This is a genomic window from Amycolatopsis albispora (assembly GCF_003312875.1).
GTDB classification, from domain to species: Bacteria; Actinomycetota; Actinomycetes; order Mycobacteriales; family Pseudonocardiaceae; genus Amycolatopsis; species Amycolatopsis albispora.
The window spans coordinates 3,164,665-3,222,335 of record NZ_CP015163.1 but is presented as its reverse complement, the minus strand read 5'-3'; the positions used below and the strand labels follow the sequence as shown (position 1 = coordinate 3,222,335).

Here is a 57,671-nt window from a genome sequence, read left to right as displayed (position 1 = left end):
GCAGCAGCGCGTCGATCAGCCCGTCCTTGCTGCCGAAGTTGTAGTACACGGTGCCCTTGGCCACCCCGGCCTCGGCCGCGATCTCGTCCACGGTCAGCCCGACCAGGCCGCGGTCGGTGGCCAGCTTCAGGGTGGCCTCGAACAGCCTGCGCCGGGTGGCGTCGGCCCTGGCGCTCACAGGCTCAGCTCCGGCTTCAGCTGCGACACCGTCCACATGCGACGCTTGCTGGCCGCGTACGCGGACACCGCGAGCGCGCCGACCAGATAGGCGACCAGCACCCCGATGTCCCCGAGGATCTGCAGTGACGCCCCGCTGTAGAGCAGGTGCCGGAACCCGTCGATGGCGTAGCCCATCGGCAGCACGATGTGCAGCGGGTACAGCGCGTCCGGGATGGTCTGCCACGGGAAGGTCCCGCCCGCGCTGACCAGCTGCAGCACCAGCAGCACCAGGCCGAGGAACTTGCCGACCGCGCCGAACAGCGCGTTCAGCGCGTGCACGATCGCGGTGAACGACAGCGAGACCAGGATGGCGAAGCCGATCGCGCCCAGCGGGTGCGCCACGTGGATGCCGACCAGCCAGGTCACCGCGCCGAACAACACGATCACCTGCGCGATGCCGAGCAGCGCCGAGGCCAGCCAGCCGCCGACGGCCACCCGCACCGGCGACGCGCCCGCGGTCAGCGCCCTGGTCGAGAGCGGCCGCAGCAGCAGGAACAACACGAACGCGCCGATCCAGGTGGCCAGCGCGATGAAGAACGGGGCCAGCCCGGCGCCGTAGGTGCCCGCCGAGGCCACGCCGACCGAGTTGACCGCCACCGGGTCGGCGATGGTGTTCGCGGTGGCCTGCCGGGTCGGGTCGTCGGGGTTCGGGATCTCCTTCAGCCCGGCGCCGAGGCCGTCGCGGAGCTGGTTGGCGCCGTCACGCAGCTGCGTGCTGCCCTTGAGCGCGTCCTGCTCGCCGGTGGCCAGCTTCGACGAGCCGTCGACCAGCTGCTGCGCGCCGTCCGCGGCCTTGCCGATGCCGTCGACCAGGGTCGGTGCCGACGCGGCGAGCTGCGCGGCGCCCTCGGAGACCTGGCGGGCGCCGTCGGCGAGCCTGCTCAGATCGCTGTTCGCCTGCTGGATCTTCGCGTTCGCGTCGTCCACCGGCTTGCGCAGCTGGCCGAGCACGCTGAGCGCGTGCTGCACCTCCTCTTCGCTGAGCCCGCCGTTGCGCAGCGCTTGCGCCAGCTGCCCGTTCGCGTTGTCCAGCGAGTTCTGCAGGTCGGTGGACGCGCCCGCGGCCACCTGCGCGGCCGAGGCGACCTTCGCGTTGCCCGCCGCGACCTGGCTCGCGCCGTCGGCGAGCTGCTTCGACTTCGACGGCAGTTCCTTCGTGCTGTCGCGCAGTGTGTTGAGCCCGGTGGACAGCTGGGTGCTGCCGGTGGAGAGCTGGCTCGCGCCGTCCGCCAGCTGCTGCTGCCCGCTGACCAGCTGCCCGGCACCGTCGGCGAGCTGCGTCGCGCCGCGCGAGGCCTCTTCGATCTTGCCGTAGATGGTGGAGAAGCCGACCAGGAACCGGTCCGCGGCCTCGCTGCCCACCTTCTCCGCGATCGTCGCGCGCACCTGCTCGGCCACCTGGTCGGCGATGGTGCCGGACAGGTAGTTGTTGGCGTCGTTGGTGGTCAGCGTGATGGTGGCCTGCTGCGGCTGGAAGTTGCCGGTGGACAGCAGCGCGGTGGAGAACTCGCGGGGAATGGTGATGGCGAACGAGTACTTGTCGTCGCGCACCCCGTTCTGCGCCTCCTCCGCGGACACCTCGTGCCACTGGAAGGTGCCCGAGCCGACCAGCTCGTCGGTCACCTCGCGGCCGATGTTGCGCTGGGTGCCCTCGCTGTCGGTGGCGCCGATGTCGGCGGAGACCACCGCGGCGGGCAGCTTGTTCAGCCTGCCGTACGGGTCGTAGTTCGCGTACAGGTAGAACGAGGCGTAGAGCAGCGGGACCAGCACCAGCGCGAGCATCGCCAGCTTGGGCAGCTTCCCGGCGGTCAGCCTCCGCAGTTCGTTGAGGGCGATCCGGACGCTGCTCACTGCTGTTCTCCTTCGGCGTCTTCCGTGTCGTTCCCGGGCGCGGGCAGGGGAGCGCACTGCTCCGGCTCCGGCTGCGCCAGCTCACCGGCACGCGCCGGGGTGAACGGCAGCGCGGAGGCGGGTGTGGTCGCGCTCAGCACCACCACCGCCAGCCCGCGTTCGGCGTGCTCACGGGCCAGGGACACCCAGCTGTCGACGTCACTGGTGTGCCGGTCGGGGGTGTCGAGCACCAGCAGTTCGACGCCCTTCCGGCTCGCGGCGAGCGTGGTCAGCAGGCGCGTGCGCACCACCGGCTCCAGGTTTTCGAAGCGGGTGTCGGCGAACGGGCCGACGTCGTTCGCGGCGAGCCAGCGCCGCACGTCCTCCTTCGACGACGGCCGCCGCGCCAGCGCCAGTTCCTCACCGGCGACCACGCTCAGGCTCAGCGCGCCGTCCGGCTCGCTGACCCCGGGCGCGTCGACCACGGCGGAGGCCTCACGCAGCTTCGCGGGACCGGTGATCGTGCCGGTCGCGGGCTTGAACCGCCCGGCCAGCGCCAGCCCGAACGCGGTCAGCCCGGCCCCCGGCTCGCCGTGGAGCACCGCCAGCTGCCCGGCGGCGACGGTCAACGAGGTCGGTGGCATCAACGTGCCGTGCGGTCCGGTGACGGACACGCGATCGGCGTGAACCTGCACGGGGGCTCCCGGGATTTGAACTGACTGGTCAGTTCAAAAGTAGGCCTGGAGCTGGGTGTGGGCAAGCTCAGCCGGGCAGAACACCCCGGTCGAGTGACTACCGCAACAGCGAAGCCGGGCGAACCTCCCAGATCGTCCAAAGTGGACGATAGCCCCGGCGGTGCCAGAACACCGACGACAACGGGTTCGGCGGGTTGTAGTAGAGGTAGGTGCCCGCCGCCCCGCGTTCGTGGAAGTACGCGTGCGCTGCCGCGGCCAGTGTCCGCCCGATGCCGCGCCCGCGCACTTCGCGCGCCGTGCCGACGTTGTTCAGATAACCCCAGCTGCCCGGCGGCAGCAGCTCGGCGGCACCGGCGTCGCCGGTCACGTCCACCCACGAGCAGTCGGCCAGACCTGCGACAACACCGCCCACCTCGGCCACCCAGACGGTGCCGGTGTCCTGCTCCAGCTTCCGCCGCATTCTCGGCGCGACCAGTTCGGCGGCATCCCCTCGCCGGGGGAGCGCGACCAGCGAGGAGTACTCGAAGACCTCCAGCACGAGGTCCAGCACGGCGGGAAAGTCGTCCGGCCGCGCCTGGCGGACCGTCACCTCCGGGTGGCCACCCGGTTCCGGCGGCCCGGTGCGCGTCGCCAGCGCGGTGACCGGCGCGAGCCCGTGGTCGAGGAAGGCGCGGATCGCCTCGGCGTCGTGGCTCGGCCAGGTCACCACGCACGCCGAGTCCTCGCCGGGTGACTCGTGGTCCAGTTCGGCGCGCCACGCCCGGAGCAGCGCGTCCATCGCCGCGGTGCCGGTCGTGCCGGTGGCGGGGAACAGCCGCCACACCTCGGCGGCCGACCACAGCAGGTCCACCGCGCCGGGCTCGAGCCGTTCCCGGCGCAGCACCGCGGACACGCGCTCGCCATCGGCGGTCACCGCGTGCAGTTCGGTCATGCCCTCATCTCCCCCGCCGGGGTCACGTCCCAGATGGTCCACAGTGGACGATAACCCTGGCGGTGCCAGAACACCGAGGAGAGCGGGTTGCACGGGTTGTAGAACAGGAAGGTGCCGCGCACACCGGAGCCGAGCATCGTCCGGTGCGCCTCGGCCATCAAGGCGCGGCCGACGCCGGTGCCGCGTGCGCTTTCGGTGACCGACAGCGTCGAGACGTATCCCCAGCGCCCGCCGGGCAGCCGGTTCGCCAGCGGGCCGCCGGCCTCCGGGATCAGGCAGCGCGTGCTCACCATGCCGACGGCCAGCCCGTCCGCTTCGGCCAGCCACACCCGGCCTTCCACCAGCAGCCGCCGCAGTCCCGGTTCGAGCAGGGTGGCGGCGCCGTCGAGCAGCCGGGCCGTGCCGACCAGCGCCGCGTAACGCAGCTCGGCGACCTCCAGCTCGAGCAGTTCCTCCAGATCGGCCTCGCGCGCCGGGCGCACGACCAAGCCGGACGGCCGGTACTCGGGCGGAACGGGACCCGTGCGCACGCCGATCGCGGTCCTCGGCAGGAAGCCGTGCCGCGGCAGCACACCGAGCACCGGTGCGTCCAGGCTCGGCCAGGCCAGCACGCACGCCGAATCGGCGTCCGGCCGCTCGGCCAGCACCCGCAGCCGGAGCGCGGGCAGCAGCGCGCGCAGGCCCGCCGCGTCACCGGCGTCGAGCAGTGGCGTGATCTCCCAGGTCACGGCGGGGGAGAAGAGGCGCTCGACGGTGCCGGGGGTCAGCTTGCTCCGGTAGAGCACCGCGGTGACCTCGCGGCCCTCACCCGGTACGCGGGCGTGGATGCGCTCGCCCGCCGGGGCACTCGGCTCCGGCAGCAGCGGATCCAGCCCGGCGAAGCTCACCCCGGCTTCCGCGTCCGGAAGATCGCGGTGCCGGGGAAGAGCTTGCCGCGCAACGGGCTCCACTGGCCCCACACCCGGGTGTGCCCGTCCGGCCACTCCGGTTCGACCAGGTCGAGCAGCTCCAGCCCGGCGCCGGCCAGGCCGCGGACGTAGTCGCCGAGCGTGCGGTGGTACTCCACATAGGTCGCGCGGCCGTCACCGTCCACTTCGACGTACGGGGTGCGGTCGAAGTACGGCTGGGTGGCGGTCAGCCCGGCGGGGCCGGGGTCGTCCGGGAAGATCCAGCGCATCGGGTGGGTGACCGCGAAGACCCACGGCGCGCCGGGCCGCAGCACACGGTGCACCTCGGCGAACACGGCGTCCACCGAGGACACGAACGGCAGCGCGCCGAAGGCCGAGCACGCGGCGTCGAAGCTGCCGTCGGCCAGCGGCAGGAACTCGGCGTTCGCCTGGACCAGCGGCACGTGGATGCCGGTGCGCCCGGCGGCCTCGCGGGCGTGGCGCAGCATGCCGGCGGACAGGTCGAGCGCGACCGGGTGCGCGCCCTGTGCCGCGAGCCAGCGCGCGCACGGCGCCGAACCGCAGCCCACCTCCAGCACGCGGCGGCCCGCCAGCGGGCCGAGGAAGCCGGTGTCGGCCTCGCGCAGGCCCTCCGGGCACCAGAGGAAGTCGGCCTCGCCGAGGAAGTCGCCGTGTGTCTCGTGGTACTCGTCGGCGTCGGCGTCCCACCAGGCAAGATTGGCCGCGGCGGCCTCCGCGGAACCCACCTCGCGGTAGGCGATGGCGGCGGTGCCGAGGCGTTGCTCGGCGCGGTCGTGGCGGTCGGGCGGCGGTGAGGTCACCGGGTCATCCTCCCGCAGGCGCCGTAGCGGACCGCGCGTGTGGACCCTGTTTGTGCCCTGCCCAGTGGGCCGCGTAGGATACTCACTAGCGCAGTGGGTTCGCGCTACCTCTCCCTCCGGCGCACAGCTGGGGTCCGGGTCGCGCACCGCCGTCGGTGATGCACGTGGCCGATTTCTTCGGGAACGCAGCAGAATCGTTCGTCCGGCAGCCCGGTGCGCGCGCAAACAGCAAACCTACTATCCCCAAGCCGTTACCGGAGCAACCCGCCTAATGACCATCGACACCGCCACCGCCCCGACTGCGTCCACCCCGCAGCAAGTCGCCGTCAACGACATCGGGTCGGAGGAAGACTTCCTGGCCGCGATCGACAAGACGATCAAGTACTTCAACGATGGCGACATCGTCGAAGGCACCATCGTCAAGGTCGATCGCGACGAGGTGCTGCTCGACATCGGGTACAAGACCGAGGGCGTCATCCCCTCGCGTGAGCTGTCCATCAAGCACGATGTCGACCCGGCCGAGGTGGTCACCGTCGGCGACGAGGTCGAGGCCCTGGTCCTCCAGAAGGAGGACAAGGAAGGCCGCCTGATCCTCTCCAAGAAGCGCGCGCAGTACGAGCGCGCCTGGGGCACCATCGAGGAGCTCAAGGAGAAGGACGAGCCGGTCAAGGGCACCGTCATCGAGGTGGTCAAGGGCGGCCTGATCCTGGACATCGGCCTGCGCGGCTTCCTGCCCGCGTCGCTGGTCGAGATGCGCCGCGTGCGCGACCTGCAGCCCTACGTCGGCCGCGAGCTCGAGGCGAAGATCATCGAGCTGGACAAGAACCGCAACAACGTGGTGCTGTCCCGCCGCGCCTACCTGGAGCAGACCCAGTCCGAGGTGCGCAGCGAGTTCCTCAACGCGCTCGCCAAGGGCCAGGTCCGCAAGGGCGTGGTGTCCTCCATCGTCAACTTCGGTGCCTTCGTGGACCTGGGTGGCGTCGACGGCCTGGTGCACGTCTCCGAGCTGTCCTGGAAGCACATCGACCACCCGTCCGAGGTGGTCGAGGTCGGCCAGGAGGTCACCGTCGAGGTGCTCGACGTGGACATGGACCGCGAGCGCGTGTCGCTGTCGCTGAAGGCGACCCAGGAAGACCCGTGGCGTCAGTTCGCCCGCACCCACGCGATCGGCCAGATCGTGCCGGGCAAGGTCACCAAGCTGGTGCCGTTCGGCGCGTTCGTGCGCGTCGAGGAGGGCATCGAGGGCCTGGTGCACATCTCCGAGCTGGCCGAGCGCCACGTGGAGATCCCGGAGCAGGTCGTGCAGGTCAACGGCGATGTGATGGTCAAGGTCATCGACATCGACCTGGAGCGCCGCCGCATCTCGCTGTCGCTGAAGCAGGCCAACGAGGGCTTCACCCCGGACTCGGAGTTCGACCCGACGCAGTACGGCATGGCCGCCGAGTACGACGAGCAGGGCAACTACATCTACCCCGAGGGCTTCGACCCGGACACCCAGGAGTGGCAGGAAGGCTTCGACAAGCAGCGTGAGGAGTGGGAGCGGCAGTACGCCGAGGCCCACACCCGGTACGAGGCGCACATGAAGCAGATCGCCAAGGCCGCCGAGCAGGACGCCGAAGCCGCTGCCAACGCGGCGACCGGTGGCGACCCGTCCGGTGGGGAGCAGAGCTACACCTCCGCCCCGGCCGACTCCGGCTCGAAGAGCAGCGGCGGCACCCTGGCCTCCGACGAGCAGCTCGCGGCCCTCCGCGAAAAGCTCTCCGGCGGCGCGTGAGCCACGCCTAGCCTCTCCGGAAACCCCGGGACCCGCTTCATGGGTCCCGGGGTTTCCGCTTTCCCGGGGGTCGGCGTGCCGGTGCCGCGGAACACGAATGTGGCTTTGGGGGCGCGGGGCTGGACACGAATGTGGCTTTGGGGGCGGGGCGCGGACACGAATGTGGCTTTCGGGGCGCGGGGCCCGAACGGTGGGCCGCGGCGGCGCGGCATCGGACACGAATGTGGCTTTGGGGGCGGAAAACGCTCCGAAAGCCACATTCGTGTTCTGAGGCAGCCGGGGACGGGCGGCCGCGCATCCCCGGCTTCCGGCGCCCAGGCAACCGGGCTCTCCCGGGCCACCGGGTGCGCATCCCACCGACGCGGCCACCGGGCGCGGCTCCATTGGTGCGCGGCCCACTGGTGTGCGGCCACCGGGCGCGTGGCTCCATCGGCGCACGGCCATCGGGCGTGCGGCTCCATCGGCGCGCGGCCCACTGGTGCACGGCCCACTGGTGCGCGGCCATCGGGCGTGCGGCTCCATCGGCGTGCGGCCCACTGGTGCGCTGGCCCACTGGTGCGCGGTCCCACCGGGCGGGCGGTCCCATTGGGCGCGTTCCGCCGGGCGCCCCCTCGCCGGGTGCGTTCCGGGCGCGGATCTGCCGTGGCAAGGCTCGGCCCGGCAGCGGCTCCCCGGGGCCCGGCAGGCTTCCCCCGGGCTCAGCCTCCTCAGGCGGCCTCAGCGGAACCCCGCCCGTGTCACGAATGTGGCTTTCGAGACGCCCGATGTCTCGAAAGCCACATTCGTGACAGCCCATCGCCGGCTCACCCGGGTGAGGTAGTTGCCCGCAGCCGAATAGGGTGGAACACCTACGAGTGACGGCTCCCTGATCGTGGGAAATTTGCGTGCCCGGAGGTATTCACTAGTGTGCGTTCCGTGGTGATTTTGATGGACGCGGCACCGATCCGGCGGAATACTCAGGGATGACAGCCGGGATGGGCTGCCTGTCGTCGCCCGCACCGCCGGTGCTCGCGGGTTGTCGGATCTTCGGACCGCTGATTCGGGGTGGGTGAATGACTGTCGGCGTGCGGGTTCTCGGCGAGCTCGAGGTCGTCCGTGATGGCCTCCTGGTCACGCCTTCGCAGCCCAAGGTGCGCCAGCTCCTCGCCCTTCTCGCGGTCAACTGGAACAAGGTCGTCCGCACCGAGCAGCTCCGCGCCGAGCTGTGGGGCGCCAACCCGCCCCCGAAGGCCAGCACCACCCTCCAGGTCTACGTCTCCAACATCCGCCGCATGCTGGCGGGCGAACCGCGCTCGGCCAGCGGCACCGTGGTCCACCGGCCCCGCGTCGGCTACGCGCTGAACCTCCCGGAGCACACGCTCGACATCGCGCGCTTCACCGAGCTGGCCCGCTCCGGCCGCGCCGAACTGGACGCCGGGCGCCTCGAAGAAGCCTCGGCCGCCTTCCGCGGCGCGCTCGAAGAATGGCGCGGCGGCCCGCTGTGCGACCTCGACCCCGGCGAAGTCCTCGCCCCGCACGTGGCCCGGCTGCGCCAGGAACGCGCGGCCGTGCTGGAGCAGCGCATCGAGGTCGACCTGGTGCTCGGCCGCCACCTCGACCTGATCGGCGAACTGCGTGTGCTGGTGCAGGAATACCCGACGCACGAAGGCCTGCACGCCAAGCTCATGCTGGCGCTGCACCGCTCCGGCATGCGTTCCGAGGCGCTGAGCGTGTTCCAGCGCCTGCGTGCCGACCTCATCGACCAGCTCGGCCTCGAGCCGAGCGCCTCCACCCGCCGCCTGCACCAGGACCTGCTCGACGGCGAGGTCAAGCCCGACCAGCCACCGGGCACCACCAGCATCCGCCGCGCCAAGTCGTGGTGGCACCCGCCCGCGCAGCTGCTGCCCGACCCGGTCGAGGTGATCGGCCGCGGCGCCGAGGCCGAGCGGATCACCGCCGAGCTGCGGGCGGCGTCGAAGCTGGCCGTGGTGACCGTGGCCGGCGGGCCGGGGGTGGGCACCTCCACGCTCTGCGCGCACGTGGCGAACCAGGTGCGGGAGTCCTTTCCGGACGGTCAGCTGTACGCGGACCTGCTGGCCCACGAGTCACCGGCCGAGGTGCTGGCCGGGTTCCTGCGTGCGATCCGCGGCCCGGACTGCTGGCTGCCCGCCAGCGAACAGGAGCGGGCCGACCTGTTCCGCAGCTGGACCGCCCGCCGACGCATGCTGGTGGTGCTGGACAACGTGACCGCCGCCCAGCAGCTGAACCTGCTGCTGCCCGGCGGAGAGGGCAGCGCGGTGCTCGCCGGCTGCCGCCGCCGCATCGCCGACCCGGCCGGGCTGGCGGTGGCGCTGCGCCCGCTGACCGGCGAGGACTCCCTGCGGCTGCTGGAATCCATGATCGGCACGCAGGTGGAACGCGAACCCGACGCCGCGCGCGAACTGGCCGAACTGTGCGGTGGACTGCCCGCGGCGCTGATCGGCGCGGCGACCCGCCTGGCGCTGCGGCCGCACTGGTCGATCTCACGCGTGGTGGCGCGCCTGCGCGCGCCGGGGGACCGCCTCGGCGAGCTGACCGCGGGCAGGCTCGACCTGCTCGCCAGCGTGGAACGCACCTCGGCGCTGCTCGACGCCGACCAGGCGGACGCCTTCCAGCGGTTCGCGGGCCTGTTCAGCACCGCGGTGTCGGTGCCGGAGTTCGCCCGCGCCTGCCTGATCGGCGAGCGCGCCGCGGAGTCCCGGCTGGAGCAGCTGGTCGAACTGCAGCTGATCGAGGTCGAGGAGAACCGCCCGCAGCCGGGCAGCGGCTACTTCACCTATCGCATGCACCCGCTGATCCGGCTGGCCGCGCTGGCCATTGGCGAACGCGCGCAGGAGGCTCACGATTCCTTGCGTGCCACCATCCGGTAGGCGTTCGACAACCGCGCGCGACCGGCGAACGGGCGCACCAGCCGGTCGGCGACCGCGGCCAGCACCACACCGAGCGCCCCGGCCAGCAGCACGCCGCCGCGGGCGATTCGGCGGAACCGGCCGGGCGGGCGCGGGTGCCACGGCGCGTCCTCACGCGGGGCGAGGTCGTCGAGCGTGAGCCAGGCCGCCGCCACCAGGTCGATCGGGTCGTGTGCCTCGGCGCGCTGCTCCAGCACCACGGTGAAGCCGAGCGATTCGAGGCGCTGCCGCAGGTTCGCCAGCGGCACGAAGTGCAGGTGCTGCGGCTGCAGCCACGGCAGCCAGCGGCGGCCGAGCAGCCGGGCGTAGCGGCTCTCGGGATCGGGCACCTCGATCACCAGGTGACCGCCGTCGCGCAGCACCTGGTGCGCGGCGTCGAGTTCGGCTTGCGGTGCTGTGCTGTGCTCCAGGTAGTGGTACATGCTGACCACGTCGTAGGTGTTCGCCAGGTCCCCGGCCAGTTCGGCGAAGAGCCCGCGGTACCCGGTGGCCACGCGGCCGTGTTCCTCGGCCAGCTTCACGCCCTCGCTGAGGTCCAGCCCGTCGAACCGCGTTTCCGGGAACACCTCGCGCGCGGATTCGCAGAAGTGGCCGTGCCCGGTGCCGACGTCCAGCCAGTTCGACGGCTCCACCAAGCCGGAGACCGCCCGAGCCCGGTCGAGATAGGTCTTGCCGCGCCCCTCGAACTGCCCGGCCAGCTGCTTTTCCCCGAGACCGTCGTAGAAGTCGCGGTAGTAGAACTCCAGTCCGGCCGCGTTCAGCCGCGGGTTCTGGAAGATGTGCGTGCAGTCGCGGCACTGCTCGAGCGTGAACCGGCCCGGCTTGTGCTGCAGGAAGTCCCGCGTGCGCAGCCGGACCGACAGCCGCTCGGACGAGCACCACGGGCACCGCGTGGCACGCGGCTCGAAGAACCGGTCCAGCCCGCCGGCGAGATCCGCCTGGTAAACCGGCCGCAGCCGGTCGATTTCGGTCATGCGTGCACTCCCGCCGTGATCAGGGCTTCCAGTTGGGCCGCGGCCGCGGCGGCGCCACCGGCCGCGCGGAAGGACCGGCCGATCCGGGCCGCGTTGGCCCGCATGCCGCTGCCGGGGTCGAGCACGGTGCTGATCGCCACCCGCAGGTGCTCGGCGGTGGCCTTGGTGAAGCGCACGCGGACGCCAGCACCCGCCTCGGCCACCTGCTCGGCGATCACCGGCTGGTCGTCCCGGATCGGCGCGACCACCAGCGGCAGGTCGTGCCAGAGCGCCTCGCAGACGGTGTTGTGCCCGCCGTGGCAGACCACCGCGTCCATCTTGGGCAGCAGGTCGAGCTGCGGCACGTGCGGCAGCGGCAACACGGTGTCCGAAGTGGACAGCACACGGGCCGGATCGGCGACCACGGCCCGTATCCCGGTGGCCGCGCATTCGGTGAGGAACCGGGCACCGGCGTCGACGTTGGCGGTGCCGAGGGTGACCAGCACGGTGGGCCGGTGGTCCAGCCAATCCCATGGGAAGTCCACTTCGGACTCCCGATCACCGATGGACGGCCCGACGAAGGTGACACCGCGCATCTCGCCCGCCAGTTCCGCGGTGGTGAAGGCCAGCACGCCGTGCGGGGAGAACCGGGGATCGGTGCTGCCGTCGGGGTCGCCGATCGACGCGCGCAGCGCGGCGAGCCGCTCGAGCACCCAGTCGCGCACCTTGGGCATCGAGGCGAGCGGGTCGGTCAGCTCGGCGGAGGTGGTGGCCGAGGTCAGCCACGGCAGCCCGAGGCGGTCGGCGATCAGTCCACCGGCCACCGCCTGCTGGTCGACCAGCAGCGCGTCCGGCCGGAACCGCTCGATCGCCGCTTCGACGCCCGGTGCCATCGACTCGGCCAGCGGCAGGAAACCCTCTTCCCACAGGAACTTCAGCGCCGCCGCACCCCGCAGCTCGGGCGGTCGCGGGGTGGCGGGCGGCAGGGCGCAGTCGTAGACGTGCGCGGCCCCGGCCAGGCGGGTGATCAGCTCACCGTGCCCGGCCCACGCCACCTCGTGCCCGCGGCGGACCAGCTCGGCGGCCACCCCGACCACCGGGTTGACGTGGCCCACCAGGGGCGGCACCACCAGGAGGAACCGGCTCACGCCTGCACCAGCGTGTGCTCGCGCACCCAGTCCAGCACCAGGCCCCTGGTCAGCTCGGTCCGCTCCACCAGCACCGAATGCCGCTGGCCGGGCACCACCACGGTCCGGCAGACCGGCAGCAGCCCGGCCAGCACCGGGGCCTGCTCGGCGAGATCGGACTCGGCGCCGTAGATCGCCAGCACCGGAGCGGTCACCGCGGCGATGTCGCCGGGCGCGAGCACCGCGCTGGCCGGGATGTCGTCGGCGAGCGTGCTGGAGCGCAGCACCTTCCCGGCCGACCGCGCCAGCCTGCTGGTGTGCGCGCCGTGGTTCGCGGTGATCCACTCGAAGGCCGCTTCCTCGGCCAGCTGCTCGCGCGCCCGGCCGAGGTTCACCGCCATCTTCGCCGCCCACGCCGCGGTGGCGGGTTCCGATTCGATCATGGTCACCGACGCCACGCGCTCCGGCAGCCGCGCCGCGAAGCCGAACGCGATGGTGCCGCCGAAGGAGTTGCCGACCAGGTGCACCGGCCCGGTCACGGCCAGCTCGCCGAGCAGCGCGGTGAGGTCGTCGACGAAGGTCTCCAGCTGGTACCCGCTCGGCGGCCGCTCGCTGCGGCCGTGCCCGCGCAGGTCGTACATCACCACGTCGTGCCCGGCCGCGGCGAACGCCGGGCCGAGCGTGAAGTAGTAGCTGGCCAGGCTGTCCGTGCCCAGGCCGTGCAGGAAGACCACCGGCGCGCCGTCCGGGTCGCCCAGCCGCTGGACGTGCACGCCGATGCCGTTCGCGGTCAGCTTCACCGGCCCGCCCCCACGAGCGAGCCTTCCACGTGCCGCACCAGCGCGCCGACGGTCAGCTCGATGATCTCGTCGAGCTCCAGCCCGGCGATGAACTCGGCGAAGTTGACCTGGCCGCCGTAGCGCTCCTCGAGCTGCCCGGCCAGCGCCACCAGGTCGATGCTCTCCATCTCGAGGTCATCGGTGAACCGGGTGTCCATCCCGATCTCCACGTCACCGGTGCCGTAGTCGGCCAGCACCACCTCGATCATCTCGCTGATCTCGGCGAGGATCCGCTCGGTGCTCATACGCCTGCTCCTTCCTCCGCCGCCTGCGCGGCGATCCGGTCCAGCGCGGTGCCGCCCGGGTCGACCATGGCCACCGCGGTGGTGCCGTGACCCGCCACGCCGATGGTCAGCGGCGGCAGCACGCGGCCGTGTGCCCCGATGACCGTGTGCTCGTCGATCACCTGGATTTCGGCGGGGAACAGCTCGCCCTCACCGCGGTTCCAGAGCCACCACCGCACCGCGTCCTTGATCGCGATCCGCCGCAGCAGCCACTGCCGCTTTTCCCGTGGTGGCACCGCTTCGTAGTCCGCCCGCTCGGTCTTGCCGAGGTGGTTGCGCATGATCAGCTCACGCGAGGCCAGGTCCGGCCACTGCTCGCGCAGCACCACCCAGCCGCCGTCGTCCGGCACGGACAGCGTGTTGCGGCTGGGGAAGCGGTCGGCCGAGCGGGTGTGCGGGCTGCTGTCGAACCGGCGGTCACGCCAGCCGGTGATCTCGGCCCACAGCCTGCCGCCCGCCGACAGCTGCACGTCGGCATCCAAAGTGGACTCGGTGAGCGCGGTGATCCGGAGGTGGCAGTCCAGCCGCTCGCCGGTGGCCGGGTGCGGGCCGAAGAACCGGATCTGCCGCATGTGGACGGGGAACACCACGTCCCGCTCCGGGTGGTGCGCGATGATCCAGTAACCGAGCAGCTGGCCCACGTTGTCCAGCAGCGCGCCCGGTGCGGGCGGCGTGGTCAACACGCCGCGCACGTGCGCGGGGCCGATCGCGGTCAGCTCCGAAACCCCTTGGTAGCGCGGGCCGTGGAACATCCAGTTCTCTTCGTACAGCTGGGCCGCGGTCATCTCCGGCGCGCGCTCGGGACCCGGCCGCCACAGCGCGCCCGGTGCCGGGTAGCCGGTGGCCAGCTCGACCACGGCGCGGGCGTACCCGGTGAGTTCCACCGCGACCCGGCCGGGCGCGGTCACCTGGACCGACACCGGGATCTCGGTGGCCGGGATGGCGGCGAGCCAGCGCGAGAGGTGCACGTCGTGCACGCCGATCGCGCGGGTGCCCGGCACCGCCCGCTCGGCGAACTCGATCAGGTGGTGGATCACCGTGGTGGCCGGCACGATCGGCCAGCGGTCCTCCAGCTCCGGCCAGTCTTCGCGCTGCCGGAAGAAGCAGTGGTCGGCCAGGTACGGCATCTCGTCCACCGACACGCGGAGCACGGGCGGCTTGCGCACGGCGAGCAGTTCGGCCGCGGTGTTCGCGGTCTCCCGCATCAACGCGGAAAGCTCGGCGGCGATGGGGGAGGAGTCCGCGAACCTGTCCAAAGTGGATTCCCCGCGGCCGACGTCCAGGCGGACCGAGCCGCCGAGGCGTACCGGCGGGGTGTCCAGGTCGATCGGTACCCCGGGCCGGCGTTCCAGCAGATCGGGCTGCTCGCCTTCGGTCCACAACGCCAGCGCCACCCGGCGCAGCTGCGCGAGGCCGGAGCGCTTGGCCGAGTTCGCGGCCACCACCAGGTGCGGCGCCCCGGCGAGCGTGTCACCGATCAGCGAGCCGACCTGGCCCGCGCCCAGCTGGACGAAGGCGCGGAACCCGGCCGCGTGCATGGCTTCGATCATCGGCCGGAACCGCACCGGTTCGAGCAGGTGCCGGACGAACAGCTCACGCACCCGCTCCGGCGCGGCCGGGAACTCCGCCGCGGTGGTCGCCGACCAGACCGGGACCCGCGGCGGGTGCAGCTCGAACCGGTCGGCGGCGGCGCGGATCGGGCCGAGGTACGGCTCCAGCATCGGCGTGTGGAAGCCCGACTGGAACGGCAGCACCTGGCTGATCACCCCGGCCGCGCGCATGGTCCGGACCAGCTCGCCCACCGGTTCGGCCGGGCCGCAGACCATCGCCTGCTTCGGCGCGTTGTCGTGGGACAGCACCACTTCCGGCGGCAGCGCTTCGGCGACGCGCTCGGCCGACGTGCCGATGACCGCGAAGGCCAACCCCGGCACGCGCAACCCGGCGGGGTCGAAGGAGCCGAGGAACTCGTCCACAGCGGACTTGTCGTAGATGCCACCGCAGGCCATCGCGGTCCATTCCCCGACGCTGTGCCCGGCCACCGCGTCGGGGACCACGTTCATCCGGCGCAGCGCGGTGTCGAGCAGCCTGCCCAGCTGGAAGACCCCGGCGCCGTGCCCGCCGAGCACCGAGGCGTCCGGTGCCGACCACGGCAGGCCGAAGTGCGCGGCCACGTCGTCGGCCCGCGGTTCGAACTCGGCTTCCAGGCCGGGGAAGATGAACGCGATCTTGCCGCCGCCGGACAGCAGTGGCTCCGGGGTGAACCAGATGTCGTTGCGGCCACGCCACGGCTTGCCCTTGGCGACCGCCTTCCTCGCCACGGCCAGGCGTTTCGGCGTCGGGTCAGCGATCGCCAGCCGGACCGGGCCGCTGCCGCCGGTCACCGGGTCGCCGTCCAGCGCGCGGGCCAGCTCGTCCACAGTGGACGCGGCGAGGCGCAGGGTGCGTTCCGGCTCGCGGACTTCGACCACCGGCTTGGCCTCACCGGCCTGTTCGAGCACCACGTGGGCGTTGATGCCGCCGAAGCCGAACGCGTTCACGCCCGCCAGCCGGTGGCCCGGCCATTCTTCGGGCTGGCCGGTGGTCCGGAAGCGGGTGTCCGCCAAGCCGGGGTGCGGGTCGTCGCAGTGCAGGGTGGGCGGCAGCACACCGTGGTAGACCGCCAGCGCGGCCTTGACCAGCCCGGCCACCCCGGCGGCCGGCATGGTGTGCCCGATCATCGACTTCACCGAGCCGAGCACCGCGCGCGGGCCGTCGGCCGGGCCGAACACCTCGGCGAGCGTGGCCAGTTCGGCGCCGTCCCCGGCCGGGGTGGCCGTCCCGTGCGCCTCCAGCAGGCCGATCGACGCCGGATCGAGGCCGGCCTGCCGCCAGGCCGCGCGCACCGCGGTGACCTGGCCGCCGGAGTCCGGGTTGACCAGGCTGGCGGTGCGGCCGTCGCTGGCCACCCCGCACCCGCGGATCACCGCGTAGATCCGGTCGCCGTCGCGCTGCGCGTCGGCCAGCCGCTTGAGCACCACCACCCCGGTGCCCTCACCGATCAGGATGCCGTCGGCCTCGCGGTGGAACGGGCGGATGCGCTCGCTCGGGGAAAGCGCCTTGAGCTGGGAGAACACGCTCCACAGGGTGATGTCGTGGCAGTGGTGCACACCGCCCGCGAGCATCAGGTCGCACCGGCCGCTCGCCAGCTCGCGCACCGCGTGGTCCACCGCGATCAGCGAGGACGCGCACGCGGCGTCCACTGTGTACGCCGGGCCGCGCAGGTCGAGCCGGTTCGCCACCCGGGAGGCGGCGAGGTTCGGCACCAGGCCGATCGCGGACTCGGGGGAGTGCGGGCCGAGCGCGTCGGTGAACGCCGAACGCACGCGGTCCAGCTGGTCGGAACCCAGCTCCGGCAGCAGTTCGCCGAGCGTGCGGGTGAGCTGCTGGGCGGTGCGCACGCGCTGGTCGAGCCGGACGAGGCCGGGCGTGAGGTAACCACCGCGGCCGAGGATCACCCCTGCGCGCTGCCGGTCCGGCAGGCTGCCGCCCGCGTCGGCGAGCGCCTCGGCGGCCACCCGGAGCGCGATCAGCTGGTCGGGTTCGGTGCCGGGCACCGAGTTCGGCATGATCCCGAACCGGGTCACGTCGATCTCGGCGCCGGAGACAAAACCACCGCGTCGGCAGTAGACCTCGGCGTCGTCGGATTCCCAGCGTCCGCCGGGCACCTCGCTGATCGCGTCGACCCCGCCGGTGATGTTGCGCCAGTAGGTGGCCAGGTCGGGCGCGCCGGGCAGCAGGACCGACATGCCGACGATGGCCACGGGCGTCACGTCGCTCACCACCCGGAGGCGCTGTAGACCACGGACCGCGCCGAATCCTCGCCCCAGGCCAGTTCCCGCAGCAGGGCGAGCGCGCCCTCTTCCTGGTCGATCAGCCCGATCCCGCGCCGCTGGTAGGAACGCATCAGCTCGGGGGAGACCATGCCGCCGTGCCTGCCGCCGGGTGCCCACGGTCCCCAGTGGACGGTCAGCGCGCGGCGCTCCGAAGTGGACCACCGGCGGCCGATGGCTTCGAGCGCGTCGTTCGCCGCCGCGTAGTCGCACTGGCCGCGGTTGCCGAGCACGGCGGCGATGCTGCCGAACAACACCGCGAACCGCGGCGCCACCGGCAGTTCGGTCCCGGCCGCCAGCAGCGCCTTCGCACCGTCCACTTTGGTGTCGAAGACCCGGCGGAAGGACTCCGGGTCCTTCTCGGCGAGCAGCTTGTCCTCGATCACGCCCGCCGCGTAGACCAGCCCGTCGAGCCTGCCGTGCTCGGTGTGGACCTCCTTGACCAGCCGGTGCACGGCTTCGGCGTCGCGGACGTCGAGCGCGTGGTAGCGGGCGGGGCTGCCCAGTTCGGCCAGTTTCGCCAGGGTGGCGGCGACTTCGCGCTGGGCGAGCAGGCGGTTGGCCTCGCGGTCGATCTCGGCCGGGGTGCGGCCCGGTGCGGCGAGCGCGCCCCGCAACTCGGCGAGTGTGACCGCGCCCGCGGTCGCCGGGTCCTCCGGCGCGGTGGGCAGCACCGTGCGGCCGACGAGCTCGATCCGGCACCGGCTTGCCGCGGCGAGCGTTTCGGCGAAGTGCGCGGTGATGCCCCGGCCACCGCCGACGAGCAGCACCACGGAGTCGGCGTCCAGCCCGAGCGCGGCGGCCTCGGCGGCACCGTCCCCGGCGGGCCCGGCGCCGGTGGAGCCGAGCAGGCCCAGCGGGGTTTCCACCAGTTCGAGCGACTGCCGCGCCTCCGCCGAGCGCAGCACCACCGGCGCGCCCTCATCGGTGAGCAGTTCGCGCAGGACCGCCTCGGCCGGGTCCTCACCGTCGATCTCGACCAGCCGGATCGTGCTCTCCGGATACTCGCGGGCCAGGGTGCGGAAGAAGCCGCGCAGGCCGTCGGTGCGCTCGGTCAGCCCGGCGGGGACTCCGGTGATCAGCGTGCCCGGCTGCCCGGCAAGTGCTTCACGGAAGGTGGCGAAGGCTTCGGGGAACAGGGGATCCACGCCGGTGAACGCATCGAGGTGAACCAGTAGGTCCACAGTGGAGTCAGCGGGTTCGGCGCCGCTCTTGGTGAGCAGTGCGGTCAGGCGGTCGGCGTGGGCGCCACCGCCGAGGACACGAAAGGACCGGCCCGCCAGCCTTTCCGGGGCCGCCGGGGTGCCGTTCAGTGCGGCGGGCACGAGTTCGAACCGCTTGGGCGCGACGCCGCCTTCGGGTTCCGGTTCGGGTGTCGATTCCGTGGCGGGGGTGCTGTTCCCGGACAGCTTGGCTTCGAGCAGTCCGGCGATGGCGGCCGCCGTCCGCGCCTTGGACAGCTCCTCCAGTTCCTCGTCGGATCCGGAGTTCAGGCCGAGGCGCACCGCCAGTTCACCGGCGATCTCGGCCCGCTTGATCGAGTCCACGCTCAGATCGGCTTCCAGGTCCAGCTCCGGCTCGATCATGTCGGCCGGGTAACCAGTGCGGTCGCCGATGATCTCGACGACGGCCCGCATCACGTCCACCTCACCGGCGGGCGCGGGTTCGGGTGCGGCCTGGACCTGGGGAACGGCGGCGACCTGAACCGGTTCCGGGACCGGGAGCACCGGCGCGGGCAGGGCGGGCACGCCCTGCTGCGTGCCGAGGTACCCGAGCAGCACGTCACGCTGCGCCGCGACCATTTCGCGGCTGCTGCGCAGGAATTCGGCGATGAGCGCGTCCGGTCCGGTCACTGACGTCTCCTTGCTGGTTAGCTGGACTCGGGTGGCGGGCCGCAGGGCGCCCGCCGGGATGCTGCCGTCGGCGGTCCGCACCAGCTGCCCGTCGACCGTCCACCCAGGACGCTTCACGGGCGGCTCGGTCACCGCTTCACGGCCGTCGAACAGGTGGCTCGCGGTGACGTCCGCCCCGGCGAGCGCGAGCTTGGCCAGTGCTTCGAGGAAGCCTCGCAACCCGCCGTCGCAGGTTACCGTCTGATGTGGACGGTCGCCGAGCACGGCCGCGGTCAGCTTGGTGAGCACCGAGCCGGGCCCCGCTTCGACGAAGATCCTGGCGCCCGCCGCGTACATCGCCTCGATCTGCTCGGCGAACCGCACCGGCGCGCCGATCTGCGCGGCCAGTTCGGCGCGGATCGCGTCCGGCCGCGCCGGGTACTCGCTCGCCGTGCGGTTCGACCACACCGGCCGGGTGGGCGCGCCGATCTGGTGCTGCGCCAGTACTTCGGCGAACCGGCTTTCCGCGCCGGCCACCACCGGGCTGTGGAAGGCACACGCGACCGGGATGCGCTTCGCGCTGAACCCGGCCTCGCGCAGGATCGTGATGGCTTTGCCCACTTCGGCCGTCGGCCCGGAAATGACCGTCTGCGCCGGGGAATTCCGGTTCGCGGTGACCACCGTGCCGAGCCCGGCGAGCGCGGCGTCGACCTCGTCGGCACCGGCGGACACGGCCGCCATCGTGCCGGGATCGTCCCCGGCCGCGGCCAGGATCGACTCGGCGCGGGCGGCGGACAGCTCCAGCAGGGTCGCCGGATCGATGGCGCCCGCGACGCTGAGCGCGACCAGCTCGCCGTAGCTGTGCCCGGCGGTCATCGCGGGCCGGACGCCCGCCTGGGCCAGCAGCTCGGCGACCGCGAGCCCGGCGATGCCCAGCACGGGCTGCGCGACCCGGGTGTCGGTGATCGCGGCCTTGCGGGCGGCGGCCGCGTCGCGGTCGAAGTCCGCGGGCGGGAACAACTCCCGCAGCCACCGCTCGCCGAGACGGAGGTACCGGTGCAGTTCCGGGAAGTGGACGAAGAGTTCGGCGAGCATGCCGGGCTTCTGGCTGCCCTGCCCGGGGAACAGGAACGCCACCTCCCCGGTGACCGGCGGTTCGGGCGCGGGCTCGCTCAGCCGCGAGATCAGCTCACCGACGCTGCTCGCGACCACGGCGATCCGGACCGGCCCGGGGCGCGTGTCCGACCGGCGCGCCGCGACGAGCGCGAGGTCCCGCAGCCGCCAGCGCCCGGACCGCGCCTGCTCCAGCAGCTTTTCCGCGTCGGCGGGATCGCGGAACAGGAACAGCTCGGCCGGCCAGGCGTCCAGGGTGTGCCGTGGCGGCGGGCCGTCGTGGTGCGCGGTCAGCACCGCGTGGAAGTTGGTGCCACCGAAGCCGAACGCGCTGACCCCGGCGATCCGCTCGGATGAGGCCCACGGGCTCGGCGAAGCGTGGAACTCGAACGGGCTGGTTTCCGCCTGCCACGCCGCGTTCGGCTTGGTCACGTGCAGCGTCGGCGGCTTGACCCCGGTGTGCAGCGCCAGTGCCGCCTTGATCAGCCCGGCCAGCCCCGCCGCGCACTTGGTGTGCCCGATCTGCGACTTCACCGAGCCGAGCGCGCAGCTCGACGGCTCGGCGCCCGCCTCGGTGAACACGCTGGTCAGCGTGGTCAGCTCGGTGCGGTCACCGACCACGGTCCCGGTGCCGTGTGCCTCGACCAGCCCGACCGCCGCCGGGGAGATGCCCGCCGAGGTGTACGCGCGCTCCAGCGCCGCGCGCTGGCCCTCCGGCCGGGGCGCGGTCAGCCCGAGCGACCGCCCGTCGCTGGCGCTGCCCACCCCCTTGACCACGGCGTAGATCCGGTCGCCGTCACGTTCCGCATCGGACAGTCGCTTGAGGACCAGGCAGGCCACGCCCTCACCGAGCGCGATGCCGTCGGCGGAGTCGTCGAAGGTGCGGGACCGGCCGGTCGGCGAGAGCGCGTGCACCGAGGAGAACAGCACGTAGTCGTTGATCCCGTTGTGCAGGTCGGCGCCACCGCACAGCACCACGTCGCTGGTGCCCGCGACCAGTTCCTTGCACGCCACGTCGAGCGCGGCGAGGGAGGAGGCGCACGCGGCGTCGACGGTGTAGTTCGCGCCGCCGAGGTCGAGCCGGTTCGCGATGCGACCGGCGATCACGTTCGCCAGCATGCCGGGGAAGGAGTCCTCGGTCAGCTCCGGCAGCTGACCGGCCAGCGCGGGCGGCACCTGGTCCACATAGGACGGCAGGACCGCGCCGAGGGTGGCCGCGTTGGACAGGTCGCTGCCCGCCTCGGCGCCGAAGACCACCGAGGTGCGGGTGCGGTCGAACGAGCCGAGCGCGGCGTCGTCCAGCGCGCGCCGCGCGGCTTCCAGCGCGAGCAGCTGCACCGGCTCGATGCTGCCCAGCGACGCGGGCGGAATGCCGTACCGCAGCGGGTCGAACGGGATCTCGGGCAGGAAACCGCCCCATTTGGACTTGCTGGCGCCGGATTCGTAGTGCACCGCGGGATCCCAGCGGTGCGGCGGCACCTCGGTGACCGAGTCGGTGCCGCTCAGCACGTTCGCCCAGAACTCGGCGAGATCGGCGGCACCGGGGAACATGCCCGCCATGCCGACGATCGCCACGTCCAGCGGCTTGGCCGCGGGCTTCGGGGCGTCCTCACCACGCAACCGCCCCGCGCTCTCGGCCAGGAAGTCCGCCGCGCCCGAACTCACGGACTCGTGCAGTCGCGCGAGCGTGGTCACCGACGACCGGAGCACCGCGACTTCACCGGCCATGAACATGCCCTCGGCGAGCTGGCGGTCTTCGCCGACCTCGCGCAGCTCGGCGCCGACGCGCTCGATGCCCTTGCTGGCCAGGCGGAGCCTGCCGACGTTGAGCTGCTCCAGCTCGGCCCACGCCTGCTTGTCCGGCACGCCTTCGGCACGCAGCCGGTCGCGGATGCCGGTGAAGTCCTCGGTGAACGGGCTGCGCACGCAGCGCGTGGCGTGGCCCGGCGCGGTTTCCAGCAGCGCGGTGCCGGTCGCGGCGACCACCTCGCGCTGGAACGCGGGCAGGATCGCGCCGTGGCCGACGGCCTCCTCGGTGAACAGGTACGCGGTGCCCATCAGCACGCCGAACTTCGCGCCGCGGGCGGTCAGCGGCGCGGCCATCGCGGCCACCATCGCCGCCGAGCGCTCGTCGTGGATGCCGCCGGCGAAGTAGACCTCGACGCCGTCCAGGTCACCGGCCTCCAGCAGGGTGTCCAACTGCGCCTCCCACAGCGGGAAGCTGGTGCGCGGCCCCACGTGACCACCGCATTCGGAGCCCTCGAAGACGAACCGGCGCGCGCCCGAGCGCAGGAACTGGGCCAGCAGGCCGGGGGAGGGCACGTGCAGGTAGGTGCGGATGCCGTCGGCCTCCAGCGCGCTCGCCTGCGCGGGACGGCCACCGGCCACGATCGCGTGTGTCGGCCGCAGCTCACGCACGGCTTCGAGCTGCGCGGAGCGCGTCTCCTCCGGCGCGAATCCGAGCACGCCGACGCCCCACGGCCGGTCGCCGATCGCGGCCTTGGTCTGTTCCAGCAGTTCGCGGGTTTGGTCGCGGCCGGACAGCGCGAGCGCGACGAACGGCAGTGCGCCGGCTTCGGCGACGGAAACGGCAAAACCGGCGCGATCGCTCACCCGGGTCATCGGTCCCTGCGCGATCGGCAATTTCGCGTCGTACTCGACTTTTACACTTTTCACGGCTTCGCGAATTCCGCGAATCGCGGCGCGTGTGGTGCCCCAGCGATCCGCGAACTTTTTCGCCAGAAATCCGTCCTGGCCGATTTCCAGGGTGTGCCCACCGCGGTTGAGCACGCGGCGGCCGTCGGCCACGGTGGTCTCCGAACCGTCCATTCCCCGCACCGCCGCGGCGATTCCGGCGGGCAATCCGGTTTCGGGCAGCAGGGCGAGCTGGGAATCGAGCACCACCCCGGCCGCGCCACCCACCATCGCCGCGACCGCGGTGCGCGGGCCGATGCCACCGCAGGCCCACACCGGCAGGTCCGTCGCCGCGACCAGCCGCTGCAGCAGGACGAAGGTGCTCAGTTCGCCGACCGGGCCACCGCATTCGTGGCCGCGGGCGATCAGCCCGTGTGCCCCGGCCGCGATCGCCCGCTCGGCCTCACCGAGGCTGGTCACCTCGGCCAGTACCTGGAGACCACTGGGGATTTCCCCCATCTCCCAAGGCGAATCCGCGCCGATCACCACCGTGCGGGCCCGCTCGGGCAGATCTGCCGGCCGCAGGCCGCACCCGGCGACCGGGCGCACGCCGAACTCGCGCGAGGTCCATTCGGCCACGCGGTCGAGTTCTTCGCGGGCCCGCGCCCCGAGTTCCAGCACGCCGAGCGCGCCTGCCTGGCACGCCGCGGCGACGAGCCGGGCGCCGGAAAAGCCGCGGGGGCCCAGTGCGAGGACGAGGCCGGCCGCCGATCGGGTATTCACCGAATTCACCGTAAATTCCTCAGTGTTCGCCAGTGCTTGGGGGGTGACCTGCTGGACGTGACCCGCTGTGCCGGTCCGTGCCGATTTTCCGCCGAAAGCATCACTCGTGAGTGGCGGCGATGAACTCAAAAGTGTGATGCCGGGTCAATTTAGGTTGGCCTTGGCCACCGCGTCAACGGTGCTGACCTGCGGGTCAAGCGGCAGCCAAGCGGCGGCCAAGTGCTCGGCAAGCCACTCAGGAAAGCTGCCCCGGAAAAGCTGGATATTCCGCGTGTAACCAGCACGTCAACAATTCATGAATCCGGGTCGGGTGAATCGCCTACACCGAGAACCGGGCGTCCAGCCCGGCGGTGATGGCCTGGACGCCTTCGCGGTAGACCTGCTCGCGCGCGGCCTCGTCCTGGCCGACGAACCAGCCGGGCAGCGGGCTGCGCGCGGCATTGGTCAGCTCCACGCTGATCAGCCCGTGCATGGTCGTCCACAGCAGATAGGAGTACCGCCGGGCGTCCTCATCGGAGGCACCCGGCGGGCTGGCGCGGTCAACCACGTGGGTGAACCCGGAACGCAGCACGCTCAGCCGCAGCGCCGGATCCGGGTCGAAGTCGGCCACCGGGCGCTCGAACATGAACGCGTACCTGGCCGGGTTCTCCAGCGCGAACCGCCGGTACGCCAGCGCGAGGTCGAGCAGGTCCCGCGCGCGGTCACCCGAGCGCGGCGGCAGCGCGGCGAAGGCGGCGTCCAGCTGCTCGAAGGCCCGTTCGTAGAGCGCGTCCAGCACTCCCGCGCGCCCGCCGAAGCGGCTGTACACGCCGATCGTGGAGGAGCCGGCGGCTTCGGCGAGGTTGCGCACGGTGAGCCCGCCGACGCCCTGCTCGGCCAGCACGCGGACGGCGGCGCGCAGGAAGCGCTCCCTGGTCTCGGCGGCCGACCGCGCCGCGCTCTCCCGTGCCGCCATGGTCGTCCCCGTTTCCTCGGCTCCGCCGCGGAAACATACTTCATCAAGTAGTGGCCGGTGCCCACATGCGATCGATGGTCGCGGCGGCGCGCGCCCGGCGCTTCAGGCCGGCGAAGCTGTGCTTGGCGGGCACGAGCAGCGCGGTCAGCCAGGTGCGGCGGTACTCCACCAGTGCCTCGGCCACCTGCCGATGCCGGACGCAATGCACCAGGCCCGGGGTGCCGAGCCGGTGCCTTCCGGCGTGCTTGCTCGCGGGCATCTTCCCTCCGTCGATCGATCACCGGCACCGTACGCAACGTGGCCGCGAATCCGGCGTAGTCGCGCGGCGTGTCACCCAAATCGGTTCGGTAACGACCACTCACGGTGGTACCGCGAGCGAGCTGGTTGAATGCGGCCATGCTGCGTGTGGGGCTGACCGGCGGGATCGGGGCGGGCAAGTCGACGGTGGCGACCCGGCTCGCCGAGCACGGGGCGCTGGTCATCGACGCCGACCGCATCGCGCGCGAGGTGGTGGAGCCGGGGACCGACGGCCTGGCCGAGGTGGTCGCCGCGTTCGGCGAGGACGTGCTGACCGACGACGGCTCGCTCAACCGCCCGGCGCTGGCCGCCAAGGCCTTCGCCGACGACGAGTCGCGGCGCAAGCTCAACGCGATCGTGCACCCGAGGGTGGGCGCGCGCACCGCCGAGCTGATGGGCCAGGCCGCCGCCGACGGCATCGTGGTGCACGACGTGCCGCTGCTGGTGGAGAACGGCCTCGCCGCGCACTACCACCTGGTGCTGGTGGTCGACGCGGACCCGGAGGTGCGGGTGCGGCGGCTGGTCGAGTCGCGCGGCATGGCCGAGGCCGACGCGCGCGCCAGGATCGCCGCACAGGCCAGCCCCGAGCAGCGCCGCCTGGTCGCCGACGTGTGGCTGGACAACGGCGGCGCGCCGGACATCGTGCTGTCCGAAGTGGATGCGCTGTGGGCCGACCGGATCGTGCCGTACGAGGCGAACGTCCGGCTGCGGCGGGTGCGCCCGCTGCCCTCGCTCAAGCCGGTGCCCCACGACGACACCTGGCCGGTGCAGGCCGAGCGGGTGATCGCGCGGGTGCGCGCGGCCGTCGGGCCCAAGGGCGAGAACATCGAGCACATCGGGCCGACCGCCGAACCGGGCACCGAGGCACCCGACGTGATCGACCTGCGGCTCACCGCGAACGCCGACGTCACCGAGGAACTGGCCGCCGCCGGGTTCCCGCGCGACCCCGAGGACCCGCCCGGCCTGCACCGCGGTGCCGACCCGGGGCGCCCGGTCACCATCAGCGTGGTGTGAGCAGCCCGCGTTCGTAGGCCACCGCCACCGCCGCGGCCCGGTCCTTCACCCCGAGCTTCGCGTAGGCGTGCAGCAGGTGCGTCTTGACCGTGGCCTCGCTGATGAACAGCTTCGCCGCGGCCTCCTTGTTCGTCGAACCGCGGGCGACCAGCCCGAGCACCTCCAGTTCGCGCCCGCTCAGCGGCTCCCTGGCCGGCGCGCGCAGCTGCGCCATCATCCGGCTGGCCACCGCCGGGGACAGCACCGACTCGCCGCGCGCGGCCGCCCGCACCCCGCGGAACAGGTCCTCCTTCGGCGAGTCCTTGAGCAGGTAACCGGTGGCCCCGGCTTCGATCGCGGGCAGCACGTCGGAGTCGGTGTCGTAGGTGGTCAGCACCAGCACCTTGGCCGGGTTGCCGCGCCTGGCCAGCTCGGTGATCGCGGCGGTCCCGTCCAGGCCGGGCATGCGCAGGTCCATCAGCACCACGTCGGGCCGCAGCCGCTCGGCCAGCTCGACCGCCTCCGCGCCGTCGGCGGCCTCGCCGAGCACCTCGAACCCGTGCTCCGGGGTGAAGATGCCGCGCAGGCCGTCGCGGACCACCGGGTGGTCGTCGGTGATGAGCAGGGTGATCATCGGTCCTCCACCGCGGTGATGGCGGGCAGGTTCACCGAGATCGCGGTGCCCGCGCCCGGTTCGGACTCCACGTGCAGCGAACCGGCCAGCCGTTCGGCGCGCTGCCGCATCCCGCTCAGCCCGTAGCCGTCCGGCCGCGGCCCGGCCGGGTCGAAGCCGCGCCCGTCGTCGCGCAGGTCCAGCGTCACCTGATCCTCCATGTAGGACAGCGTCAGCCCGGCGCGGCCCGCGGCGGCGTGCTTGTCCACATTGGTCAGCGCCTCCTGGGTGATCCGCAGCAGGGTGGCCTCCACCTCGGGGTGCAGCGGGCGGACCGTGCCGGTGGTGGTGAACTCGATCGGCACGCCGGTGCGGTCGGACCACCGCCCGGCCACCCCGCGCAGCGCGTCGGGCAGCTGCGCGGCGTCCAGCGCCTCCGGCCGCAGGGCGTGCACCGCGCGCCGCGCCTCGGCGAGGTTCTCCCTGGCCAGCGCGGTGGCCAGGTCGAGGTGGCGGTCGCGGTCGGCAGGCTCGTTCCGCGCGGCCTCGAGCTGGGTGATGATGCCGGTGAAGCCCTGGGCCAGGGTGTCGTGGATCTCGCGGCTGAGCCGCTGCCGCTCGTCGAGCACCCCGGCCTCGCGTGCCTGCGCGAGCAGCTGCCGGTGCAGCCCGGCGTTCTCGGTCATCGCGGCTTCCAGCTTCTCCAGCGTTTCGCGGCGCTTGGCGCTCTGCTCCATCAGCTTGTCGCCCATCAGCGAGCCACCGGCGATGGCCAGCGTCTGCACCAGCACCACCGGGATGAACACCTCGGGCGACTCGCTCAGCGCCTCCCTCGGCCCGCCCCCGGCCAGGCTGTTGATCAGCACCGAGGTGGTGAGCAGGCCGAGCAGCATCAGCCAGACCGGGCGCAGGCGCAGCGCGTGGAAGAAGCCGACGATCAGGAACAGCAGGTACAGCGTCTCCCTGGCCATCAGCACGCTCGCCAGCGCCAGCAGCCCGGCCAGCGAGAGCAGCGGCCACCACTGGTTGTCCGGCACGCGCAGCCGGGGCAGCGTGTCGGTCAGCGCGACCCAGCACAGCGCCACGCCCGCGAGCACCAGCGTCGTGCGCTGGTGCCCGGCGGGCTGGCTGGACGAGATCGGCTGGATCGCCACGCACAGGCCGAGCATGAGGTAGGGGAACCACAGCTCGACCCGCCGCGCCCACGGTGCCCACTGCGCCGGGGTGTCGTCGGACAACCCGGTCCAGCTCGGCCGCTCCTGCATCGTCCGCACCACGGCATTATCCGCCACGATCACAGCCGCAGGTCCCGGAACGACGGCCACAGCTGCGGCAGCGGCGCCGACGGCCCGGTGGCCAGCCAGATCGGCACGCCCTGGGTGAACATCGGGGCGGGCAGTCCGGTGTCCACCACGCCCACCTGGTCCACCCGCGCGAAGTGCGCCCGCAGCACCGGGCTGTCCGCGCCGACGTAGAGCACGGTGTCCGCCGAAGCCGGGAGAGTGGCCAGCGTCCAGTACCCGCGGTTGCCGCTGTACGGCTCGGGCAGGCCGCGTTCCGGGCCGTAGTGGTCCAGCGCGGAGGCCTGCCAGTACACCTGCGTGACGATCGCCGTCCGCGCCCGCTGCTCCGGGGGCAGCGAACGATGGACCGCGGCCACCGCGTCGGCGAACTCCGGCCAGCCGCGTTCGGCCGAAGTGAACAGCGGCCGCGGCAGGCCGGGGTTGGCGTCGAGCACGTGCGCGGGCAGCACCGGCAGGGTCAGCGGGACGGCGATCACCGCGCTGAGCGCGTACACCGGCCAGGTCGCCAGCCACCGCCACCACCGCCGCGCCCGCCCGGCCTCGAGGTGGACCGCGGCGACCGCCCAGCACAGCGGGAACAGGCCGGCCACGTAGTAGAAGCGACCGCCCGCCACCGCGAACAACACGGTCAGCGCCAGCAAGGTCCAGCCGAGGAAGCGCAGCGACGGGGTGCGCAGCAGTCGCCACAGTCCGTAAAGGACGAGCACCACACCGACCACCAGCCCGGCCGAAGCCAGTGCCAGCACGGGGTAGGCGAGCGCGGCGGCCACCTTGTCCGGGTTCTCGTCGCCGATCGCCTCGCCCATTTCCAGCTGCGGCCAGCCGTTCGCCGCCTGCCACAGCACGGTCGGCACCGCGGCCAGCACCGCGACACCCGCGCCCAGCCACAGCTTCGGCCTGGTCAGCAGCTCACGCGGGCCGAGCCAGGCCGCGAACAGCAGCGCCACCACCCAGAACGCCGGGATCAGGAACTTGACGTTCAGCGCCAGCCCGGTGACCACGCCCGCCCAGAGCAGCAGCCCGTCGGACCGCGTGCGCAGCCACCGGACGAGCAGCCACAGCACCACCGTCCACAGGAAAGGGTCCATTGTGGACGTGGCGAGGTAGTGGCCGCTGCCGAGGAACTGCATGCTGACCGCGAACGCGCCCGCCGCCAGCACCTGCGCCCGCGTGCCACCGCCGAGCTCTCGGGCGATCAGCGCGGTGAGCACGGCCGACGCCACCACCGCCAGCACCGCGGGCAGCCGCAGCGCCCACACCGAACCGGGCGCGAGCAGGTCCATCAGGTGCGCGAGCAACGGCAGCGCGGGCGGCTGGTCGGCGTAGCCCCAGTCGAGGTGCCTGCCCGCGGCCAGGAAGTACAGCTCGTCGCCGAAGTACCCGTAGCGGCCGTTGACCAGCAGCAACACCGCCGCCATCGCGCCGGCCACGGCGAACACCGGCCCCTTGGCGAGCGGGCGGACCGCCTCGTCCGCCCGCGCCTCCAACGTGGTCGTCACCGGCTCACTCCCAGCGGAAGAACCGGGCGGCGAGCCCACCGCAGACCAGCGCGACCACCACCAGCGCCGCGAGCTGCAGCAGCTCCGGGCTGCCCCCGGACCAGGTCTCGCGCATGCCGTTCAGCGTCGCGCCCAGCGGCAGCACGTCGGCCACCGGCTGCAGGAAGGACGGCAGGTCCTCCTTGCGCACCCACACCCCGCCGAGCGCCAGCATCGGGAAGAACACCGCGGCACCGACGCCGCCCGCGGTCCGCCCGGTCGGGACCAGCGCCGCGATCAGCAGGCCCACCGAGAACAACGCACCCGTGCCGAGCACCGCCACCAACAGGAAGCCGCCGAGATTGGCGGGCAGCGCCATGCTCAGCACCGCCGCGCCGAAGCCGACGATGAGCAGCACCACCACCAGCGCCGCGGCCAGGTTCACCACGAGTTGCGCGGTGAGCAGCCGGACCGGCGGCACCGGGCTGGCCGACAACCGCCGCAACACGCCCTTCTCCCGGTAGGTCGCCATCGCCGTCGGGAACATCGTCAGCGCCAGCATGGCCAGCAGGACCGCCACCGACAGCGGCGCGATGAAGGTATCCAGCGGAACCTTGCCGCCGAAGTCCTCCGACGGCTGCCGGGCGCCCGGCACCAAGCCGAACACCACCAGCAGCGCGACCGGCACGCCGAGCACCACGATCGCCGCGCCGGGGTCGCGCAGGAACAGCTTCGCCTCGACCGCGGTCAGTTTCCCCAGTGCGCGCATCACGCGTCCTCCAGCTTCCGGCCGGTCAGCGCCACGAAGGCGTCGTCCAAAGTGGTCTGTTCCACGCGCAGCTCACCGGCGATGATCTGCCGCCGCGCGAGCACCGAGCTGACCGCGTGCAGCAGGTTCCCGGTGCCGGTGACCACCACCACACCGCCCTGCCGGTCGACCCGGCGCACCTCGGGCAGCGCGGTGAACGCCTCGTCCTCGATCGCCGCCGACGGGCGGAACCGGATGCGCTGCTCGTCGTCCACCCCGGCGACCAGGCCGGCCGGCGTGTCGATGGCCACCACGCGGCCGGAGTCGATCACCGCGATCCGGTCGCAGAGCCGCTCGGCCTCCTCCATGAAGTGGGTGACCAGCACGATGGTCACGCCGCCGGCGCGGATGTCCTCGATCAGCTGCCAGGTGTCGCGGCGGGCCTGCGGGTCCAGCCCGGTGGTCAGCTCGTCGAGCACGGCCACCTCGGGGCTGCCGATCAGCGCCAGCGCGATGGACAGCCGCTGCTTCTGCCCGCCGGAGAGCTTCTTGTAGGCGGTGTCCCGCTTGTCCGTGAGCCCCAGGTCGGCCAGCAGCCGGTCCGGATCGGCGGGGTTGCGGTAGAAGGAGGCGTAGAGGTCCAGTGCCTCCCGCACCTTCAGCTTCTCGGGCAGTTCGCTTTCCTGGAGCTGCACACCGAGCCGCTGGCGCAGCTCGGCGGTGTCCCGCCGCGGGTCGAGCCCGAGCACCGAGATGGTGCCCTCGTCGGGCTGGCGCAGCCCTTCCAGGCATTCGACCGTGGTGGTCTTGCCCGCCCCGTTCGGCCCCAGGATGCCGAAGATCTCCCCGCGTTCGACGGTGAACGAAACCCCGTCCACCGCCCGTTTTTCCCCGTAGCGCTTGTGCAGCCCGGATACCTCGATGATCGGCATCGGCGCGTCCCCTTTCCCTGTGTGCCACCAGAGTGGCGGGGGAGCGGGGGTTTCCGGATCGCCTCGGCGGCCAGAACAACGGTCCACCGGCGGGTGCCGCGCATCCACCGATCGGTGGACCGGCGGCTCAGCCCCGGGACAGGCGGTCGGCGATGCGCGTGGTCTCCGGCAGGCGGAAGCGCGGGGTCAGGCGGAGCAGTGCGCGGCCGACCACCTCACCGCTGTCATACAGCGGCGACCACGCGCCGCGCTCGGGTCCGGGCGGTTCGTGACCGCCGAGCTTTTCAGCGCGCCGAGCAGCGGGGGCAACTCGCGGAAGGCGAACAACCCTGGTACGTAAGGGAAATCGACTTCACCCTCGACCACTGCCTGGTCCACGACGGCCAGCGTGTCCAGGTCCAGCCCGGTCACCGCGGCCACGTCCAGCCCGGCGGCGCCTCCCGGAGCACCGAGGGCGCGAGCCGTTCCTGCACCGCCACCGCGTCCTCCACAGTGGACGGCCAGCCGGTCACTTCCGCAGCCACGTCAGGTGTTCACCGCCGGAGCCGAGCCAGTCGCGCAGCCGGTAACCGTGCGCGGCGAGGCCTTCGACGGTGGCGTACGTGGTTTCGAGCGCACGCTGCGCGGCCTTCTCGGTGACCAGCCCGGCGACGGTGGCTTCGAGCAGCTCGTCGGTGTCGATCACCTCGAGGCCATCGCCGTCGCGCAGCACGATGTCCACGTAGAGATCGGTCGCCCGCCAGATCCGCCCGTCCGTCTCCACCTCCACCACGTCGAGGTAGAAGTCCTGGTCGCGCTCGTGGCCGGGGCTGAACCAGAAGTCGGTGATCCGCAACCCGCGCGCGGGCAGCAGCCACGACTCGAGGTAGTGGAACTGCGCGCGGCCGGGCGCGTGACGCGCCATGTACAGCCCGTAGGACTCGACCTGGAAGCGTTCGACCTCCCGCACGATGCCCTTGTTGTCGGTGTTTTCGGCGTTGTCCGGGTCGAAGGTCTCCACTTTGGGCGGATGTGCGCTCATCGGCCCATCTTCCCGGTTAGGGTCTGGCCGGGAAGATCGAGGGGAAGCACATGTTCGGCATCATCCGGCCCTGCCGCCACCGCCTGTCCGAAAGCCTGCACGCCGACTGGCTGGCGCACCTGTGCGGCCTCTGCCTGGCGCTGCGTGACGAGCACGGGCAGCTGGCGCGCGTGGTCACCAACTACGACGGCCTGGTCATCTCGGCGCTGGTGGAGGCGCAGTCACCGAGGCCGGACGGCCGCCGCGACGCCGGGCCGTGCCCGTTGCGCGCGATGCGCCCGACGTCGGTGGCGCGCGGGTCCGGGGCACAGCTGGCGGCCGCGGTTTCGCTGGTGCTGGCGTCGGCGAAGGTCAGCGACCACGTCGAGGACGGCGACGGCGCGTTCGGCCGCAAGGCGGTGGCGGGCGCGGCCCGCCGGGTGGCGTCGCGCTGGGCCGAGCAGGGCAGCCGCACCGGCTCGCGGATCGGCTTCGACACCGCCGTGCTCACCGAGGCGGTGGACCGGCAGGGCGAGGTCGAGCGCGCGGTCCGCCTCGGCGACCCGGTCCTGCTGGCCACCGAGCCGACCGAGGAGGCCACCGCGGCCGCGTTCGCGCAGACCGCGGTGCTGGCCGGGCGGCCGGGCAACGTGGCGCCGCTGACCGAGGTCGGTAGGCTGTTCGGCCGGGCGGCGCACCTGCTCGACGCGGTCGAGGACCTGGCGGAGGACACCGAGACCGGCGCGTGGAACCCGCTGCTGGCCACCGGCGCGACCGTGGCCGAGGTGCGCCGCCACTGCGACGACGCCGTGCTCGGCGTGCGGCTGGCGATGCGGGAGGCGAGCTTCGAAAACGGCAAGCTGGTGCACGCGCTGCTGGTGCACGAGCTGGAGCAGGCGGTCCGCCGGACCTTCGGGCACCTGGAGATCGAAGCGCACCACCCCGGCGGGCAGTCGCCGTACGGGCACCCCGGGCACTACGGACCGTACGGGCAGCCGGGGCCGCCACCCGGCCCGCCGGGGGCGACCGGTCCCGGCGGCAAGCCGCCCAAGAAGAACAAGAAGCGCGGCCCCGGCCCGCACGACGGCGACGGTGGCTGCTGCTGGGTGCCGAAGTTCCGGGTGCCGCCGCGCAGGCGGAACGCGGTGCTGGGCTGCCTGGTCGCCTTCTACCAGTGCTGCAGCTGCCAGAACTGCTGCCGCGACCCGTACCCGGGGCCGTGGAGCGGCAAGCCGCACGACGCCTGGTGCGACAGCTGTGACTGCTGCGACTGCGGGTGCGACTGCTGAGTCCGGCCCGACCTGCGGATCTGAAACTGTCGGTGGGTGCGCCTACCCTGGACCCGTGGCTTTCGCAACCGAACACCCCGTGCTGGCGCAGTCCGAGTTCCGCCCCGTCTCCGAGGTCCCCCGGGCCGACGGGCGGTTCAAGGTGGTCAGCGACTACGCGCCCGCCGGCGACCAGCCCGCGGCGATCGACGAGCTGGAGCGGCGGATCAAGGCCGGTGAGAAGGACGTCGTGCTGCTCGGTGCCACCGGTACCGGCAAGTCGGCGACCACCGCCTGGCTGATCGAGCGGGTCCAGCGGCCCACGCTGGTGATGGCGCCGAACAAGACGCTGGCCGCCCAGCTGGCGAACGAGCTGCGCGACTTCTTCCCGCACAACGCGGTCGAGTACTTCGTCAGCTACTACGACTACTACCAGCCCGAGGCGTACATCGCGCAGACGGACACCTACATCGAGAAGGACTCGTCGATCAACGACGACGTCGAACGGCTGCGCCACTCGGCCACGATGAACCTGCTCTCGCGGCGTGACGTGATCGTGGTCGCCAGCGTGTCCTGCATCTACGGCCTGGGCACGCCGCAGTCCTATCTCGACCGGTCCACGAAGCTGGCCGTCGGCGCCGAGGTCGAGCGGGACACCCTGCTCCGCGCGCTGGTCGACGTGCAGTACACGCGCAACGACATCGCGTTCGCGCGGGGCACCTTCCGGGTGCGCGGGGACACCGTGGAGATCATCCCGGCGTACGAGGAGCTGGCCATCCGGGTCGAGTTCTTCGGCGACGAGATCGACAAGCTGTACTACCTGCACCCGCTGACCGGCGAGATCGTGCAGGAGCTGGACGAGGTGCGCATCTTCCCGGCCACCCACTACGTGGCCGGGCCGGAGCGCATGGAGAAGGCGATCCAGGGCATCGAGGCCGAGCTGGAGGAGCGGCTGGCCGAGCTGGAGAAGCAGGGCAAGCTGCTGGAGGCGCAGCGGCTGCGCATGCGGACCAGCTACGACATCGAGATGATGCGCCAGGTCGGGTTCTGCTCGGGCATCGAGAACTACTCGCGGCACATCGACGGCCGCCCGGCCGGGTCCGCCCCGGCCACCCTGATCGACTACTTCCCGGACGACTTCCTGCTGGTCATCGACGAGTCGCACGTCACGGTGCCGCAGATCGGCGGCATGTTCGAGGGCGACATGTCCCGCAAGCGGAACCTGGTGGAGTTCGGCTTCCGGCTGCCCAGTGCCACCGACAACCGGCCGCTGACCTGGGAGGAGTTCTCCGACCGGATCGGCCAGACGGTGTACCTGTCGGCGACGCCGGGGCCGTACGAGATGGGGCAGACCGGTGGTGAGTTCGTCGAGCAGGTGATCCGGCCGACCGGGCTGATCGATCCCGAGGTGGTGGTCAAGCCGACCGAGGGGCAGATCGACGACCTGGTGCACGAGATCCGCGAGCGGGCCGAGAAGGACGAGCGGGTGCTGGTCACCACGCTGACCAAGAAGATGGCCGAGGACCTCACCGACTACCTGCTCGAGCTGGGCATCCGGGTGCGGTACCTGCATTCCGAAGTGGACACCCTGCGGCGGGTGGAGCTGCTGCGGCAGCTGCGTTCCGGTGACTTCGACGTGCTGGTCGGCATCAACCTGCTGCGGGAGGGGCTGGACCTGCCCGAGGTTTCGCTGGTGGCCATCCTGGACGCGGACAAGGAAGGCTTCCTGCGCAGTGGGACGTCGCTGATCCAGACCATCGGGCGGGCCGCGCGGAACGTGTCGGGTCAGGTGCACATGTACGCGGACAAGATCACCGACTCGATGCAGCACGCGATCGACGAAACGAACCGCCGCCGGGCGAAGCAGATCGCCTACAACACCGAGCGCGGGGTGGACCCGCAGCCGCTGCGGAAGAAGATCGCCGACATCCTGGACCGGGTGTACTCGGAAGCCGAGGATTCGGAGGAGGTCGCCGTCGGTGGTTCGGGGCGCAACGCCTCGCGAGGCAAAAAGCCGGAACAGGGCGGCGGGGGCCGCAGCTCGGGTGTGCTGGTGGACAAGGACGTGGCGGGCATGCCACGCGCGGAGCTGGCGGACCTCATCCAGTCGATGACCGACCAAATGATGCAGGCCGCGCGGGACCTGCAGTTCGAACTGGCCGCGCGCCTGCGAGACGAGGTCGCCGACCTGAAGAAGGAACTACGAGGCATGGACGCCGCCGGCATCAAGTAACCCCGGCAGGCGCTTTCGGGCGGGCCCATCCGGAGGGCCTGTCTGGGCGCGTCCACGGTCCGGCCTGATGGAGCCGCCCGTGCACGAACCTTACGGCTCGGTGCGATGGGCTTACCTGGACCGCGCCCGCCGCGGCTTGGTGCGATGGGCCCGTCTGGGCAGCGCGTCCCGCGGCCCGGTGCGATGGGCCGGTCTGGGCAGCGCGTCCCGCGGCTCGGTGCGATGGGCGTGCCGGGCAACGCACCCTGCGGCTTGGGTTCGATGGATCCGTCCGGCAGTGCACCCCGGTTCGCTGCCCGGGCAGCGCGTCCCGCAGCCGGGGTTGTGCCGGGCGGTTGGGTGTCCGTTGCTCCGCCGGGCCACGGGGGCCGGTGCATCCGATGGTGCCCTTGCCTGAGGACGCGGCGGTTCGCGGCCCGCTGCAGGGCCTGGCGGTTGGCGAACTTGGCCTGTGCGCCGCCCCGATCAGCTGATCTCGGCGGGTCCACCCCGGTTTTTCATGGTGACGACGGCGAAGAACTCGTTGTCAAGGCTGGAAAGAGTACCTTGACAACGAGTTCTTCGCCGTGTCTTTGGCTGTGGACCGGGGCGGGGAAGGGGGACTGTGGCTGGCCCCGCCTTGGCAGCGCCCGCTCGCCACAGCTTCGAATGTCGCTTCGCGCCAAGGGGACCGGGCGCAGCATGAACACGAATGTGGCTTTCGGGGCGAAATCCGCCCCGAAAGCCACATTCGTGTCCCGGCTGCGGCGGCCCGGCTCGAGTTGGGCAGCGGCTGCGCTATGAATGTGGCTTTCATTGCGCCAAACGCTATGAAAGCCACATTCATAGCGTCGGAGGTGTCCGGTGCGCGCCCGGCGAGAGTCAGAGGCGTGGTCGGGTTTCGAGTAGGGGGTCGGCGTCCAGTGACGGGGGAGCCAACCGTGCGGCGGGGGCCTCGACCCCGGCCCACCGCCGGACCGTGGCCGTGGCGGCGGCCGCCTCCGAAGGTGGGAGTTGCGCGATCTTCGCACCGTGATTGCCCCCGGGCACCACATAGCGGTACGAGTCCCGCGAACCGAAGCCCAGCCGGAAAGGCTCGGCGCTCCAAGGGTCGTTCTCCCCATCGACGAAGAGCAGCTGCGAACCGCGCGTGCGCACCCAAAGGTCCACATCCGGCATCGCCAGGTGGTCGAACCGCGGCAACCGCACCGAATCCGGCACATACGTCGCCGCCACGTTCGAGCCCGGGTAGCGCAGCAGGTCAGCCAGGTGCCGCTCGTACGAAGCGGGCATGCCCAGCTGCACCGCCGCCTGGTAGTAGTACGGCACATACCGCGCCAGCTCCTGGTCCGCGTAGGTGTTCAGGCTCTCCACCTTCACGTAGAACTCGAAGATCTCCGCCGTGGACGCCGACGGCCCCGGCACCGAAGCGCAGTCCGACTGCTTCTGGTACTGCCAGAACGTGAAATACGAATCGATGATCGCGATCTCCATCGCCCTGTCCTGCGAGCCGACGATGTCGAAGGTGTAGCCCTTCTCGGCCGCCTCCGCCGAAGCCAGCGCGCCCAGCTCGTCCCGGCGTTTCAGCGACTCGCGCTGGTTGGCGCGCAACGCTTCCCGGCACGCCGGGTCATCGCCCACAGTGGACAGGAACCGGTCGTAGACATCATGCCGGTCGATGACGTCGTTCGGCGCGACGTAGGCGACGGTGCCCTGGACGTCCGACGGGTAGAACCGCCGGAAGTACGTCGCGGTCATGCCGCCCTTGCTCCCGCCGGTGGCCAGCCAGCGGGCCCCGTACATCCCCTTGAACGCCACCGCCACCCGGTGCTGGTCGGTCGCCGCCTGCCAGATGGTCAGCTGCCTGTCCCAGTCCGGCGGTTCCGGCCGCGACGGCGTGAAGTACCGGTACTCCATGGACAGCTGGTTCCCGTCCACCAGCTGCGTGGGCTCCGACCGGTTCGGGTTCTCCGAGACGTTGTACCCGCTCGTGTACATCACCATCGGCGCGCGCACGTCCCGGTGCAGCAGCGTCAGCCGCTGCTCGAACGTGCCCGCGCCGGGCTGCCGGTGGTCGGCGGGCTGGGTGAAGGTCAGCTTGAAGAACCGGAACCCCTCGGGCGCGGGCGCCTCGGCGACCACCGTCAGCCCCGGGATCCGCCGCAAAGCGTCGGCGATGTCCTCAGCCGCCCGCGCGGGAGGTGCGGCGACCACCACAGCCATCAGCAACGCCGCCACCGCGGCCCCGAACCTGCGCATCGCCGAATCTTCACAGAACCGGGCCGCGGTGGGCAATCGGCTGTCCGGATGCGAAAGCCCCGGCCGTCCAGCGCGGACGACCGGGGCTTCGTGCACGACCACCTCAGCTGGTGATGTCCTTCGTGGCGAACCGGCGCGCCGCCAGCAGGCCGAACACCGTGCCGAACAACACCGAGGACAACGCCCCGCTGGCCATGTTCGACCAGTCGATGTCCGTGGAGATCAGGTCGATCCACGCGAACGAGTAGTGCGTCGGCAGGTAGTTCCGCAGGTCCTCGAGCGCGGTGATCTGGTCGAGGATCTGCGACACGATCGCCACCAGCACCGCGCCGCCGACCGCGCCCAGCGGCGCGTCGGTGAGCACGCTGAGCAGCAGCGCCAGCCCGGCCACCCAGGCCAGCTGGATCACGATGTAGACGATCGCCATGCCCAGCGCGAGCAGGCTGTCGGCGAAGGTGACCGCGTCGCCGGTCGGGCTGATCGCGTCACCCGCCCCGTACCAGACCACGCCGACCAGCAACGACACCAGCGGCAGCAGCACCAGCGCGATCGCCGAGAGCAGTGCCGAGACGATCGCCTTCTGCCGCAGCACCCGGTGCCGCGGCACCGGGATGGCGAGCAGGTACTTCAGGCTCGACCAGGACGCCTCGCTGGCGATGGTGTCGCCGAAGAACAACGCCACGATCATCGGCAGCAGGAACGTGCCCGAGACGAACAACGCCAGCACCACGAAGTTCGGCGCGCTCGCGGTGGCCAGGTCGACGAACCCGCCCGAGCGCCGGTTCGGGTTCGCCTCGCCGATCTCGAAGGCGATCACCAGGATGAACGGCAGCAGCGCGACCAGGCCGAGCACCAGCTGCGTGCGCCGCCGCTTGAGCTGGCGCCGCAGTTCCACGCCGAGCCGCAGGGTGCGCCCGGCGCGGTAACCCGCGACGGCACCGTCCGCGCCCACCTCGGTGGGTTCGGCGCTGGCCGCGTCGGACAGCTCCTGCAGCGCGGCCGGATCGGTGTGCACGCCGTGGTCGACCGCGTCATTGGCCTCGGCCAGTTTCTCCGCCTTGCTCATGCGTTCGCCTCCTCTCCGACCAGTTGCAGGAACGCGTCTTCCAGCCGCCGCCGCGGCCCGGCCTGCTCGACCGCGATGCCCGCCTTGACCAGCACGGCCACCGCGTCGGCCCGCTCCATGCCGCCGAGGTCGGCGTGCACCAGCCTGCCTTCGATGTCCACATCGGACACTCCGGCCTCGCGCAGCGTCTCGGCGGCCGCGTCCGGGCGGTCCACCCGGAAGGTCGCCTCGCCGCCGGCCGCCACGATGTCGTTGACCTCACCCGCGGCGACCAGCCTGCCGCGGTGCATCACCACCACGTGGGTGCAGGTCTGCTCCACCTCGGCGAGCAGGTGGCTGGACACCACCACGGTGCGGCCGGTCGCGGCGTACCGCTGCAGCACCTCGCGCATCTGGTGGATCTGTGGCGGGTCGAGCCCGTTGGCGGGTTCGTCGAGCACGAGCAGCTCCGGCAGGCCGAGCATGGCCTGGGCGATCGCCAGCCGCTGCCGCATGCCCTGGCTGTAGGTGCGGACCTTGCGGTGCACCGCGTCGCCGAGGCCGGCGATCTCCAGCGCCTCGGTGAAGTGCGCCTTGTCCGCGGGCCGCCCGGTGGCGTCCCAGTACAGCCGCAGGTTGTCCTGGCCGGACAGGTGCGGCAGGAAGCCGGACCCCTCCACGAACGAACCGATCCGCGACAGCACCGGCGCCCCGGAGGTGACCGTGTGCCCGAACACGCGGATGGTTCCGGAACTCGGCGAGATCAGGCCCATCAGCATGCGCAGCGTGGTGGTCTTCCCGGCGCCGTTCGGCCCGAGCAGGCCCAGCACCTGGCCGGGTTCCACGCGGAAGGACAGGTCCTTCACCGCGGTGAGCCCGCCCGGGTACGACTTCGTCAGGTTCTCGATCACCAGCGGGGTGTCCGCCAGGTCCTCGTCGAGCACGTGTGACCGCTTGCGCCGGATGCCCGCGATCACGGCCACCACCAGCGCGGCGATCAGCGTGCCCGCGATGCCCAGCACCTGCCCGACCGGCCAGCCCGCGCTGACCGCCGTGCCCGGCACCACCGGCACCTCGAGCGCGCTGCCCTCGGCGAGCGAAACCCGGTAGGTGGCCGGCTGCACCGGCGTGGCGTAGGCCTGGTCGGTCGTGCTGACCACGAGCACCAGCGAGTGCCCGGACTCGACCGGCCGCACGATCGGCGGCAGCGTCACGGTGACCTCGGTGGCCGAGCCGTCCGCGGGCAGCGCCGGGATGCGGATCGGCGCGACCGCGTTGCCCGGCAGCGTGCGCGTGCCGTCCTGGCTGGCGTCGTACAGCTTCGCGAACAGCACCGCGCCCTCCGGCGGGACCGGGCCGTTGGCCGCGACCCGCAGCCGGACCGTCGACGAGCCGGTGACCAGCACCTGCGAGTCGACCGGTGCGGAGGCGAAGCGCGCCGACTGACCAGGCGGTTCGACCGAGAACAGCCCGGCCAGGCGCGACGAGCTGGCCGCGACACCGTTGAGCCCCGGGATGCCGCTGACCGCCGCCGGATTGCCGCCCGGCGGGTTCACGATCGGCTGTTCCTGTCCCAGCAGCGGGATCTGCCTGCGTTCCGCGGGCGGGGCGCCGATGCCGGGGTAGGCGGCGGCCTCGACCGTGCGGACCGACGGCGCGCCGTCCGCGCGCAGCGCGCCCTGGACGTCGTAGGTGAAGCCGGTGCCGGGGTCGCTGCCCTCACCCTTGAGGTGGAAGGCCATCCAGTCGGCGATCTGCGCCCGCAGCTTCGGGCCGGGGCGGCCGCCGTCGTGCCCGCCCGCGTACCAGATCGACTTGACCTTGCCGCCCGCCGCGGCGATCTGCCGCGCGGTGGCGTCGGACTGGTCCAGCCCGAACAACGTGTCGCGCTCGCCCTGCACCAGCAGCGTGGGAGCGGTGATGTTCGAGGTCACCGACACCGGGGACACGCGGTGCAGCAGCTCGAGCGTCTCCGGCCCGGCCTTGCCGGTCGCGGCGACGTCGGCGTAGGCACGGCAGACGGCTTCGGTGAACCGGCCGCACGGGTTGCCCGCGCCGGGCGGGCCGCCGGGGCCGCCCTGACCGGCCTGGCCGCCGGGCTGACCGGCGCCCGCCACGGCACCGGCCGCCGCCGCGCTGTCCTGGCCACCGCCCATGCCGCCGCCGGGCGCGTCGTCGTCCTGTTCCTGACCGGCCTCGGGTGCCTCGTTGCCCGGTTCACCCGAGCTGGCCCCGCCGGAACCGGCCGAGAAGAAAATGCCTGCCCAGGAGCGCTTGAACACCCCGTCCGGGGCGAAGGCGTTCTCCGCCGGCGTGCCGGCCGCCGAGGTGGCCGGCGTCGCCGAGTTCGGGATCAGGCCCTGGCCGAGGTCGTTGTAGGTGATCACCGGCGCGATGCTGTCCACGCGCTTGTCGATCCCGGCGAGCAGCAGCGAGAGCGCGCCGCCGTAGGACCCGCCGGTGACGCCGACGCGGGGGTCGCCGGGACCGTCGGTCCGCACCTCCGGCCGCTGGGCCAGGTTGTCGAGCAGGCGCTGCGCGTCGGCGACTTCGTAGTCCGGGTCGTTCAGCGCGATCTGCCCGGTGCTGCGGCCGAAACCACGCGCCGACCAGGCCAGCACGACAAAACCGCGTTCGGCCATCTCGCGGGCGTCGGCGTCCACGCTGTTCTTGCTGCCGCCGAAACCGTGTGGCATCAGCACAGCGGGCGCGGGGGTCACCTCGGGGAGGTACAGGGTGGTGTCCAGGCGCACACGATCGGGCGAACCGGGCGCCGCGGCGACCTCGACGGTGGCATCTTCGGTGCGGACCGGGGAGGCCTCTTCACCGGTCTGCGACCAGACGAGCACACCGGCCGCGGCGATCACGGCGACCAGCGCCAGCGCGATCACCCGCCGTCGCCGGGGCGGCGTATCTCGGAGTAGTGGAATTCGGGGCACAGGGTGACCGTATGGGACGTTTGCTGAGAGTGTCCTGTGGGTATCTGGTTGCTCGGACGTGACGCACGTTACGCCGGGCAATTCGGTGACACTGGTGACCCCGGCTGGCGTTTGTCCCGCTCAACGGCGAAGATGGTCAAGCACGTGGAGGGGAGTATTCCTTCGCGGTGGCGTCGTCAGCACGGCCGTCCTCAGTGGCGCCCGGCGCCATCGGCCGGTTCGGGAACCGGTGGAAGAGACCTCCGGGTAGTGGTTGGTCGTCCCCGCTATACCGGAGGGTAGTTTCATGACGGTTCCATTGTGGCTATGGATCGCGACGATCGGTGGCCTGCTGGTCCTGATCGCCATCGACCTCGTGGTCGTCGATCGCAAGCCACACCAGGTGACAACCGGTGAAGCCGCCCGGTGGGTCACCTTCTACGTCGCCTGCGCGGTCCTGTTCGGGATCGGCGTGTGGGTGTTCGGCGGCCACGATCCCGGCGTCGAATTCTTCACCGGGTACATCACCGAATACTCGCTCAGCGTGGACAACCTGTTCATCTTCATGGTGATCATGTCCTCGTTCAAGGTGCCCGCGATCCACCAGCACCGGGTGCTGCTCATCGGCATCCTGCTGGCGCTGGTCATGCGCGGTGCCTTCATCGCCATCGGCGCGGCCCTGATCGCGCAGTTCGTCTGGGTGTTCTTCCTGTTCGGCGCCATCCTGATCTGGACGGCCGTCAGCATGGTGCGCGGCAACGACGAGCACGAGGAGTACCACGAGAACGCGGTCACCCGGATGGTCCGCAAGATCTTCCCGGTCACCGACGACTACGTGGGCCACAAGTCCTTCGTCAAGCGCGACGGCAAGCGCTGGATCACGCCGATGTTCGTGGTCATCGTCGCCATCGGCAGCGCCGACCTGCTGTTCGCGGTCGACTCCATTCCCGCCATCTTCGGCATCACCCAGGACGCCTACCTGGTCTTCGCCGCGAACGCCTTCGCGCTGATGGGCCTGCGGCAGCTGTACTTCCTGCTCGGCGGCCTGGTCACCAAGCTGGTCTACCTGTCCTACGGGCTGGCGATCATCCTCGGCTTCATCGGTGCCAAGCTGTTCCTGCACGCGCTGCACGAGTACCACCTGGTGCCGGACTGGCTCGACATCAACAACTGGGTCTCGCTCGGTGTGATCGTCACCGTGCTGACCCTGACCACGGTGCTCAGCCTGCGCAAGGCGAAGAAGGACCCGGAGTCGGCGAAGGGCCCGAACCTGGAGCTGAACGCGAAGTCGCCGGAGGAGCGCGAGGCGGCGGAGCGCGAGGCGGAGGGCCGCGAGGCGGCCGACGCCCAGCCGGAGCGCTGATTCCGCCGCTGGGGCCGGTCGAAGTTGTACGGTCGGCAGCGTGCTTCCGACTGACATCGAACTGCTGACCGCGCCCCATTCGCCCGCGTTGCACGGGGAACTGCTGCTGACCGGGTTGTCCAAGCCGGACCTGGCGGCGAACCGCGCCCACGGCGTGGTTCGCCGCATCAGCCCGGCCGGCGGTGACCGGCCGTGGACCCACGGTCCGCGTGACAGCGCCCCGGCCATCTCCCCGGACGGGACGCGGGTCGCTTTCCTGAGGGTGACCGGTGAGCGCGGCGCCCAGCTGCACGTGATGCCCGCCGACGGTGGTGAGGCCAGGGCGGTCACCGACGTGCCGCTGGGTGTCGAGGCTTTCCGGTGGGCGCCGGATTCCCGGCGGATCGCCTTCACCGCCCGGGTTCCCGAACCGGGGCGGTACGGCACGCCCGACGCCGACGGCCGGACCGTGGAGGCCGCGGCCGAGGCGCCGCGCCGGATCACCCGGTTCGACTACCGCATCGACGACATCGGTTTCCTGCGTGACCGTCCACAACGACTGTTCGTGGTGGACACCGAGGTCGAGGAACCGGCCGAGCTGTCGCCGCTGACCGACCACCAGGTGGACGTCCACGATCCGGAATGGACCCCGGACGGCGAGTTCGTGCTGGTGGTCGCGCCGCGTGACTGGGGCCGCGTGGAGACGTTGAACGCCGATCTCTACGCCGTGCCCGTGGACGGCGGTGAGCCGGTGCTCGCCGTGCGCACCGAAGGTGACGCGGCGGCGCCGCTGGTCACCGCCGACGGCACGGTTTACTTCCACGGCCTGGAATTCACCGGCCCCGACATGGTGCGCAACCGCGGTCTGTGGGCCGCGCCGCTGCGCACGGACGGCGAACCCGCGACCGCGCGGCGGCTCACCGACGCCGAGACCGTCGACACCGACGGCGGCGCGGGACGACCGGCCCTGCTCGGGGACGAGGTGCTGGTGGTCGTCCGCACACGGGGCGCGGCCGAGCTGCGGGCGGTGCCGTCGGACGCGCACCTGGCCAAGCTCGCCGACCTCCGTTGTCTGCTCGGTGAGAAGGCCGCCGTCCGCGGGTTCACTGTGGACGGTGACCGCATCGCCGCGGTGGTGGCTTCGCCGGTGGACGCCGGCGAGGTGGTGCTGCTGGAGGGCGGCGAGGCTCGCACGCTCACCGAGTTCTCCGCCCCGCTGCGGGAAAAGGTGCGCCCGGCGGTGGAACTGACCGCCACCGCGTCGGACGGTCACCAGGTGCACGGCTGGGTCGTGCTACCGGAGGGGGAGGGCCCGCACCCGGTCCTGCTGGTGGTCCACGGCGGGCCGTTCGCGCCGTACGAGTGGTCGCTGTTCGACGAGGCGCAGGTGTACGCGTCGGCCGGGTACGCGGTGGTCATGGCGAACCCGCGCGGCTCGGCCGGGTACGGCGAGTCGCACGGCAGGGCCATCGTCCACGCACTGTGCACTGTGGACGTAACGGATCTGCTGAGCTTTCTCGACGCCGCGCTGGAACGGTCCGATTTGGACTCTTCGCGCGTTGGCGTGATGGGTGGTTCGTACGGCGGGCTGATGACCACCTGGCTTTCGGCGCACCACGGTGAGCGGTTCCGGGCGGCGTGGAGCGAGCGGGCGGTCAACGCGTGGGACTCGTTCGCCGGCAGCTCGGACATCGGCTGGGAGTTCGTCGAGTGCTACGTCGGCACCGATCCGGAGGTGCAGCGCGAACGCAGCCCGCTCACCTACGCGGCGAAGATCGGCATCCCGTTCGCGGTGGTGCATTCCGAAGAGGACTGGCGCTGCCCGGTGGAGCAGGCGCAGCGGCTGTTCGTGGCGCTGAGGGCGAACGGGGTGGAGACGGAGTTCCTGCTGTTCCCCGGTGAGGGCCACGAACTGAGCCGGTCGGGGCGGCCGCGGCACCGGGTGCAGCGGTTCGAGGCGGTCCTCGACTGGTGGGGGCGGTACCTGCGGTGACCGGGCGGTGGGCCGTCCGCCGGGCCGTCGCCGCCGACGCCCCGCGGCTGGCGTCGATCTGCCTCGGCGGCTGGCGGACGGCCTACCGCGGCATCCTGCCGGACGACTACCTGGATGCGCTGAACCTGGCGGAGTGGGAGGAGATGTTCGCCGCCCGCGTCGCCGCCTCGACCGAACGGACGACGATGCTGGCCGCGGTCAACGCGGACGGTGAGATCGGGGCCTACGCGGGCGTGCTGGGGGAGCGCGAGCCCGGCATGCTGGGCGCGCTCTACGCCGCCACCGAATGGCGCGGCACCGGCGCGGGCCACGCCGCCCACGAAGCCGCCGTCGCGCACCTGGCCGCCTGCGGTTTCTCGCGCGCCGTGCTGTGGGTCTTCGAGCGGAACACCCCTTCGCGCCGGTTCTACGAAGCCCACGGCTGGCGGTGCGACGAGGTCACCCAAGCCACCAAGTTCGCCGACGGCTCCGCTGTGGAGATCCGCTACTCACGTCCACTGCCGTAGTTTCCGCCCACCCCATCGCGTGAAGTTGCGCTCCCAGATGTGCGAGGTGGATCCGCTCAGTGCGGATCTGGTGGAAGCACGGAGGTTCGGATCCTGTTCGCGTTCGACCCGCGCCGCCGGGCGATCCTGCTGGTGGGCGGGGACAAGGCGGGTGACTGGCGTGGGTGGTACACCGCGAACATCCCGGTGGCCGAACGGCGGTATGACCAACATCTGCGCGGGCTGGAGGAGGCGGGGACATGAGCCGATCTTGGCGGGAAGTCAAGGCTGAGAAGGAAGAGCGAGATCGCGCCGCCGGGCGGGATGTCGAGGAAGCGCGGGCATCCGCACGGGAGACCACCGACGCCTACCTCGTCGGCTTCCGGCTGGCACAGCTTCGGCAGCAAGCCGGGGTGAGCCAGGCCGAACTCGCCCGGCGGATCGGGATCAGCCAGCCGCGGGTGAGCCAGTTGGAGAACGGCGACCTCGCCCAGATGGAGCTGGACACGATCCGCCGCTACATCGCCGCGCTCGGTGGGCGGTTGCGCGTGGTGGCCGGGTTCGGCGACCGCGACGTCGTGGTGAGCGCCTAGGCCCCAGCGCTCAAGCCCGCCGGGCCGCGGTCAGTTGACCATGTCGTAGTTGAGTTCGTGGCACACGCGGCCCAGCGGCACGTCCAGCCCCGGGTGGTCCAGTGGGAGCAGGACCTCCGGCTTCAGCGGCAGCGCACCGCCCGCCGGGGGGTCCCACAGGCACAGGGCCGGGTCGCCGGAGTCCATCGAAGAGCGGTACCACAGCCCGTCGAGGTCACCGAAGGCCGAGCGGATGGCGCGCGCCCAGGCCTGGGTGATCTTCTTCGGCCCGCTGGAGATCTCCTGCGACGCCCCGACCCTGGTCGGCCACAGGCCACCGAGATCAAGCAGGCGCAGGGTGCGCGTCGGCCGGACCACGACCAGGCGCGGGCCGCGGGTCTTGCGGTCCACGGTGGACGTGGTCTGGTACACCTCCGCGACGCTCGTGCGGACGGTGAGCCCGAAATAGAGCACGCCGTTCTTCTGGTCGGTCACCGGCACCCCACCGCGGCCCGGCCGCTGCTGGTCGAAGCGGCCGTGCGGCAGGGGACCGGTGTAGCGGAACGAGTTCCACTGCTGGGGGTGGTTGCCGTGCGCGGTGAAGATGCGGACCAGCCTGGTCGCCGGGTGCACCGCGACGATGTCCTCGGTGCGCCGCAGTTCCCTGACCAGGACGGCACGCGCGGGTGGCAGGGGGAGCCTGGCCATGCGTGGGGTTCAACACTTTCTCGTGCGGACAGGTGAGCTGGCGTGAGCGCTCAGGCGGGGGTGCCCAGTGTCTCGCTCAGCCGGGCGACGGGCTCGGGATCACCACCCGCCAGCAACCACTGCCGGGGAGTGGCCGGCCGGTCGTTGATCACCAGGTCCGGCTGCGGGGTGCTCATGAACGCGGCCACCACCAGCGGCGGCTGGTCCTCGGGCACCGCGCGCAGCACCACGTCCAGCCCGGGCAGCAGCCCGGAGGAGGTGAACTGCCACGACGGCAGCCGCCAGCCGCCCTGCGCCTTCCACGCGGCCAGCCTGCGGTCCTTGATCTTGTGCCGGATGCGGCTGTCGTCCACGCCCAGCCGCTCGGCGGCGGCGAGCACGGTCAGCGACGAGTCGGCGAGCACCGCGTGCGCGGCGACCGTCCTGGCTCGCATGTCCGGCTCGCTCTCCGACTGCGGCGCGAGGTCCAGCCCGACGTCGATGAGCGCGTCGCGCTGCTCGGCGGAGAAATAATCCGACGGGTCCGGATTCGGCGGGGACAGTTTGCGGGCCGCGTCCTCCACGTGCGTGAGGAACTCGGTCGCGTCCACCTTGAGCCCGGCTTTCGCCAGTACGGTCTCCAGCGCCACAGACATGCACCCAGACTATCCTGCGTGTGCGGGTTCGTGCGTTCTCGTGCCGCTATTGTGTGTCAAGTCACCAAAGATCGACACAGAACGCACATAACTCAACACGTACCGTAGACGAACGAGGGTTAGTCTGACCGTCTCGGGTGCGGTTGTCCAGGGTCCTTTGGCGGTTGGTGACGAAGGAGGCTCCGTGCTTATTCCACGAGCGACCCTCGAGCGCGTCATGTCCGGCGAGGTCACGCTCGCCTTCCGCCGCTGGCGCCGCCCCACCGTGCGCGCGGGCGGCACCCTGCGCACCGCGCTGGGCGTGGTGGCGGTGGACTCGGTCGACCCGATCGCGTTGACAGCCATCCCGGCCGAGGATGCCCGGCGGGCGGGGTATGAAAACACCGCCGAACTGCGGCATTTCCTGAGCCGGCGGCCGGAGGGGCAGGTCTACCGCATCCAGCTGCGGCCCGGTGGCGCGGATCCGCGGGTGGCACTGCGGGACGAGGTGCCGGTGGGTGCGGAATTGGCCGAACTGCTGGACAAGCTGAACAAGAAGGACAAAATGAGCAGCCGGGGCCCGTGGACGCGTGCCTTTCTCGCCGAGATCGCGGCGCGTCCCGGGGTGCGCGCGGCGGAGCTGGCCGAGCGGTTCGGCCTGGCCACGCCGGTGTTCAAGGCCGACGTCCGCAAGCTCAAGGAACTGGGCCTGACCGAAAGCCTGCCGGTCGGCTACCGGCTCTCGGCACGCGGACAGGCCGTGCTTGACACCCGGGACGACTGACCCCTAGCTTCGGGTAATCGATTTCTCGGGCCACCGCCGGCAGGGGATGGGCATGACCGATCGGGCACCGCTGGTCGCCATGACGGGCGTCAGCAAGTCCTACGGCGGGGTGCGCGCGATCCGGGACGCCGACTTCACCGTGCACGCCGGTGAGGTGCACGCGCTGCTCGGCGAGAACGGGGCGGGCAAGTCCACGCTGATGAAGGTGCTCGCCGGTGAGGTCGGCGGCCACCAGGGCGAGATCCGGATCGACGGCGAGCCGGTGCGCTTCTCCGGTCCCGCCGACGCGCAGCGGGCAGGCATCTCGATGATCCCGCAGGAACTGGACCTGGTCCCGGCGCTGTCGGTGGCGGAGAACATCTTCCTCGGCCGCGAACCCCGCAACCGGATCGGCGCGCTGGACCGGCGGCGCATGCTCGCCGCGGCCCGTGAACTGCTCGCCCGCACCGGTGTCGACCTCGACCCGAAGCGGCCGGTGGAGCAGTTGCGCACGGGCGAGCAGCAGCTGGTCACCATCGCCAAAGCGCTCTCGCTCGACGCGCGGGTGCTGATCATGGACGAGCCGACCTCCGCGCTGCCGCCCGCCGAGGCCGAGCAGTTGTTCCGGGTGATCGCCGAACTGCGCGCGGGCGGGGCAGGCATCGTCTACATCTCGCACCGCATGGCCGAGATCGGCCAGGTCGCCGACCGAGCCACGGTGCTGCGCAACGGCCAGGTGGTGGCCGAGTTCGACGCGCGCGAGATGACCGCGGAGCAGGCGTCCGAAGCGATGGTGGGCCGCCGGGTGGACCTGCTGTTCCACACCGAGACCGCGGCGGCGGGCGGCAAGGCGCTGCTGGAGGTGGACAACCTGGTGCTCCGCCCGCGGCGCCCGGTGCCCGGCAGGCGCGAACCCGCCGGGATTTCGCTGCGCGTGGGCGAAGGGGAGATCGTCGGCCTGGCCGGCCTGCTCGGCTCGGGGCGCACCGAACTGCTGGAGACGCTGTACGGCGTGGGCACGCCCGGCCGGTGGACCGGGAGCGTGCGGTTGCACGGCACCGAGATTCACCCGAAGGGGCCACGCGACGCGCTCCGCCGCGGCATCGCGTTCGTGCCGGAGGACCGCCGGACCTCGGGACTCGCGCTGGAGCACTCGGTGCTGGCGAACACGGTGCTGTCCGTGGTCGACCGGATCGGGCGGTTCGGCGTGGTGCCCGCCGCCCGCGAGCGCCGCGCCGCGATGGGCACCGCGGAACGACTCGGCATCAAGCTGTCCGGGCTGGCCGCCCCGGCGGGCTCGCTGTCCGGCGGCAACCAGCAGAAGGTGGTGCTCGGCCGGAACCTGCTCACCGAACCGGCGCTGCTGCTGCTCGACGACCCGACCCGCGGGGTGGACGTCGGCGCCAAGGCCGAGATCTACCAGCTGCTGTCCGAAATCGCCGCCCAGGGCGTCGGCGTGCTGCTGGCTTCGTCGGAACTCGCGGAACTGATGGGGGTGTGCGACCGCGTGGTGGTGCTGCGCGAAGGACGGAGCGTGCGCGAACTGCACACCGAGGAGGCGGGCGAAGCCGAACTGCTCGCCGCGTCGATGGGTGAGCTCTCGCTCGGCGAGGAGGCCGGATGATCGCCTGGCTGTTCCGCTTCCAGAGCCTGTTCGGCCTGGTGCTGGTCTTCCTCGCGGCGGTGATCTTCTCGCCGGTGCGCAACGGGGAACTGCTCTTCCTCGACAGCGGCAACCTGTTCAACGTGGTGCGCGCGATGTCGGAGATCGGCATTCTCGCCGTCGGCATGACCTTCGTGATCCTGGTCGGCGGCATCGACCTGTCGGTCGGCTCGGTGCTTGGCCTGGCCAGCGTGGGCGCCGCGGTGCTGCTGGTGCGCCAGGACTTCGGCGTGCTGCCCGCGGTGCTCGTGGTGCTCGCCGCCGGGCTGGTCTTCGGGCTGCTGCAGGGTGTGGTCACCGCGAAACTGGGCATCCAGGCCTTCATCGTCACGCTCGCCGGCATGCAGATCGCCCGCGCGCTGGCGCGGATCTGGTCCGGCGGGCAGGGCGTGGAGATCGCCTACGGGGACGCGCCCGGCCGCGCGCCGCTGGCCTTCTCACTGCTCGGCGAGCGCACCTTCAACGGACTGGTGCCGATTCCCGCGCTCATCTTCGCGGTGGTCGCCGGGCTGGCCGCGATCCTGTTGCGGGTCACCGCCTTCTCGCGGCACATCTACGCGATCGGCGGCAACGAGAAGGCCGCGCGCCTGTCCGGCGTCCCGGTGAATCGCGTGAAGATCCTGGTCTTCGGGCTGTGCGGGCTGCTCGCCGCGCTGGCCGGGATCGTGCACGCCGGGCAGCTGAACTACGGCGGCCCGAACGACGGGTCGATGGCGGAGCTGGACGCCATCGCCGCGGTGGTGATCGGCGGGGCGAGCCTGTCCGGCGGGCGGGGCACGGTGGTCGGTACGGTCGCCGGGGCGCTGCTGGTCGGGGTCCTGCGCAACATCCTGACGCTGAACAACGTGGACTCGAACATCCAGCTGCTGATCATCGGACTGGTGATCGTGGCGGCCGCGGGGCTGCAGCGCCTGCGGCCCGCCGCGGTGGGGTAGAGGGAGGAACTCATGCCAAAACGGGCGCGTGGCGCGCTTTCACTGCTGCTTGGCTTGACGCTGGTGGTCTCCGCCTGCGGCACCACCAGCGAGAACGCGGGTGGTGGCCCGGCCGAGCCCAAGCCCTGCGGCGGGGCGGGCGGCAAGTACACGATCGGGGTGAGCCAGGCCAACGTCGCCGAGCCGTACCGCGAGCGGATGGACGCCGACATCCGGAAGGCGGCGGCGGGCGTCCCGCAGTTCACCGTCAACTTCGCCGACGCGCAGCAGGACAACTCCAAGCAGGTCGAGCAGGTGGAGAACTTCCTCACCCAGCAGATCGACCTGCTGATCATCAGCCCGAACGAGGCCACGCCGCTGACCTCGGTGGTGAAGAAGGCCTACGAGCAGGGCGTGCCGGTGCTGGTGCTCGACCGCAAGGTCAACGGCGACTCGTTCACCTCGTTCATCGGCGCCGACAACTTCGACATCGGCCGCCGCGCCGGGGAGTTCGTCGCCGAGTCACTGCTGCCCGGCGGCGGCAAGGTCGCGGAACTGAAGGGGCTGGCGGGATCGAGCCCGGCCAAGGAGCGCAGCGACGGGTTCAAACTGGGCATCGGCGGCAAGAACATCGAAATCGTGGCCAGTGCCGACGGCGACTGGCTGCGTGACAAGGGCCGCCAGCAGGCCGACGCGCTGCTCAAGGGCACGCCCGGCATCCAGGTGGTCTACGCGCACAACGACCCGATGGGCGAGGGCGCCTACCTGGCCGCGCAGGACGCCGGGCTGACCGGCATCAAGGTGGTCGGCATCGACGGGCTGCCGATCGAGGCCGGCGGCATCAAGGCGGTGGAGGCGGGCAGGCTGGCCGCCACCTTCGTCTACCCGACCGGTGGCAAGGAGGCGGTCGAGGCGGCGCGCAAGATCCTGGTCGACTGCCAGCAGGTGCCGAAGGTGCAGGGCCTGCCCATCGAACGGGTGACCAAGGAGAACGCGGCGGAGGTCTACGCCCGGCTCAACGCCGGCGGCTGATCACCGGTGGCTGCTGCCGCGCTCGATCAGCCGGGCGGCCAGTTCCCTGGCCTCCGGCGGCCGGGAGCCGTCGGCGATCCGGTCGAGCAGCAGCCGGGCGGCGATGCTGCCGATCTCGTAGGCGGGCTGCGCGACCACGGTCAGCGGGGGATCGAGCAGCGCGGCCCACGGCGCGTCGTCGAAGCTGACCAGGCCGAAGTCGCGGCCGGGCCGGATGCCGCGCTCCCGCAAGGCTTCCAGCACGCCGATGGCCATCGTGCTGTTGGCGATGAGCAGCGCGTCGGGCGCGTCGCCTTCGTCGAGCAGGTCCAGTGCCGCCGCCTTGGCGTGCGCGGTGCGCAGTTCGCACCGGCGGTAGCAGGTGGTGGCCTGGGCCGAGGCGGCGATCGCGCTCTGGTACCCGGCGAGCCGGTCGTCGGCGGTGCGCACGCCCTCCGGGCCGGTGAGGCACCCGATCCGGCGGTAACCGGCCTCGATCAGGTGACGGGTCGCTTCGTCGGCGGCGCACCGGGTGTTGACCAGCACCTGGTCGCCGTCGACCGCGTTCAGCGGCCGGTCCACCGCGACCACCGGGGTGCCGCGGCTGAGCAGCTGGGTGACGTCGGTGTCGCCGCCGGTCGGCGAGAGCACCACGCCCGCCACCCGCTCCTGCAACGCCACGTCGAGGTAGCGGCGCTCCTTCTCGGCGTTCTCGTCCGAATTGCACAGCACGACCGAGTAGCCCGCGGTCTGCGCCACGTCCTCCACGCCGCGCGCGATCGCGGTGAAGAACGGGTTCTCCACGTCGGAGATCACCAGCGCGAGCACCGCGGTCTCCTGGCGGCGCAGGTTCCTGGCCAGCCCGTTCGGCTGGTAACCGAGGTAGGCGGCGGCCTCGCGCACCTTCTCCGCCAATGCCGGGTCCACAGTGGACTTCCCGTTCAGGGCTCTGGAGACGGTCGCGGTGGACACACCCGCCCTGGCCGCCACGTCGCTGATGGTCGCCATGGCGAGCCCCCTTTCCTCGTGCTGTGGCGGCTATTGACACTACTCAACCCGCGCAATAGCGTCATGAGTAAACGATTACCCAGTACCATACCCCAGCGCCCCTGCGCGAACCGAGGCATGGAGGATGCGGTGGCCCGGATCGGCGTGCTCAGTGTTTCCGACGGACGCGGCCACGTGCACGAGCGCAACGCCGCGTTCATCCAGTCCAAACTGGACGCTCTGGTCAGCGCGCTGACCAGAGCGGGCCACCAGGTGGTGACCGGGGCGGCGCCGCTGTCGGACAACGCGCTGGCCGTGTCCGTGCCGAGGGAGATTGCCGCGGCCGGGGTGGACGTCACGGTGTTCCACTACCCGGTCTGGAGCTTCCCGCACTTCTCCGTGCTCGCCGCGGACGCCACCCCCGGGCCGCTGGTGCTGCTGGCCAGCACCGATCCCACGGAACCCGGCCTGGTCGGCATGCTGGCCGCCGGGGGCGCGCTGGACCAGATCGGGCGTGCGCACGTCCGGCTGTGGGGTGCGCCGGACGACGGCGAGGTGATCGCGCGGATCGGCGTGCTGGCCACAGCCGCGGGAGCGGTCGCCGGGCTGCGCGGCGCCACCTTCGGCCGGTTCGGCGGGCGCCCGATGGGCATGAACACCGCGGTGGCCAACACCGACCAGTGGATGCGCCAGTTCGGCATCGACGTCGAGGAGATCGACCAGTACGAGCTGGTCTCACGGGCCGCCGACAGCGCGCACGCCGCCGAAGCACGCCAGGCGCGCGAGTGGATCGAGGCACACGCGGCCGGGGTCCACTACGACGGGCGGAAGCTGACCCCGGAACTGCTGGAGCGCCAGCTCCGGTCGTACCTCGCGATCCGCGACATCATCGCCGAGCGGAACCTGGACTTCTCCGGCATCAAGGGCCAGCCGGAGCTGACCGAGCGGTTCGCCACGATGGACGTGACCGAGGCCTTCCTCAACGACCCGTACGACTGGAACGGCCCGAAACCCGTGCACGTCACCGCGACCGAGGCCGACATGGACGGCGCGCTGACCATGCAGCTGATGCACCGGCTCTCCGGGGATCCGGTGCTGTTCGCCGACGTCCGGCACTACCACGCCGACCGCGACATCTGGGACCTGTGCAACTCCGGGCAGCACGCCACCTGGTACGCCGCCCGCAGCGCGGATCCGAAGGAGAACCTGCGGCACGTCAACTTCTACCCGGAAGTGTTCTTCTTCCCGGCGGGTGGCGCCTCGGTGCAGCACGTGGCCGCGCCCGGCGAGATGACGCTGGGCAGGCTGACCCGGCACAACGGCGAGTACCGGCTGCAGCTGATGCTGGGCACGTTCGAAAACTACGACGAGCAGACCACCGCGGAACTGGTGCGGCAGTCCACCCCGGAGTGGCCGCATGCCTTCGCGCGGCTGGACGTGCCGGCGGAGACCTTCCTGAGCCGGTTCGGCGCCAACCACATCCACGCGGTGCCCGGTGACCTGCGGCCGGAACTGCGGGCGGCGGCGGAGTTGCTGGGGATCCGGCTGGAGGAGTGGACGCGTGGCTGACGGGTTGCTGCTCGGCATCGACATCGGCACCTCGAGTTCCAAGGGGGTGCTCGTCGATCCACAGGGGACGATCGTGGCGCGTGCCTCGCGGCCGCACGAGACCTCCTACCCGCACCCCGGCTGGGTGGAGCACGACGCGGAGGCGGTGTGGTGGCGGGACTTCACCGCCATCGCCGGTGAGCTGGCCGCCGCGGCGGGCGGGCGCCCGCTGGCCGGGCTGGGCGTCAGCGGGATCGGCCCGGTGCTGCTGCCCGCGGACGCCGACGGCAGGCCGCTGCGGCCCGCGGTGCTCTACGGGGTGGACACCAGGGCGAGCCGCGAGATCGACGAGCTGACCGCGGAACTCGGCGCCGAGTCCATTGTGGAGCGTGGCGGCACGGTGCTGTCCTCGCAGGCGGTCGGGCCGAAGTGGCGCTGGCTGGCCCGGCACGAGCCCGAGGTGTTCGGCGCGTCGCGGTTGTTCCTGATGGCCAGCTCGTACCTGGTGCACCGGCTGACCGGCGAGTACGTGCTCGACCACCACTCGGCCAGCCAGTCCGATCCGATGTACGACCTGCGCGCGGCGGACTGGGCACCGGACTGGGCCGAGGCGGTCGCGCCCGGCATCCGGCTGCCGCGGCTGTGCTGGCCGACCGAGATCGCCGGCACCGTCACCGCCGCCGCGGCTGCGGAAACCGGGCTGCCGGAAGGACTTCCGGTCACCGCGGGCACGGTGGACGCCTGGGCCGAGGCGGCCAGCGTCGGCGTGACCGAGCCCGGCGACACCATGGTCATGTACGGCACGACCATGTTCCTGATCCAGCTGCTCGCCGACCCCAGCCCGCATCCGGGGCTGTGGACCACGCGCGGGGTCAGCGAAGGCAGTTACTCGCTCGCCGCGGGCATGGCCACCTCCGGCGCGATCACCGACTGGCTGCGCAAACTGGCCGGGCGCGACTTCGCCGAACTGGTGTCGGCGGCCGCGGAAGTGCCCGCGGGCAGCCGGGGGCTGCTGATGCTGCCCTACTTCGCCGGGGAGCGCACGCCGCTGTTCGACCCGGACGCCCGCGGGGTGATCGCCGGGCTGACCACTGGCCACGGGCTCGCCGAGCTGTACCGGGCCGTGCTGGAGGGCATCGCGTACGGCGTCCGGCACAACCTGGAGGTGATGACCGAGGCGGGCGGGGCGGCCCGGCGGCTGGTCGCCGTCGGCGGCGGTGTCCAAGGTGGACTGTGGACGCGGATCGTCAGCGACGTCACCGGGCTCGACCAGGAGGTGCCCGCCGAGACGGTGGGCGCCGCGCTCGGCGACGCCTACCTGGCCGCGGTCGCGCTCGGCTGGTCACCCGACATCGCCGCGTGGAACCCGGTGCGCTCGGTGGTCCGGCCGGACGCCGGGCGAGCCCGCGTGTACGACCGCTTCTACCAGCGGTACCGCGCGCTCTACCCGGCGACCAGCGAAATCGCGCACTTCCTCGCCGCCGAGCAGCGCGCCGCCGAATGAGCTCAGCGCAGGCTGCCCTCGCCCGCCGGGGCGAACTCGCGGAGGGCGTCGTCGATCCGCGCGAGCGTGGGGCCGGTGAGCGCGATCCGCGCGGCTTCGAGGTTTTCGGTGATGTGCGCGGGCGTCCGTGAACCGGGGATCGGCACCACGGCCGGGTCCTGGTGCAGCAGCCAGGCCAGCGCGAGCTGACCGGGGCTGACGCCGATCTCCGCGGCGAGCGCGCGCACCGGCGCGTACTTGTCGTTGTTGGCGGCCAGCTTCTCGGCGTCGAAGCGCGGGATGTTGCTCCGGAAGTCCGACGCGGACACCGTGCTCACCTTGCCGGTGAGGAAGCCGCTGCCGAGCGGGCTCCAGGCCACCACACCGACGCCGAGTTCGCGGGCGGTGGCGAGCAGGTCGGCGTCGATCGGCTGCCACATCGACCACTGCGCCTGCACCGCGCTGACCGGGTGCACGGCGTGTGCCGCCCGCAGCTGACCGGCATCCACATTGGACAGTCCGAGGTGGCGGACCAGCCCGGCTTCGACCAGCTCGGCCACCGCGCCCACGGTGTCCTCGATCGGCACCACCGGGTCCGGGAAGTGCGGGTAGTACAGGTCGATCCGGTCGGTGCCGAGATTGCGCAGGCTCTGCTCGGCGTAGCCGCGGACGTACCGCGGCTCGGCGTTCACCGCGAGTTCACCGAACGAGTAGTTCACCGGGAACGCGTGCGCCTCGGCGCCTTCCGGAACGCGGAAGCCGAACTTCGTCGCCAGCACCACCTCGTCGCGGCGGCCGCGGACCGCCTCGCCGATGAGCTTCTCGTTGTGCCCGTCCGCGCCGTAGCCGTCGCTGGAGTCGATCAGCGTGGCACCGGCGTCGATGGCGTGGTTCAACGCCGCCGCGGCGGTCCGGTCGTCGATTTCGCCGTACATGCCGGGGGAGAGCACCATCGCGCCGAAGCCGATGGCGGAGACGTCGAGACCGCCGAGCGAGCGGGTGGGAAGGGTCATGCGTCCATCCTGGCGTGATCTTGGCACCGAGGCGAATACCTTCGCCGATAACCCGTGGTTATGGCGACCACACCAGCCGCACGTCCGGCTCGCCCTCCTCGTTGTCAGTGCCGTCCGACCACGCCACTTCGGTGAACCCGTGCCGCCGGTAGAACCGCCGCGCCGGTTCGTTGACCTGGAAAGTTCGCAACTCCAGCCCACCGGGCCGCCGCCGTTTCGCCAGCGCGACGAACCGGTCACCGAGGCCGCGCCCGCGCCACGCCGGATCGAGGTAGAGCTGCGCCAGCTCCGGCCCGTCCAGCACGAGCAGGCCGGTGATCGCGCCGCCGTCCACCGACACCCAGGTCTCCAGCCGGGGCACCACCACCTGGGCAAACCAGGCGCGGACCTCGTCCTCGGAATGCGCGCGGCGGACGCCGAGCGTGGCGAACGAGCGCAGCCACACCTCCGCCGCGGCGGGTGCGTCGGCCGCGACGGCCCGCCGGATCACCTAGCGGCCATAGGCATCGAGCTGACTGATCGCGTGCAGCGTGAGCACCCCACGCCACTCCAACTCGGCCGCCGGACCCGGCGGAGCCCAGCTCATCGGCCAGCCGCCGTCCGCATCCTGCGCCTTTTCGAGCTGGTCCAGATGCGCCTCGATGGCCTCGCGCGGGAACAGCCGGGCCCGCGGGCTCTCCGGGTGCGGCACGAAGTCCAGCGGGGTGAGCCCGTAGCCCGCGCCGGGGTAGAGGTGGAACAACGTCATGCCGGGCACCTTGGCTTCGAAGGCCGCCGTCAACGCCTCGTCTTCCGTGCTTTCCAGGTAGGTCAGCACGTTGAGCGCGGTGTGCGCGTCCAGCTCGCCCTCGAGCGCCCGCTCGATTTCGGTGCGGCAGAACCGGCTCGCCTCGTCCAGCCACGCCGACGACAGCCCGAGCGCACACAGCCGCGCGACGATGTTCGCGGTCGGGTTGAGGCCCGGCGGGAACCGGCCGTCGCCCCAGTGCGCGGCGTGCGGATGCGCGGTGATCG

Annotated in this window: 45 protein-coding genes and 1 pseudogene (2 of these 46 only partly in view); 16 read left to right on the top strand and 30 right to left on the bottom strand. The window is 71.9% G+C overall.

The genetic code is table 11. From position 1 onward, the window contains the following. From A4R43_RS14945 to A4R43_RS14920, 6 genes are all read right to left on the bottom strand, one after another. Positions 1–178: the 5' portion of a TetR/AcrR family transcriptional regulator gene (locus tag A4R43_RS14945; protein WP_113692892.1), read on the bottom strand. It extends 401 nt beyond the left edge of the window; 178 of the gene's 579 nt are visible here — the first part of the coding sequence; it begins with the start codon at positions 176–178; its stop codon lies off the left edge, out of view. Next, positions 175–2,070, bottom strand: coding sequence for a YhgE/Pip domain-containing protein (locus tag A4R43_RS14940; protein ID WP_113692891.1), 1,896 nt, complete (start codon positions 2,068–2,070; stop codon positions 175–177). Before A4R43_RS14940 ends, A4R43_RS14945 begins: the two co-directional genes overlap by 4 nt. Continuing rightward, positions 2,067–2,744, bottom strand: a complete 678-nt coding sequence (locus A4R43_RS14935) for an ATP-binding cassette domain-containing protein (protein ID WP_113692890.1) — start codon at positions 2,742–2,744, stop codon at positions 2,067–2,069. Before A4R43_RS14935 ends, A4R43_RS14940 begins: the two co-directional genes overlap by 4 nt. A gap of 97 nt (positions 2,745–2,841) precedes the next feature. Continuing rightward, entirely contained in the window at positions 2,842–3,675 is an 834-nt protein-coding gene (locus A4R43_RS14930) for a GNAT family N-acetyltransferase (protein ID WP_113692889.1), read from the bottom strand. Continuing rightward, positions 3,672–4,562, bottom strand: a complete 891-nt coding sequence (locus tag A4R43_RS43985; protein WP_113692888.1) for a GNAT family N-acetyltransferase — start codon at positions 4,560–4,562, stop codon at positions 3,672–3,674. The genes A4R43_RS14930 and A4R43_RS43985 overlap by 4 nt, the downstream gene beginning before the upstream one ends. Next, positions 4,559–5,404, bottom strand: a complete 846-nt coding sequence (locus A4R43_RS14920) for a class I SAM-dependent methyltransferase (protein WP_113692887.1) — start codon at positions 5,402–5,404, stop codon at positions 4,559–4,561. Before A4R43_RS14920 ends, A4R43_RS43985 begins: the two co-directional genes overlap by 4 nt. Before the next feature lie 271 nt (positions 5,405–5,675). Between A4R43_RS14920 and rpsA the strand changes: the two genes are divergently transcribed. Both rpsA and A4R43_RS14910 read left to right on the top strand, forming a co-directional pair. Beyond that, positions 5,676–7,178 (top strand): 30S ribosomal protein S1, encoded by a 1,503-nt coding sequence (gene rpsA / locus A4R43_RS14915; RefSeq protein WP_113692886.1) that lies wholly within the window; start codon positions 5,676–5,678, stop codon positions 7,176–7,178. Positions 7,179–8,230: 1,052 nt separating this feature from the next. Continuing rightward, complete coding sequence (locus A4R43_RS14910) at positions 8,231–10,066, top strand: AfsR/SARP family transcriptional regulator (RefSeq protein WP_113692885.1); 1,836 nt, start codon at positions 8,231–8,233, stop codon at positions 10,064–10,066. Here the strand turns inward: A4R43_RS14910 and A4R43_RS14905 are convergent. From A4R43_RS14905 to A4R43_RS14870, 8 genes are all read right to left on the bottom strand, one after another. Beyond that, positions 10,036–11,079 carry a class I SAM-dependent methyltransferase gene (locus tag A4R43_RS14905; protein WP_113692884.1) on the bottom strand — a complete coding sequence of 348 codons (1,044 nt, stop codon included), beginning with the start codon at positions 11,077–11,079 and terminating at the stop codon, positions 10,036–10,038. The two genes, A4R43_RS14910 and A4R43_RS14905, sit on opposite strands and share 31 nt — an antisense overlap. Beyond that, complete coding sequence (locus A4R43_RS14900; protein WP_113692883.1) at positions 11,076–12,206, bottom strand: glycosyltransferase; 1,131 nt, start codon at positions 12,204–12,206, stop codon at positions 11,076–11,078. The genes A4R43_RS14905 and A4R43_RS14900 overlap by 4 nt, the downstream gene beginning before the upstream one ends. Further along, positions 12,203–12,985 (bottom strand): alpha/beta fold hydrolase, encoded by a 783-nt coding sequence (locus tag A4R43_RS14895; protein WP_113692882.1) that lies wholly within the window; start codon positions 12,983–12,985, stop codon positions 12,203–12,205. Before A4R43_RS14895 ends, A4R43_RS14900 begins: the two co-directional genes overlap by 4 nt. Continuing rightward, entirely contained in the window at positions 12,982–13,269 is a 288-nt protein-coding gene (locus tag A4R43_RS14890) for an acyl carrier protein (protein ID WP_113692881.1), read from the bottom strand. Before A4R43_RS14890 ends, A4R43_RS14895 begins: the two co-directional genes overlap by 4 nt. After that, entirely contained in the window at positions 13,266–17,093 is a 3,828-nt protein-coding gene (locus A4R43_RS14885) for a beta-ketoacyl synthase N-terminal-like domain-containing protein (RefSeq protein WP_236809213.1), read from the bottom strand. The genes A4R43_RS14890 and A4R43_RS14885 overlap by 4 nt, the downstream gene beginning before the upstream one ends. A 29-nt stretch (positions 17,094–17,122) precedes the next feature. Continuing rightward, positions 17,123–23,539, bottom strand: coding sequence for a type I polyketide synthase (locus A4R43_RS14880; protein ID WP_236809009.1), 6,417 nt, complete (start codon positions 23,537–23,539; stop codon positions 17,123–17,125). A gap of 319 nt (positions 23,540–23,858) precedes the next feature. Then, complete coding sequence (locus tag A4R43_RS14875) at positions 23,859–24,494, bottom strand: TetR/AcrR family transcriptional regulator (protein ID WP_113692880.1); 636 nt, start codon at positions 24,492–24,494, stop codon at positions 23,859–23,861. Between the two features lie 43 nt (positions 24,495–24,537). Beyond that, positions 24,538–24,753 carry a hypothetical protein gene (locus tag A4R43_RS14870; RefSeq protein ID WP_113692879.1) on the bottom strand — a complete coding sequence of 72 codons (216 nt, stop codon included), beginning with the start codon at positions 24,751–24,753 and terminating at the stop codon, positions 24,538–24,540. Between the two features lie 137 nt (positions 24,754–24,890). Between A4R43_RS14870 and coaE the strand changes: the two are divergent. Then, positions 24,891–25,799 (top strand): annotated as a pseudogene (gene coaE / locus A4R43_RS14865) (dephospho-CoA kinase); the annotation flags it as partial. On the opposite strand, the gene A4R43_RS14860 reads toward coaE, so the two are convergent. The 7 genes from A4R43_RS14860 to A4R43_RS14830 all read right to left on the bottom strand — a co-directional run bounded on the left by A4R43_RS14860 (position 25,792) and on the right by A4R43_RS14830 (position 31,880). Next, positions 25,792–26,418: a response regulator gene (locus A4R43_RS14860; protein ID WP_113692877.1), complete on the bottom strand. Its 627-nt coding sequence runs from the start codon at positions 26,416–26,418 to the stop codon at positions 25,792–25,794. The pseudogene coaE and the gene A4R43_RS14860 overlap by 8 nt on opposite strands. Next, entirely contained in the window at positions 26,415–27,662 is a 1,248-nt protein-coding gene (locus A4R43_RS14855) for a sensor histidine kinase (RefSeq protein ID WP_113697605.1), read from the bottom strand. The genes A4R43_RS14860 and A4R43_RS14855 overlap by 4 nt, the downstream gene beginning before the upstream one ends. Positions 27,663–27,691: 29 nt before the next feature. Beyond that, positions 27,692–29,119, bottom strand: a complete 1,428-nt coding sequence (locus A4R43_RS14850) for a glycosyltransferase family 39 protein (protein WP_113697604.1) — start codon at positions 29,117–29,119, stop codon at positions 27,692–27,694. 85 nt (positions 29,120–29,204) lie between these two features. Continuing rightward, positions 29,205–29,948 carry an ABC transporter permease gene (locus tag A4R43_RS14845; protein ID WP_113692876.1) on the bottom strand — a complete coding sequence of 248 codons (744 nt, stop codon included), beginning with the start codon at positions 29,946–29,948 and terminating at the stop codon, positions 29,205–29,207. Further along, positions 29,948–30,859 carry an ABC transporter ATP-binding protein gene (locus A4R43_RS14840; RefSeq protein ID WP_113692875.1) on the bottom strand — a complete coding sequence of 304 codons (912 nt, stop codon included), beginning with the start codon at positions 30,857–30,859 and terminating at the stop codon, positions 29,948–29,950. Before A4R43_RS14840 ends, A4R43_RS14845 begins: the two co-directional genes overlap by 1 nt. A gap of 186 nt (positions 30,860–31,045) precedes the next feature. Beyond that, the gene (locus A4R43_RS44615) at positions 31,046–31,270 is read right to left on the bottom strand and encodes an endonuclease V (RefSeq protein WP_335645155.1); all 225 of its coding nucleotides are present in this window, start codon (positions 31,268–31,270) and stop codon (positions 31,046–31,048) included. Between the two features lie 97 nt (positions 31,271–31,367). Then, complete coding sequence (locus tag A4R43_RS14830; protein WP_113692874.1) at positions 31,368–31,880, bottom strand: ribonuclease FAU-1 family protein; 513 nt, start codon at positions 31,878–31,880, stop codon at positions 31,368–31,370. Between the two features lie 50 nt (positions 31,881–31,930). Between A4R43_RS14830 and A4R43_RS14825 the strand changes: the two genes are divergently transcribed. Then, positions 31,931–33,148, top strand: coding sequence for a DUF5685 family protein (locus A4R43_RS14825; RefSeq protein ID WP_113692873.1), 1,218 nt, complete (start codon positions 31,931–31,933; stop codon positions 33,146–33,148). A 55-nt stretch (positions 33,149–33,203) separates the two neighbouring features. Further along, positions 33,204–35,360, top strand: a complete 2,157-nt coding sequence (uvrB, locus tag A4R43_RS14820; protein ID WP_113692872.1) for an excinuclease ABC subunit UvrB — start codon at positions 33,204–33,206, stop codon at positions 35,358–35,360. An 861-nt stretch (positions 35,361–36,221) separates the two neighbouring features. Here uvrB and A4R43_RS14815 read toward each other — a convergent pair. From A4R43_RS14815 to A4R43_RS14805, 3 genes are all read right to left on the bottom strand, one after another. Then, positions 36,222–37,598 carry a S28 family serine protease gene (locus A4R43_RS14815; RefSeq protein WP_113697603.1) on the bottom strand — a complete coding sequence of 459 codons (1,377 nt, stop codon included), beginning with the start codon at positions 37,596–37,598 and terminating at the stop codon, positions 36,222–36,224. A 103-nt stretch (positions 37,599–37,701) separates the two neighbouring features. Then, complete coding sequence (locus A4R43_RS14810) at positions 37,702–38,664, bottom strand: ABC transporter permease (protein ID WP_113692871.1); 963 nt, start codon at positions 38,662–38,664, stop codon at positions 37,702–37,704. After that, the gene (locus A4R43_RS14805; protein WP_113692870.1) at positions 38,661–41,582 is read right to left on the bottom strand and encodes an alpha/beta fold hydrolase; all 2,922 of its coding nucleotides are present in this window, start codon (positions 41,580–41,582) and stop codon (positions 38,661–38,663) included. Before A4R43_RS14805 ends, A4R43_RS14810 begins: the two co-directional genes overlap by 4 nt. Before the next feature lie 286 nt (positions 41,583–41,868). On the opposite strand from A4R43_RS14805, the gene A4R43_RS14800 reads away from it, so the two are divergent. From A4R43_RS14800 to A4R43_RS14780, 5 genes are read left to right on the top strand one after another with little or no spacing between them, the layout of a single operon-like run. Continuing rightward, positions 41,869–42,924 carry a TerC family protein gene (locus A4R43_RS14800; RefSeq protein WP_113692869.1) on the top strand — a complete coding sequence of 352 codons (1,056 nt, stop codon included), beginning with the start codon at positions 41,869–41,871 and terminating at the stop codon, positions 42,922–42,924. Positions 42,925–42,964: 40 nt separating this feature from the next. Beyond that, entirely contained in the window at positions 42,965–44,896 is a 1,932-nt protein-coding gene (locus A4R43_RS14795; protein WP_113692868.1) for a S9 family peptidase, read from the top strand. After that, positions 44,893–45,402, top strand: a complete 510-nt coding sequence (locus A4R43_RS14790; RefSeq protein ID WP_113692867.1) for a GNAT family N-acetyltransferase — start codon at positions 44,893–44,895, stop codon at positions 45,400–45,402. The genes A4R43_RS14795 and A4R43_RS14790 overlap by 4 nt, the downstream gene beginning before the upstream one ends. Positions 45,403–45,441: 39 nt before the next feature. After that, a complete protein-coding gene (locus tag A4R43_RS44610; RefSeq protein WP_113692866.1) occupies positions 45,442–45,645 on the top strand; it encodes a type II toxin-antitoxin system RelE/ParE family toxin in 204 nt (67 codons plus the stop codon). Then, complete coding sequence (locus A4R43_RS14780) at positions 45,642–45,974, top strand: helix-turn-helix domain-containing protein (RefSeq protein ID WP_113692865.1); 333 nt, start codon at positions 45,642–45,644, stop codon at positions 45,972–45,974. The genes A4R43_RS44610 and A4R43_RS14780 overlap by 4 nt, the downstream gene beginning before the upstream one ends. A 30-nt stretch (positions 45,975–46,004) precedes the next feature. Here the strand turns inward: A4R43_RS14780 and A4R43_RS14775 are convergent, their stop codons facing one another. Continuing rightward, positions 46,005–46,661, bottom strand: coding sequence for an RES family NAD+ phosphorylase (locus A4R43_RS14775; RefSeq protein WP_113692864.1), 657 nt, complete (start codon positions 46,659–46,661; stop codon positions 46,005–46,007). Positions 46,662–46,711: 50 nt separating this feature from the next. Then, positions 46,712–47,296, bottom strand: coding sequence for a MerR family transcriptional regulator (locus A4R43_RS14770; RefSeq protein WP_113692863.1), 585 nt, complete (start codon positions 47,294–47,296; stop codon positions 46,712–46,714). Between the two features lie 184 nt (positions 47,297–47,480). Between A4R43_RS14770 and A4R43_RS14765 the strand changes: the two genes are divergently transcribed. The 4 genes from A4R43_RS14765 to A4R43_RS14750 are packed head-to-tail and all read left to right on the top strand — an operon-like array spanning position 47,481 to position 51,647. After that, complete coding sequence (locus tag A4R43_RS14765) at positions 47,481–48,059, top strand: ASCH domain-containing protein (RefSeq protein ID WP_113692862.1); 579 nt, start codon at positions 47,481–47,483, stop codon at positions 48,057–48,059. A 52-nt stretch (positions 48,060–48,111) separates the two neighbouring features. After that, positions 48,112–49,662: a sugar ABC transporter ATP-binding protein gene (locus A4R43_RS14760; protein WP_113697602.1), complete on the top strand. Its 1,551-nt coding sequence runs from the start codon at positions 48,112–48,114 to the stop codon at positions 49,660–49,662. Beyond that, positions 49,659–50,636 carry an ABC transporter permease gene (locus tag A4R43_RS14755; RefSeq protein ID WP_113692861.1) on the top strand — a complete coding sequence of 326 codons (978 nt, stop codon included), beginning with the start codon at positions 49,659–49,661 and terminating at the stop codon, positions 50,634–50,636. The genes A4R43_RS14760 and A4R43_RS14755 overlap by 4 nt, the downstream gene beginning before the upstream one ends. Positions 50,637–50,648: 12 nt before the next feature. After that, positions 50,649–51,647 carry a substrate-binding domain-containing protein gene (locus A4R43_RS14750; RefSeq protein WP_113692860.1) on the top strand — a complete coding sequence of 333 codons (999 nt, stop codon included), beginning with the start codon at positions 50,649–50,651 and terminating at the stop codon, positions 51,645–51,647. On the opposite strand, the gene A4R43_RS14745 is transcribed toward A4R43_RS14750, so the two are convergent. After that, a complete protein-coding gene (locus tag A4R43_RS14745; RefSeq protein WP_113692859.1) occupies positions 51,648–52,634 on the bottom strand; it encodes a LacI family DNA-binding transcriptional regulator in 987 nt (328 codons plus the stop codon). It abuts the gene before it with no gap. A gap of 129 nt (positions 52,635–52,763) precedes the next feature. On the opposite strand from A4R43_RS14745, the gene A4R43_RS14740 reads away from it, so the two are divergent. Continuing rightward, on the top strand, positions 52,764–54,182 hold the full coding sequence (locus tag A4R43_RS14740; RefSeq protein ID WP_113697601.1) for an L-fucose/L-arabinose isomerase family protein: 1,419 nt from the start codon (positions 52,764–52,766) through the stop codon (positions 54,180–54,182). Further along, positions 54,175–55,665, top strand: a complete 1,491-nt coding sequence (locus A4R43_RS14735; RefSeq protein ID WP_113692858.1) for an FGGY-family carbohydrate kinase — start codon at positions 54,175–54,177, stop codon at positions 55,663–55,665. The genes A4R43_RS14740 and A4R43_RS14735 overlap by 8 nt, the downstream gene beginning before the upstream one ends. Positions 55,666–55,667: 2 nt before the next feature. Here A4R43_RS14735 and A4R43_RS14730 read toward each other — a convergent pair whose 3' ends face one another. The 3 genes in view from A4R43_RS14730 to A4R43_RS14720 are tightly spaced (at most 58 nt apart) and all read right to left on the bottom strand, a layout consistent with a single transcriptional unit that may run on beyond the window. Continuing rightward, on the bottom strand, positions 55,668–56,657 hold the full coding sequence (locus A4R43_RS14730; protein ID WP_113692857.1) for an aldo/keto reductase: 990 nt from the start codon (positions 56,655–56,657) through the stop codon (positions 55,668–55,670). 58 nt (positions 56,658–56,715) lie between these two features. Beyond that, entirely contained in the window at positions 56,716–57,147 is a 432-nt protein-coding gene (locus A4R43_RS14725; RefSeq protein WP_205215336.1) for a GNAT family N-acetyltransferase, read from the bottom strand. Then, positions 57,148–57,671, bottom strand: partial view of a hypothetical protein gene (locus A4R43_RS14720; RefSeq protein WP_113692856.1) — the 3' portion only. Its footprint extends 352 nt past the window's final position; 524 of the gene's 876 nt are visible here — the last part of the coding sequence; its start codon lies beyond the right edge, outside the window; it ends in the stop codon at positions 57,148–57,150.

Bases quoted from the DNA above. Each gene is read 5' to 3' on its own strand.
- A4R43_RS14930 (WP_113692889.1), bottom strand. From the start codon at position 3,675: ATGACCGAACTGCACGCGGTGACCGCCGATGGCGAGCGCGTGTCCGCG.
- rpsA (WP_113692886.1), top strand. From the start codon at position 5,676: ATGACCATCGACACCGCCACCGCCCCGACTGCGTCCACCCCGCAGCAA.
- A4R43_RS14910 (WP_113692885.1), top strand. From the start codon at position 8,231: ATGACTGTCGGCGTGCGGGTTCTCGGCGAGCTCGAGGTCGTCCGTGAT.
- A4R43_RS14905 (WP_113692884.1), bottom strand. From the start codon at position 11,079: ATGACCGAAATCGACCGGCTGCGGCCGGTTTACCAGGCGGATCTCGCC.
- A4R43_RS14890 (WP_113692881.1), bottom strand. From the start codon at position 13,269: ATGAGCACCGAGCGGATCCTCGCCGAGATCAGCGAGATGATCGAGGTG.
- A4R43_RS14885 (WP_236809213.1), bottom strand. From the start codon at position 17,093: ATGTCGGTCCTGCTGCCCGGCGCGCCCGACCTGGCCACCTACTGGCGC.
- A4R43_RS14875 (WP_113692880.1), bottom strand. From the start codon at position 24,494: ATGGCGGCACGGGAGAGCGCGGCGCGGTCGGCCGCCGAGACCAGGGAG.
- A4R43_RS14870 (WP_113692879.1), bottom strand. From the start codon at position 24,753: ATGCCCGCGAGCAAGCACGCCGGAAGGCACCGGCTCGGCACCCCGGGC.
- A4R43_RS14860 (WP_113692877.1), bottom strand. From the start codon at position 26,418: ATGATCACCCTGCTCATCACCGACGACCACCCGGTGGTCCGCGACGGC.
- A4R43_RS14855 (WP_113697605.1), bottom strand. From the start codon at position 27,662: ATGCAGGAGCGGCCGAGCTGGACCGGGTTGTCCGACGACACCCCGGCG.
- A4R43_RS14850 (WP_113697604.1), bottom strand. From the start codon at position 29,119: ATGGCGGCGGTGTTGCTGCTGGTCAACGGCCGCTACGGGTACTTCGGC.
- A4R43_RS14845 (WP_113692876.1), bottom strand. From the start codon at position 29,948: ATGCGCGCACTGGGGAAACTGACCGCGGTCGAGGCGAAGCTGTTCCTG.
- A4R43_RS14840 (WP_113692875.1), bottom strand. From the start codon at position 30,859: ATGCCGATCATCGAGGTATCCGGGCTGCACAAGCGCTACGGGGAAAAA.
- A4R43_RS14830 (WP_113692874.1), bottom strand. From the start codon at position 31,880: ATGAGCGCACATCCGCCCAAAGTGGAGACCTTCGACCCGGACAACGCC.
- A4R43_RS14825 (WP_113692873.1), top strand. From the start codon at position 31,931: ATGTTCGGCATCATCCGGCCCTGCCGCCACCGCCTGTCCGAAAGCCTG.
- A4R43_RS14815 (WP_113697603.1), bottom strand. From the start codon at position 37,598: ATGCGCAGGTTCGGGGCCGCGGTGGCGGCGTTGCTGATGGCTGTGGTG.
- A4R43_RS14810 (WP_113692871.1), bottom strand. From the start codon at position 38,664: ATGAGCAAGGCGGAGAAACTGGCCGAGGCCAATGACGCGGTCGACCAC.
- A4R43_RS14800 (WP_113692869.1), top strand. From the start codon at position 41,869: ATGACGGTTCCATTGTGGCTATGGATCGCGACGATCGGTGGCCTGCTG.
- A4R43_RS14780 (WP_113692865.1), top strand. From the start codon at position 45,642: ATGAGCCGATCTTGGCGGGAAGTCAAGGCTGAGAAGGAAGAGCGAGAT.
- A4R43_RS14775 (WP_113692864.1), bottom strand. From the start codon at position 46,661: ATGGCCAGGCTCCCCCTGCCACCCGCGCGTGCCGTCCTGGTCAGGGAA.
- A4R43_RS14770 (WP_113692863.1), bottom strand. From the start codon at position 47,296: ATGTCTGTGGCGCTGGAGACCGTACTGGCGAAAGCCGGGCTCAAGGTG.
- A4R43_RS14760 (WP_113697602.1), top strand. From the start codon at position 48,112: ATGACCGATCGGGCACCGCTGGTCGCCATGACGGGCGTCAGCAAGTCC.
- A4R43_RS14755 (WP_113692861.1), top strand. From the start codon at position 49,659: ATGATCGCCTGGCTGTTCCGCTTCCAGAGCCTGTTCGGCCTGGTGCTG.
- A4R43_RS14750 (WP_113692860.1), top strand. From the start codon at position 50,649: ATGCCAAAACGGGCGCGTGGCGCGCTTTCACTGCTGCTTGGCTTGACG.
- A4R43_RS14745 (WP_113692859.1), bottom strand. From the start codon at position 52,634: ATGGCGACCATCAGCGACGTGGCGGCCAGGGCGGGTGTGTCCACCGCG.
- A4R43_RS14730 (WP_113692857.1), bottom strand. From the start codon at position 56,657: ATGACCCTTCCCACCCGCTCGCTCGGCGGTCTCGACGTCTCCGCCATC.